Raw genomic sequence first — 55,226 nt, 5'->3', positions numbered from 1 at the left:
TGCCGCCGTCGATGCCGCCGTTGCCGGGACCCGGGTAGGCGGGGTTGTCGATCGCCGGTGCGCCCGTGCCGTCAGCCACGCCGGTCACCGGGCGACGGGGCGCGCAGGCGGCCATCGAAAGGGCGACCAGACCGACCAATGCGAACCTGGTCAAGTTGGATGCGGTCATCATCGGGTCATCTCCTCATTGGCGGTCCTGCGAAGCTTGAGCATAGGTCGCGAACCGTGGCTTTTGTCTGTGCCGTCTCCGGCGATAACGCACTGTTGTTCGGGCGGGTCCCCCGAACGGCTTTTACGAAGAGCAGCTGTCGGCCCCCTGACCGACGCCGAGGTTGTTGGGGCTGTCGTCCAGCAAAGGCGACCAGGCGGGATCGGACCCCCGCCCCTGGTAGCCAGACTGGGCGATGACGCGGCCGGACAGATCAACCATCCACAGGTTGGTGTTCCCGCCGCGCGTCTGGCGCGAGAACATCAGATAGCGGCCGTTGGGGGCCCAGGACGGGCCTTCCTCGAAATAGGACCGGCTCAGCATCCGCTCGCCGGAGCCGTCGACGCCCATTACCCCGATGCCGAACTGGCCGCCGCCGGACTTGGTGAAGGCGATCAGGTCGCCGCGCGGGCTCCAGGCCGGGGCCGTATAGCTGCCGCCGCCGCGCGAGATCGGACGCTGGTTCGACCCGTCGGCGTTCATGACATAGAGCCGCGGAGTCCCCGTCCGGTCGGAGTTGAACACGATGCGCGAGGCGTCGGGCGAAAACGACGGCGAGGTGTCGATGCCGGGATCATTGGTCAGGCGCGACAGCTGGCGCGTCCGCAGGTTCATCACATAGACATCGGTATTGCCGCCACGGATGATCGAGAACGCGACCTTCGACCCATCGGGCGAATAGCGCGGCGCGAAGGCCTGGCCGTCGAACTCGCCGAGGCTTTCACGACGGCCCGTGGTCAGGTTGTAGAGGTAGATGCGGCTGTAGTCCTCGCCCAGCGCCATATAGGTGATCTCGTCCGGGTTGGACGAAAAGCGCGGCGTCAGGATGATCTCCGAGCCATCGGTCAGGAAGACGGGGTTGTACCCATCCTGGTCCACGATCGCGAGGCGCGACAGGCGGTTCAGCTCGGTGCCGCTCTCGGCGACATAGATGATTCGGGTGTCGAAAATGCCGGTCTCGCCGGTCATCCGGGCATAGACGACATCGGCGATCTTGTGCGCGATCCGGCGCCACTGCTCCGGCGTGGCGGTGAAGTTGTAGCTGACCAGTTGGCACTGACGGTAGGGGTCGTAGAGGCGGAAGCCGAAGTCGTTGCGGCCGTCCGGGCGCGGCGTGACCGAGCCGTAAAGCACCGCCTGGGCGCCGATCTGGGTCCACTGCTGGAAGTTCGGCGCATTGGCCAGGGTCAGGCCGGTCTCGATGAAGCTGGCCGGGTTGATCGGCTCGAAGAAGCCCGAGCGCCGCAGGTCTCCCGACAGGACGTCGGCGATCGACGTGCCGTTCTGGCCGCTGAACGGCGCGACCGCGATCTGGAACGGACGCAGCACCCCCTGGTCGATCTCGACCTCGATCGGTTCCCCGGTCTGGGCCGGCTGGGCCTGGGTCTGCTGGCGCGACGGACCGTTCAGGTCACGGGCGGACTGGGCCTGCGCGAAAGAGGTCGCCGCTATGCCGATAGCCGCGACGGTGCTCAGAAGCAGGTTCAGACGCATCGATGTCTCCAGGCGCAGCGGGAATGTCCCGGTCCTTATCGCCAGACCGTGTGACAAACGCCAGCATGGCGGCGAATGGGGCGACTTTCGGGACGGCAACCTTTGCCGGGCGAAGCGTCAGGGATGGTCAGGATCGCAATCAGCGGTTCCGGCACGCCCGTTCGGTGACGAACACCGGGCGATAGGCGCCGCCGGGGAACCCTGCGGGCACGTCGAAGGGCGCGGTCTGACGAATGGCGCGCAGGGCGCCGTCGGCGGCGGCGCGATAGACGGAATCGGAGCGCGGATTGCGCAACGTCGGCCCCGCCGTGATCCGCCCGTCGGCCGACAGGGTCAGGTCCATCTCGATCCGCAACTGGTTCGCGCCCGGGATGTCGCAGGGCAGGGTCCAGTTCGGATAGACTTGGTTGAAGATGGCGGTCAGCTGAGGCCCGGTGGCCTGGGGCGCGCGGCCGGCGCCCTGTTGGCCCGTGGGCGCGCGGGGTCCCGGAGTCGGCGCGGGACGGCGCGGACCCGCGAGGGAATCCAGATCCAGCGACGGCTCGGTGCGACTCGGCGGCGCTGGCCGCGGCGGGGTCGGCGCCGTGCGAGGCGGGGTCGGACGAGGCGGCGCCGGACGCGGCGGCGTGGGGGTCGGCGTGGGCCGGGGCGGCGTCGGACGCGGGGTCGGCGCGGGCGTCGGGCGCGGCGCGGGCCGGCTCGGGGCCGGCGGCGTGGGCGCGGGTGGCGTCGGTTCGGGCGGAGCCTCGACCGGGGCCGTCGCCGCGTCGTCCGTGACCAGCTCCTCGGATGGATTGTCGGGGGCCGCGGCCTCGATCACTTCAGACGAGACGATCGACACCGGCACCGACGACACCGTCGGCAGGATCTCGGTCTCGCTCTCGGGCCAGCGGATCAGGAACATCGCCGCCACGCCCGCGTGCAGCAGGATGGCGCCCAGGATCGCCGGTGACGGACGCGAGGCCGCCATGGCTCAGCCTCCCCCGCCCGGAGCCGGTTCCGCCGTGTCGGTGATCAGGTTCAGCTTGGTGAAGCCGGCCGCCGACAGCCGCGCCATGACCCGCGCCACGGCCTGGTAAGGCGCGCGTCCGTCGGCCCGGACGAAGATCGACAGCTCCTTGCGGTCCACGCCATCGGCCGCATCCGCGACCCGGTCGGTCAGGGCGTCATAGGCCGTCTCGTCGCGCTGGACGAAGATCGCGCCCTCCCGGTCGATCGACACCGTCACCGGCGGCTTGTCGGTCTCGACCGCGCTGGCCTCGGTCTTGGGCAGCTCCACCGGAACGCCGACGGTCAGCAGCGGCGCCGAGATCATGAAGATGATCAGCAGCACCAGCATCACATCCACCAGCGGCGTGACATTGATCTCGCTCAGCGGCCGCTTGCGGGCGCGGCGTCGGCCCCGAACGTGGCCGCCGCCGCCGCCTCCACCCATCGCCATGGCTCAGACGCTCCGGCGGAAGGACAGGTCGGGAGCGGACGGCGGCGGGGGCGGCGGAGCGACCGGGGCCGAGCCTCCGCCCAGACGGCGCGCCACGGCGGCCTGCAGGTCGTCGGCGAAGCTCTCAAGCCGGCCGGTGAACTTGCCCGCGTCGATCGAGAACTTGTTGTAGGCGATATAGGCCGGGATGGCCGCCGCCAGACCCACGGCCGTAGCGAACAGGGCCTCGGCGATGGCCGGTGCGACCGTCGTCAAATTGGTGTTTCCCGCCGCCGCGATCCGCCCGAAGGCGTTCATGATGCCCCAGACCGTGCCGAACAGGCCGATGAAGGGCGAGGCCGTGGCGACCACTGACAGTACGCCCAGGCCTTCCTCGATCCGCTGGCCCTCGCGCGCGATCAGGGAATCGATGCTGCGGTCGATGCGCGAGATCAGGAGATTGCCCTCTGTATCTGTCATCGGACCCTTGCGACGCGTCTCGCGCCAGTCCGACAGGGCGATCACCAGCATGCGCGGCAGGGCGTGGGCGGGCTCCGGTCCCGCCTGGGCCGCCACATCTTCCAGCGACCGGCCCGAGGCGATAGCCTTTTCGAAGGCGTTCGCCTGGGTGTTCAGGGCGGTGAAGCGGAACGCCTTGTCGATGATGACCGTCCACGACCACACCGAGGCGACGGCCAGCCCGACCATGACGCTCTTCACCACCCAGTCGGCGGTCAGGAACAGGGTCACCGGGTTAAGCATCGAGGCCTCGGAGGCGACAGTGGCGGCGACAGTCATGGGCGGATCCTGGGGAGAACGGTCGGATTCTATCGAGCCACGTGGCGTGGCGGTTCTATGGCCGAAGGGCCGATGGAGTGGCCGTCGATTCCTGACGACCGCCGGTCTGCGGCTGGACAGCCACGGAAACGGGCGCCGACGGAGTCTAGCCAGCGTCGCCCGGTTGCGCCAGCCAGGGCGTCACCGCCTCGACCAGCGCCCTGGTCGGACGTCGCGGCCGACCGTTCAGGTGGATGCAGACGGCGGTGACATCGGCCCGGCACAGCGCCTGCCCGTCCCGCTCGATCACCTGGGAGATCATCAGCCGCACGCCCTTGATCGCGTCATAGGTGGTGCGCACCACCAGGGCGTCGTCGATCCGCGCCGATTTGACGAACTGCAGTTTCATCTCTGCGATCACGAAGGCCAGCGGCGGATCGATCTCCAGCAGCTGCGCATGGCCGATGCCCGCCAGCCTCAGGAAATCCGACCGCCCGCGCTCGAAATACCGCACATAGTTGGCGTGATAGACCACCCCGGTGAAGTCGGTGTCCTCGTAATAGACCCGCAGCGGCAACAGGTGCGCGCGGCCCTCGAAGCGGCCGGCGGTGGGAAGGTCGGTCATGCGGCCGGCAGGCCCAAGGTGAAGTCCAGCGGCGTGTCGGCGGCCGGCAGACAGCTGCGGTCCACCGGCGCCGACGGGTCGCGCAGGAAGTCCCGCGCCATCCTGCGCGTACAGGGGCTGGCGTTGATCACCCCGTGGGTGGCGTTGGTCACGATGACGACCTGGCTGTTGGCGTAGCCGCGTGCGGCGGCCTCGGTCAGGGCCGGCGGGCAGCCGGGATCGATCTCGGCGGCGACGAACAGGGTCGGGATGTCGGTCACGACCGGCGCATTCTCGATCGGGTCGGCCGGCCGCTCGCCGATGGCGTCGCAAACGTCGAACAGCCGCGACAGGGATGGAACGAGAACCTCCGCAACCGGATCCCCCGCCGCTCCGGCCGCCAGCCGCGCCCTCGACTCGAACGGCAGCTCCTCCTTGCACAGGTGGGCCATGTGCTGGCCTTCGAAATAATAGGTCCGGTTCCCGGCGCTCTCGGCGACGGGTGTCAGGTCGCCGGCGATGATCCTGTCCAGATCGGCCGGCAGGCGACGCACGCCGACACGGCTGTAGGTCGTGTCCATCAGGAAGGCGGACAGATCGTCGACATTGAAGGTCCGCCCGTCCTTGCCGGTCACCGGCCCGCTCAGCCAGCGTCGCGCCTCGGTCTCGAACCGGGCCTGCATGTCGGGATAGCGGGCGCTGCATTCCGCCTGGGCCGCGCACTTCGCGAGGATGATCCGCACGGCCGTGGACACCTGCTCCGGCGTGCCCACGGCCCAGTTGCCCTCGGGCGGCCACGGGCTGTCCATCACCACGGCGCGCACCATCTGCGGCTGATGGGTGATGACGGCGGCCTCGATCCGGGGCCCGTAGGATCCGCCGCGCAGGTCGATCTTCTCCAGCCCCAGCACCTGGACCAGGTCGCGCACATCGTCGGCGATGGCGGCGGCGTTGTACCAGTTCAGATCGATCCCCTGAGCCTGATAGTCGCGCAGACAGGCGATCAGCCCGTCGCGATCCTCGTCCGAGGGCGGCCCGGCGTCGGTCAGTTCGACGCCCGGACAGTCCATCGATGGCTTGCCCCGCCCGCCGCCCCTCTGGTCGAAGAAGATCATGTCCTGATCGACCGCCAGGGCGTCCGGGTTCTGCTGCGCGGCCTGCAGCATCCGCCCGACCCCCGGCGTCGAGGCCCCGCCCGGCCCGCCGTGGAAATTCACCACCGGCGGCAGCCGATGCCCCGACGCGTCGCGATACGGCGTCGACGCCTTGACGATCACCACCGCGACGTCGATCCGCCGCTCGCTCGACCCGTCACGCGCCTCGTCGACCGTCAGCGTGCAGCAGCGAACCTCGCGCACCCCGGTCGGCCACTCGGCCGGGCAGGCGGTGTCGGTGAACACCGGATCGGCGGCGAGGGCGGGTTCGGCCGTCAGGCCTGCGCCGAGGATGACGGACAAGGCGGCAAGCGCGCGAAGGATCATGGGCTGTCTCCGGTTCGCCGACACCAAAGTCCCGCGCCCGGCGCTTGGCAAGCCGCTCGCAAAAGTTATCTGGCGCGCCATGCGAGCGAAGCGTTAGCTGTGCGCCGTTGGAGGGAAACGCCATGCATCGCAGCCTGACCGCCACCGTCGCCGCCCTGGCCCTCCCGAAGCTACGCGACGAGGACGCCGTGTCCGGTGTCTTCGACTGGACCTGCGCCAACGGCCGTATCTCGGGCCGGGTCCTGCTGGCCACAACCACGCCGTGGTCGATCCAGGCCCTGAACTACCGCCTGATCCCGAACGCGCCCTGATCCGTCAGGCGGCGTGTTTCTTACGGGCTGCTTCGTTCAGGGCTTCGGCCATGCGCTCACGCCAGTCGTCGCCCTCTTCGGCGGGCGTCCTTGGCCGGATCAAAGTCGATGCTCACTCGAACAGGCCGCCCTGCCCCACGCCCTGCGCCGTCGGAGGCTTCGGCGGCTCTGTCAGGCCCAGATGCGCATAGGCTTTCGCGCAGGCCATCCGTCCGCGCGGCGTGCGCTGGATGAAGCCCTGTTGCAGCAGATAGGGCTCGATCACATCCTCGACCGCGTCGCGCGCCTCGGCGATCGCCGCCGCCAGCGTGTCCATCCCGACCGGTCCGCCGCCGTAATTCTCGATCAGGGCCTTCAGGAAGCGACGGTCGTTCGCATCGAGCCCCGCCTCGTCGATCTCCAGCCGCGACAGCGCCCGCGCCGCCACGATGCTGTCGATCACCGCCGCCCCCTCCGCCTCGGCGAAGTCCCGCACCCGGCGCAGCAGCCGCCCCGCCACGCGCGGCGTGCCTCGCGCCCGTGAAGCGATCTCGCGCGCGCCCTCGTCATTGATCCCCGTTCCCATCTTCCGGGCGGCCCCGGTGATGACCCTCACCAGTTCCTCGGGCGTGTAGAATTCGAGCCGCAGCGGAATCCCGAACCGGTCGCGCAGCGGCGTCGCCAGAAGACCCGCCCGCGTCGTGGCTCCCACCAGGGTGAAGGGCGCCAGATCGATCCGCACCGACCGCGCCGACGGTCCCTCGCCGATGATCAGATCCAGCACATGGTCCTCCATCGCCGGATAGAGGATCTCCTCCACCGTCGGGGCCAGCCGGTGGATCTCGTCGATGAACAGGACGTCGCGCGGTTCGAGATTGGTCAGTATGGCCGCCAGATCCCCCGCCTTGGCCAGGATCGGGCCGCTCGTCGCCCGGAACCCCACGCCCAGCTCCCGCGACACGATCTGCGCCAGGGTCGTCTTGCCCAGTCCCGGCGGCCCGAACAGCAGCACATGGTCCAGCGCCTCGCCCCGCCCCCGCGCCGCGTCGATGAAGATCTTCAGATTGCCCTTGGCCTGCTCCTGGCCCACGAACTCCGACAGGGTCTGGGGCCGCAGGGCGCGGTCATAGGCCTCGCCGGGGGCGGGCTCGGGCGAGATGATGCGGTCGTCAGTCATACTGCCCTTCTCCCCTTGCGGGAGAAGGTGGCCGAGCGAAGCGAGGTCGGATGAGGGGTCACGCTGACCTCAACCCTCTGCATTGGCCGAGCCCACTCCAGCCGCCCGCGTGACCCCTCATCCGTCAGCCTTCGGCTGCCACCTTCTCCCGCAAGGGGAGAAGGGATGTTGATGTCCCTCACCGCCCCAGCTCCTGTAACGCGGCCCGGATCACGGCCGACAGTTCGGCGTCATCGCCCAGCCGGATCAGCGCCTGATCCACGGCCCGGCGTGCATTGACCTCGGCCACGCCCAGCCCCAGCAGGGCCGACACGGCCTCGCCCGTCACGCTCGGAACCGGCGGCGCGATCTCGGCATGCATGCCCGCCGCGCTCGGCGTGAACGACACATCCCCCAGCGACTTGCCTTTCAGCTCGGTCACGATTCTCAGCGCCAGTTTCGGACCCACCCCGTTCGCTCGCCCGATCGCCGCCTTGTCGTCCCGCGCGACCGCGCTCGCCAGTTCGCCCGGCGGCAGGACGTCCAGCACCGACAGCGCCGCCTTCGGCCCAACCCCCTGAATCCCGGTCAGGGTCGTGAAGGCCCGCCGCTCGTCCCGCGTCAGGAAGCCGTACAGGCGCGGCCCGTTCTCCGCCGACCAGCTTGATTCGATATGCAGGGTCGCCTCGTCGCCCGGCGCCGGCAGTCGCTGCAGCGTCCGCGCCCCGCACGTCACCACATAGCCCACCCCCGCGCAGTCGATCAGGCAATGCCCCTCCTCGACTTCGGCCAGAACCCCTCTCAGCCGCCCGATCATCCTCGTCCCCTCCCTGCGCCCCAGGCGTGGGGAGGTGGCAGCGAGCCCCTCGCGAGCTGACGGAGGGGGTCTTGCCGCCGACGAAGAACCCCTCCGTCTCTCCGCTGCGCTCCGAGCCACCTCCCCATCGCTGCGCTACGGGGAGGAGACAGTTCGATACGGCCGATCATGCCAGGGCCTCCAGCAGGGCCCGCTTGCGCAGCTGCGCATGGGTGATGGCCACCGCCAGCGCATCGGCGGCGTCTGCCTTCACGTCCCCGGCGGCCCCTTGGCAGGACTGGGGCAACAGCCGCTTCACCATGAAGGCGATCTGGCTCTTGTCGGCGTGGCCGGCCCCGACCACCGCCTTCTTGATGAGATTGGGCGAATACTCCGCCACCGACAGCCCGGCCTGCGCCGGGGCCAGCATCACCGCCGCCCGCGCATGACCCAGCTTCAGGGTCGAGGACGGGTTCACATTGACGAACACCTCCTCGATCGCCGCCTCGTCGCAGGAATAGGCGGCGCAGACCTCACCCACTTTCTCGAGAAGCCACAGCAACCGTTCCGACAGCGGCGCCCCCTCCGGCGGGGCGACCACCCCGTGCGCGATCCAGCGCAGCCGCGAGCCCTCGGCCACGATCACACCCCAGCCGGTGCGGCGCAGGCCGGGGTCCAGTCCCAGAATTCGAGTCCCCCCGCCTTGATGAATCATGCTGTTCGTCATTCGTTCCAGTCATGCCCCAAACAAGGTTGACGGACAATGACCGCCGTCACTCCTCGCGCGGCAGGATCGAGAAGCCGGCCAGGCCGTCCTCGGCGCTGAGCTGGGTCACCAGGCCGTCGATGTCGATAGGCACATGCCCCTTCACCTTGAGATGATGCTCATGGATGGCTCCGTCGTGGCTCATCACATGCCCCAGACGCACCACCTTGACCCCCCTGAAGCGCAGCAGCTCGCGCACGGCCACGCCGTTGGGCGCTTCGCCACGCTTCCAGCGCAGGGTTACGTCCATCACCCCGACATGCGGCAGCTTCGCGTCCAGCACCCGCAGAATCCCCAGCACGCCCAGGGTGGCGCCCGACCCCAGCAGGGCCAGGTCCAGCATCCCCACTCCGAACAGCACCCCGATGGCCGAGGTCACCCACAGCGACGCCGCCGTGGTCAGGCCGTGCACGGAAAACCCCTCGCGGAAGATCACCCCGGCGCACAGGAAGCCGATGCCGGTCAGCAGGCCGTGCGACATCCGGGTCGGGTCGATGACGACCGTCTGGCCCGGCAAGGCCGTAAACGCCCAGGTCGACTGGTGCATCGCCGCCAGCATCAGCAGGCACGAGGTCAGACAGACCAGGATATGGGTCCGGAACCCGGCCGGGTGGCCGTGATAGGTCCGCTCCACGCCGATAAGGCCGCCCGCCGTCATCGCCGCAGCGACGGGCCACAGAAGATTCAGATCGAACACCAAATACGCTCCGGGAACTGACGAATCTTCACGCTAGTCCCCTGATGTCGCCGCATGCAAGTCCGCCGTGATCCGGAGCGGGACAAGGGCGCGGCTTCACGCTAGCTTCGACGCCGAACGAGAGGGATCCATCATGTCGAACACAGCCGGCGCCGTCATCGCGGCCCAGAGGATGCGGGCAGAGCGCCGGATGATCGAGGCGCTGCGGGCCGCCGAGGCCTTCTCGCCCGACAGGGCCATCCCCCTGGCGCCCGACAGGAACCTGGCCAGACTCGCCCTGCGCGGCCTGCTGCGCCAGAACGCCATCCGTCAGGCCCGGGCCGGCTTCTACTACCTCGATGAGCCCGTCTATGCGGCGGTCCGCAAGAGCCGCCAGCGCCTGCTGATCGGCGTGGGCGTCATCGCCGTCGTCTTCGGCGTGGCCCTCGCCATCGCCACCTCCAGCAAGGCCCAGACCGCGCCGGCGCCCCGCCCCGACCAGCTCGCCTTCCGCGCCCTCTACGAGGAACTGGTCGAGACCAACACCACCCTGTCCGAAGGCAGCTGCACCATGGCCGCCGAGCGGATGGGCGCCCGCCTGACCGCCGCCGGTTATCCGGCCGCCGACGTCCGCGTCCTCGCCCCGGCGGACCGGCCGAAGGACGGCAATCTGGTCGCCACCCTGCACGGCTCGAACCCCGACGCGCCCGCCCTCCTGCTGCTCGCCCACATCGACGTGGTCGAGGCCAATCCCGCCGACTGGACCCGCGATCCCTTCACCCTGGTCGAGGAGGGCGGCTATTTCTACGCGCGCGGCGCCTCGGACGACAAAGCCCAGGCCTCGGTCTGGGTCGATACCCTGGTGCGGCTCAGGCAGGAGGGGTTCGCCCCCGCCCGTGACATCAGGATCGCCCTGACCTGCGGCGAGGAGACCGCCGACGTCCACAACGGCGTCGAATGGCTGCTGGCCGAACACCCCGAGACCCTTCAGGCCGGTTTCGCCCTGAACGAAGGCGCCGGCGGTCTGCTCGACGATCAGGGCAATCGCCTCGCCCTCGCCGTCCAGGCGGGCGAAAAGATCTATCAGGACTATACGCTCGAGCTGACCAACCCCGGCGGCCACTCCTCGCGCCCAAGGAAGGATAACGCCATCGTCGCCATGGCGGCGGGTCTCGCCCGCGTCGGCGGCTTTGATTTTCCGCTCGAGCTGAACCCGGTCACCCGCGCCTATTTCGCGGCTCTGGCCGGGACCCAGCCGCAACACGCCGCCGACATGCGCGCCATCAGCGCCCCCGCCGGTCCCGATGCGGAGGCCGCCGCCCGCGTCTCGGCCGCCAATCCGTCTTGGAACGCGACCCTGCGCACCACCTGTATCCCGACCCTGATCGACGGCGGCCACGCCCCGAACGCCCAGCCACAGAAGGTCACCGTCAACATCAACTGCCGCATCCTGCCCGGCCATACGGTGGCCGAGACCCAGGCGGAACTGACCCGGCTGATGGACAATGCCGCCATCTCCATCACCCCCGTCGGCCGCCCCAGCCCGACCGCCCCGCCGCCGGCGCTGTCCGACGCCGTCATGGGTCCGATCCGCGAGGTCGCGGGTGAGATGTGGCCCAACGTGCCGATCCTGCCGACCATGGCGACGGGGGCCACCGACGGCCGCTTCACCAATGCGGCGGGCATCCCGACCTATGGCGTCACCGGCATGTTCGGCGATCCCGACGGCGGCGGCGCCCACGGCCTCAACGAACGAATCCGCGTCCGCTCCCTCTACGAGGGCCGCGACTTCCTGTTCGAGATCGTGAAGCGCTACGGCATGCAGGACTGAGGCGGCTCAGCCTTTGGCCTCGATATAGGCCTCGGGGTCCTTGTTCACCGCCTTCACGCCCGTGATGTGATCCGCCTCGAAGGCAGCGAACTGTACCGCCAGATCGTGGCGCGTCTGCATCGAGGCATGGCGGCGGAAATCTGTCAGGCCTTGGCGCTCCTCCTCGCCCATATGTTTGGAGTTGACGACGTTCGCCTTGCCCACCGCCTCGATCCAGGCGCCGGTGCCGACGGGATAGGTCTCGACCGCCTTGACCGCGTCGCGCAGCTTGTTGTGGTCCTCGATGGCGTCCTCGGTCTCGCCCTCGACCGTCCCGTCCTCGGCGTCGTTCGCCCCCTCGCCCAGTTTAAGCAGCTCGGGATAGAAGAACCGCTCCTCGGCCTCGGCGTGGACATCCAGGAACGCCTTCAGCCGCGACCAGACCGCCGTCAGCGCCTCGATGTCCTTCGGATCGATCTGTTCGAGGATCGAGAACAGCCGCCGTTGCTCGGCGTGGTCGTCGAGGATCAGCTGGGTGATGTCCATGGGGCGGCTCCGGCGCGAACAGTGAAGCCCCGATACGCCCGCCGCAGGGCGCCGGTTCCGTGCGAACGACTCGCGCCGGTCAGCTGAACGGTTCGCGGCTCGTGTGCCAGACGCGCAGAACAAGAACACAGTCGAGCTCCGTCCGGTAGACGAGCAGGAAGGGCGTGGCGGCGACCACCAATTCCCGTCTGCCGTCGGGACGACCCCGCCCCTTGCTGGGGAAATCACGCAGCCCATCCGCTGCTTCCAGAACTCGATCTTCTGTCGCGATGGCGGCCGAGACATTGTCTCGCGCGATGTAGTTGACGCCCTCTTCCAGATCAGCTTCCGCTTCCGGCGTCCAGATCAGCCTCAAGCGGCGTGCGTCCATCGGGCTCGCCGTGCGTGCAGCCGGGCAACGACCTCCTCATGCGGGATGCCTTTGCCCGCCGCCAGAGAGGCTTCCGCTTCGACGATCGCGGCCTCCAGAGCATCATGCTCGCGAGCAATAAGCTCCGCCGCTTCCACCAGCAGTTCACCGGCTGCTCGGCCTCTGGCGCTGGAGAACGCATCCAGCTTGGCCTTCACGGCCTCATCCATCTCGATGGTCACATGCACGGTCATGGCGTGGAGATTACCACCACCCCCGACCGCCGCCAAACTCAGGCCACGATGGGCTGAACTGATCCGCTTTCGACCGGAGCGGGCCGGCCGCCGCGTTCGCGACGGGCGGCGTCCAGCGCGGCCGACGACATCGCGGCCTCAGCCCGGGCGCCTTCCAGCTCCGCGCGCAGGGCGGCGGCCTGCTGGATCATGGCCTGAGCCTTGGCGTGGTGCTCGTCCTGCGCCGCCGCAAGCTTGGCCTGGATCTTCAGCATCCGGTCCTCGGCGCGGGCAATGGCCTTCTCGTGGGTGGTCGCGGCCTTGGCCAGGGTCTCGGCGCGGTCGACGGCGGCGAGGCGGGCCACCTCCATCCCGGCCAGGCGCTGGCGGGTCTCTTCGGTCTCGGCCTCCAGGCCGCGGATGCGCTCCATGGCGCGGTCCAGGCTGACCTGCAGCTGTTCGGCCTTGCGCTCAGTCCCGTGCGAGCCGGTCTGCAGCTCGCTCAGACGCGACGCCTGTTCGGTGTTCAGGACTTCCAGCCCGTTGGCGCGGGCCGTGGCCGTATCGAGCCGCGACGACAGGGAGGCGATCTCGGCCCGTGCGGCCTCGGTCTGGTTCTCCAGCGTGCGCAGGGCGCGGGCGGCTTCGCTCTGCTCGGAGGCCGAGCGGGCGCGTTCGGTGGCCAGCTGGCCTTCGCTGGCGGCGGACGATCGGGCCAGGGCGGCGATCTCGGCCGAGACCTCGTCCACGCGACGACGAAGGACGGTGTTCTCTTCGGAGGCCAGGGCATGATCGCGCTGGATCTGCGCCCGGCCGGCCTCGGAGTCGGTGCGCAGGGTCTCGGCCTGCTTCAACTGGGTGCGCAGAGCCTCCTGGTCCTGTTCAAGTTCCTTGATCCGCTGACCGGAGACGCGTTCACCCGTCTCGAGCGCCTCGATCTTGCCGGTCGCCAGCGACAGTTCGCTGCGCAGACGATCGGCCTCGACCCGGGCTTCCTGCGAAGCCGCGGTCTGTTCGCCGAGCCGCGCCGCCAGGTCTTCCGCCCGCGCCTCGCTCTCGGCCAGGGCGTCGGCCAGCTTGCGCACCTCGACGGTCGCAGCCTCCAGGCGGGCTCCGTTGTCGATACTGGCAGCGCGCAGGTTGATCAGTTCGACGTGGCCGTCGCGCCGCGACCGAAACTCCGCCTCCAGCGGATCCCGCAGCTGCGCCAGCAGGCTCTCGAAGGTCCCGAACCGGCGCGCCATGTCCGACAACTGGTCGAGGCTGTCCTGAATGGTCTCGAACCGTTCGCCGATCACGCCGGCGGCGTCGCCGCCGCTCTCCCGCTCGTCGATGGACGGCGCGACGCCCTGGGCGCTCTTGCCGGTCCGTGACAGAACGCGATCAATCCTGGACAACATCGTCATAACGCCCCCGTTGACGGGCGGATGACGCCTGATGCAGGCGTCTCGAATCGAGCCGCCCCCTCCCGTTAAGGAATGATTAACGGTCAGCGTCAGGAGTGTCGATACCGGCGATCCTGTACGGCTGTGGACAGTCAGCCCGCGAACTTCGCCATCTCTTCGTCGGAGATGTCCTCGTTGGAATAGACCATCGAGACATCGTCCTCGGCGTCCAGAGCGTCGAGCAGCCGCATCAGCGTCCCGACATGCTCGCCGGTCACGGGCACCTCGGTCTGGGGCTTCCAGACGATGGCGGTGGACTTTGCGTCGCCCAGGATCTTGGACATGGCCTCGGCGACCTCGTTCAGATCCTCGAAGGCGGTCCAGATCGTGTGACCCGGCGCGTCCTCGTAGATGTCGGGCTTCACCAGGTCGGATTCGACGTCCTGGGCGCCTGCCTCGATGGCGGCCTCCATGACGGCGTCCTCGCTCCCGGCCTCGGCGGCGTAGGTGATCTTGCCGACCTTGTCCCACATGAAGGCGACCGAGTTCATCTCGCCCAGCGCCCCGCCGTTCTTCTTGAACGCCGTGCCGATGTTGGAGTTGGCGCGGTTGCGGTTGTCAGTCAGAGCCTCGACGATGATGCCGACCCCGCCGGGACCCCGGCCCTCATAGCGGACCTCCTCCATCGTATCGACGTCGCCGCCGGACGCCTTGTTGATGGCCCGCTGGATCACGTCCTTGGGCAGGCTCTCGGCCTTGGCGTTGTTGACCGCAAGGCGCAGTCGCGGGTTCAGGGCGACGTCGGGCATCCCCGATTTGGCCGCCACGGTGATGTCGCGCGACAGCTTGGAGAACAGTTTGGAGCGGGACGCATCGGCGCGTCCCTTGCGGTGCATGATGTTCTTGAACTTGGAATGGCCGGCCATTGTTATCTCTTCAGTGCGCTATCGCTCGACGCGCCCCCCGGTCCGATCTGCGATCGGCCGGAGGACAAGCTACGTCTTGCTACTTGAGCCCGGATCTCGCTGCTTGAGCGCGTTCCGTGCGTTGGTTGGGGCCGTCTAGCCCGCCCGCGCTGTTCTGTCACCAATCGGTCGCTGGAACCGGCGACCCTGCGGGGGATTAAGGCAGCCACCGACGGAGCTTGACCATGTCCGACAATCCCCTGCACGACGCCGACGCCTATCTCGAGGACGATCTCGACGACGCCGAGATCGTCGAATGGTACGAGGGCCGTCCCGTGACGGTGTCGACCGCCGTCGCCACAGGCTCCATCGTCGCGGCCTTCGCCATCGGCGTCCTCACCGCCGTCGGGGCCCTGGCCCTGATGGGCTACATGGACGACAACTAGGTCGCCAGAACCGCGAGCGCGCCGGCCGCCGCCAGCACCACCGGGGCGGCGAACGGGCTCTTCCAGCGGAAGAAAACGACCAGGCTCGCCATGCCGATGGCGATCCCCAACCCCCGACCGCTCCACGTCGGATCCACGCTCGACAGCAGGCCCCAGCCCAGTTGCGCCGCCGTCACGGCGATCAGGCCGGTGACCCCGGCCGCGACGCCTTCGAGCGCCGACTTGAGACGCTCGTCGTCGACCACCGTCTCCAGCCGGTCGTAGAAGATCATCGAGAAGGCGAAAGCGGGCAGGAAGATCCCGGCCGTGATCGCCAGCGCGCCCAGCGGACCCCCGGCGACATAGCCAACGAAGGTCGAGAAGATTATCAGGGGCGCCGGCAGCACCCCCGACAGCGCGAGCCCGTCCAGGAAGGCCCCGTCGCCCAGCCAGCCGCGGCCCACCATATCGGTCCTCAGGAACGGAATGGCCGTATAGGCGCCGCCGAAGGTCAGCAGTCCGGCCTTCAGCCCGCTGAGAAACAGCAACAGTACGGCCACCTCGCCCGGCGCGTCCGGCGCGCCGCCGGTGAAGGCCGGCGGCGGCGTCCCGCCCGCGACCTGAGCGGCCCAGACGCCCGCAGCGAGCGCCAGCACCGCGCTACCTGCCGCTCACCAGATCCGCCCGCCTCGTGCCGCCGCATAGACCAGCCCCGCCGCCGGCAAGGTGATCCAGAACGGAACGCCCGACAGGGCCGCCGCCGCGCAGGCCGCGCCGATCCCCCACAACCAGATGTCCGTCAACGCGTGCCGGCCGATCTTCTCGACCGCCTGCACGATCAGGGCGATCACCGCCGCCTGCACCCCGAACAGGGCGGCCGCCAGCCAGCCCCGGTCGAAATCGATGCGGAAATAGAGCCAGGCCAGCGCCATCATCAACACGAAACCGGGCAGCATGAACCCCAGTCCGGCGAGCAGTCCGCCCCACCGGCCACGCGCCCGCATGCCCAGATGCACGCAGAGCTCGTGCGCCTCCGGTCCCGGCAACACCTGCATCACCGCCAGCAACCGATTGAACCTCTGCGGCGAGATCCAGCCCTCGCCTTCCACCAGTTCGCGCTTCAGCATGGCGATCTGCGCCGCTGGCCCGCCGAAGGCCAGCAGGCCGAAGCCGAGGAATTTCGCGAACAGCTCGAACAGGCTCAGACGCGGCGGCCTGGCCTCTGAATCCCCCGGCGTGGGCGGAACGGGGATGGACGAGGCCATGGGCGCTCCTTGCCGCCGGTCAGGCGGACGGGAGCGGGTCTTGGGCGGACATCGCCTGTATCCGGGCGCCCGCGATCAGGCCCGGACGATCAACCTAGCTGGACCGCGACGCGGGGGTAAAGGCCTCACCCCGCCCTCAGGTTCTCGACCACGCTCCGCAGCACCGCCGGCAGCGGCTTGGGCCGGCGCGTTTCGGCGTCGACATAGACGTGCACGAAATGGCCGATGGCGGCGGGCTCGGCCACGCCACGACGGAAGACGGCGAAGCCGTATTTGACGCTCGACGTGCCGATATGGTCGACCTTGATCCCGACCTCGATGACATCCGGGAACGCCAGCGACGAGGTGTAGCGGCAGCCCGAATCGACCACGAGGCCGATCGATTCCTTCAGCCCCCCGCCGATGATCAGGTGGGCGTTCACCGCCGAGTCCACGAACTCGTAGAATTTGGCGTTGTTGATGTGGCCGTACTGGTCGTTGTCCGCCCAGCGCGTCGAGACCGTATGATAGGCCTTGTAGGTCGCCCGGTCGGCCAGCGGCCCCTCGTCGCGTTTCGGCATTCTGTTTTCGTCCCACGCAGCGCCGGCTTGATCGCCGATCCTCGTGCAACGCTCGGGCTTGGCCTCCGTCGCGTCAAGCGCCTATCGAAGGCGAACCGCGCGTTTCCGACGAGGCTGCTCATGACCCGGACCACCACCCGCGCCGCCGTCCTGCGCGCCATGGGCGCCGCTCGCCCCTATGCCGACAGCCGTCCGCTCTCGATCGAGACCGTGACCCTCGACCCGCCCGGCCCGGGGGAGGTCCTCGTCGCCATCAAGGCCGCGGGCCTGTGCCACTCCGACCTTTCCGTCATTAACGGCGACCGCCCCCGCCCCATGCCCATGGCCCTGGGTCACGAAGCGGCGGGCGTGGTCGAGGCGCTCGGCGAAGGCGTCACCGACCTGGTCGTCGGCGACCACGTCGTCATGGTCTTCATGCCGTCGTGCGGTCACTGCAATCCGTGCGCAGAGGGTCGCCCCGCCCTTTGCGAGCCCGGGGCCGCCGCCAATGGCAAGGGCGAGCTCCTGACCGGCGGCAAACGCATCCATCACCACGACGAAACCCTCAACCACCACCTCGGCTGTTCCGCCTTCGCCGAGCGCGCCGTGGTCTCGCGCCGCTCGCTGGTGAAGATCGACCCGGCCCTCTCCTTCGCCGAGGCGGCCCTGTTCGGCTGTGCGGTCCTGACCGGCGTCGGCGCGGTCGTGAACACGGCCCGGCTCAGGGCGGGCCAGAGCGCGGTCGTCGTCGGCCTCGGCGGCGTCGGCCTCGCCAGCGTGCTCGGCGCCCTGGCCTCAGGCGCCACGCCCGTGATCGCGGTGGACCTGTCCGAGGACAAGCTGACCCTCGCCCGCACCCTCGGTCCGGTCCAGACCGTCAATGCCGCCGATCCCGACGCGGTAGATCAGGTCCGCGCCCTGACCAACGGCGGCGCCGACTTCGTGTTCGAGATGGCCGGTTCGGTCCGCGCCCTCGAAGCCGCCTGGAAGATGACCCGGCGCGGCGGTACCACGATCACCGCCGGCCTGCCCCCGCCCGACGCCGCCCTGCCGGTCAATGTCGTCTCACTCGTAGGGGAGGAGCGCACGCTGAAAGGCTCCTACATCGGGACCTGCGTGCCCGGCCGCGACATCCCCCGCTACGTCGCCCTCTACCGCCAGGGCCGCCTGCCCGTGGACCGGCTGATGAGCGGAACCATCGCGCTCGACGACATCAACGCGGGCTTCGACCGGCTGCACGCCGGCGAGGTCGTCCGGCTGGTGGTGACCTTCTAGGTCTTCGGCGCTTCGATCGCAGCAGCCTCGGCCGCAGGATCCGCTTCCGCGGCGGGCGCCGTGGCTGCTGCCGCCGCCCTGGCCTCATCCTCGGCCTCGGCCTCCTCGACGGAATAGGTCGGGTCCTTGCCCGTGTCGCAATAGTCGAAGAAGGCGGCGATCGCGCCCTTGCCTGACTCCTTGGCGACCAGCCGCATGTCCGCGCCGCTGAGGCCCACGTCGATGGCGCCGCTGGCCTTCAGGGCGGTGATCACCGGGTGGTCGGTCGGCGCGCTCGCACCTGGCTGGAAGGTGCCCGTCGCGGTGCCCGACGTCAGCACCGCCTCCTCCTCATAGCCCCAGGTCAGTGCGACGGTTTTCGACTGCGGCAGGCAGGACATGCCGAAGACGCTGACCCCCTCGGCCCAGTCGCCGTCGCCGAAGTCCAGGTCGCCCGACCCGCCGTGCGCCACGAAATGCCAGTCATAGGTCGCCGGCACGGCGTCGCCCGAAGGCAGGGTCACCTGACCGGCCGTCGGCTCGCCTTCTCCGCGACCGGCAGGCTGACAGGCGGCGAGCGCGAGCGCGATGGCGGCGGCGGAAACGATGCGGATCATAGGGTCGTCTCTCGATCACCGTCCCCCCGACGGCAATCCAACCCTAGTCCTGCGATGGGCGCTTCGCCAAGGGCGTCACAATCGTCTAAGGCAGGGCTGGAGCGACACAAAGTTCTCAAAGGAAACTCACAGATGGCGACCGAACTCTACGACCTGACCGTTCCGCCATTCTCGCGCGGTCTGCGCGCCCTGTCCGGCCTGCTCGACAAGGCCGTTGCGCATGGGAAGGAAACGGGCGTCGATCGGGACTCCTGGCTGTCGCTGCGCATCATCGACGACATGAACCCCCTGGTGAAACAGGTCCAGACCGCCTGCGACAGCCCCAAGCTCTGCCTTGCCCGCCTGTCCGGCGTCGCCGCCCCGGTTAACGACGACTCCGAAACCACTATCGCCGAACTGCAGCAGCGCATCGCCGACACCCTGGCCTATCTGGCCTCGGTGCCGCGCGACAAGGTCGATGGCCAGGAAGGCAAGGAAGTCACCCTGACCTTCCCCGGCGGCGAGATGAAATTCCTCGGCCAGCCCTATGTCACCGGCTTCGCCATGCCGAACTTCTACTTCCACCTGACCACGGCCTACGACCTGCTGCGCGGCGCCGGCGTCCCGCTCGGCAAGCGCGACTACATGGGCGCCCCGACCTGATCCGTCCGCTTGCGTACAAAGGAACCTTTGCGGTCACCGGCTCTTTCGACACCGTCAGTTTGCGGAAGAGTTGGTGTCGCGTGGTCGTCAAACAGTTCAAGGGTCGGGGCCGGCACGCCACAGTCAGCGTCAACGACCGGTCACGCCCGGGCGGCTGGCTGTTCCGCCTCTATATGGCGTGGTTCTTCAGAGGCCTGAAGAAGCGCTAGACGCGGCCCAGCAGGGCCTCGACCTCGGCCCGCGTCGGCAGCGAGGGTTGAGCCCCCGGCCGTGTCGCGGCCAGGGCCCCGGCGGCGCAGGCGAACGTCAGCGCGTCCGTCGGCTCCAGCCCGTCCAGCAGGGCCACAACGATCGCGCCCACGAAGGCGTCGCCCGCCCCCGTGGCGTCTACGGCGACGACCTCGGGCGGCGTGGCCCAGGCCATCTTGACGCCCCGGTGATACATCTCGGCCCCCCGGGCCCCCTGGGTGATCACCACCCGACCCCCGCCCCGGTGCAGCAGGTCGCCGTAGAACGCCGCCTCCCCCTCGTTGACGACGATCAGGTCGCAGCGTTTCAGCAGCGCCTCCGACACCGGCGCGGCAGGCGCCAGGTTGGCGCAGACGAACCCGACCGCCCGACCCACCGCCGCCTCGACCGTCTCGATCGGCAGCTCCAGCTGCACGATCAGCGGGCTTTCGATCCGCGCCGGCAGCTGTTCCGGCGTCACCAGATGGTTCGCCCCCGCCGCCACCACGATCTGGTTTTCGCCCGACGGATCGACCGCGATCAGGGCCACCCCCGTCGCGGCCGCGATATCGACCGCCACCCCCGACAGATCGACGCCGAAGCTCTCCATCAACGCCAGCGCCTCCTGCGCCATGGCGTCGTCGCCGACCCGGCCGATCAGGCTTGCTTCTGCTCCAAGCTTCTCGGCGGCCAGCGCCTGGTTCGCGCCCTTGCCGCCCGGATGCCGCGCGAGGGTCGCCCCCGTCACCGTCTCCCCCGCCGCCGGCAGCGACGGCGCAGACGCCACCAGGTCCAGGTTGATCGATCCGACCACGGTGATGTTCATCCGACCGCCCCCAACCGCTGGGTGATCAGGTCGAACACCCCCTGCCCGTCCGCCTCGACCGCCCACAGATGCCGGGCGCTCGCCGGATCGACGCGGAACTCCACCGCCGTATGGCCGCGCGTCAGATCGCTGTCGGTCTCGACCTCGATCCGGCAGGGCTTCAGCCGGAACAGCCCGGGCTTCAGCAGCCAGGCCACCGTACACGGATCATGCAGGGGCGCGCCCCAGTCCGGAGTGGGCCAGCCGACGATGTCCCGCTCGATTCGTTGCGAGAACCGAACCATCATCGCCGCCGTCAGGGCCGGCCCCTTGCCCACCGCCTCCAGCGCCTGGATCCGGCCCTCGGTCCCCCGCACCTGATGCGTCGCGTCGAGTCCGAACACCACCATCTCGCACGCACTGGCGAAGACCTCCGCCGCCGCGTCCGGATCGGCCCAGATATTGAACTCGGCGGACGGGGTGATGTTGCCGCCCTCGGACCGCGCCCCGCCCATGACCACCACCGGCCCCAGCCGTTCGGCCAGTCGGGGTTCGGCCCTCAGCGCCAGCGCCACATTGGTCATCGGCCCCATGACCGCCAGCGCCACCGATTTCGGCTCGGCCGCCATCACGATCCGCACCATGGCCTCCACGGCCGAACCCTCCGCCGCCGGAGCATCGGGCTCGACGGCTTCGAGATCGCCCAGCCCCTCGGCCCCGTGGAACTCGCCCGCCCCGGCCGGTTCGCGCCTCAAAGGCCGCGCCGCGCCGGCGAACACCGGCACATCCTCCCGCCCGGCGACCTGACGGATGATCCGCGCATTCCGAGTCGTGGTCCTGACCGGCACGTTCCCGCCCACCGTGGTGATCGCCCTGAGGTCCAGCTCCGGCGAGGCGAAGGCCAGCAACAACCCCACGGCGTCGTCCACGCCCGGGTCGCAGTCGATGATCAAACTCTGTCTTTTCACTCGCCCTGAATGCGGCGGGTCGCCCGTCGCCGCAACGAAAAAGGGCGCGCCGTCTCCGGCGCGCCCCCTGTCTCAGGCGATGAAGGCGGGTCCTACAGGCCCACCACCCCGCCGTCGTCCTTGGTGATCACGATCGTCGCCGAGCGCGGGCGAGCGCCCGTGCCGCCCGTCTGGCTGGCGGGCCAGAACGAGGACGGCGTCGCGGCAGAGCCGTTCTCGCCCGGGTGCTGGATGTTGACGAAGATGGTCTTGCCGTCCGGCGTCGAGTCGATGCCGGTAATTTCGCACTCCTTCGGCCCGACCAGGAAGCGGCGCAGGGTCATGCCCGGCGCCTTGCCGACGAAGGTCGATTGGGTGCGGGTCGCGCCGGTGGAGTCGGTGTTGGTGATGGTGAGCGCACCGCCGTCGCCGACATTGCCCGGCTGGGCCACCAGCATCATGCAGTTGGTCTTGTCGGTGAAGGCGCCGTCGTCGGTCTGGATCCACAGCAGCGGATTGACCAGGCCCGAGGCATTCTGCGGGCGGCCGAACCACAGGCCGTCCGGCGACGAGAAGTCATTGGTCGCGTCCAGGCCCGACAGGTTGATGTTGGCCGCGTTCAGGTCCGAGTCGGCGCCGAAGGCGTAGATGTCCCAGCGGAAGGTGGTCGCCTCGGGGTTGTCGCCCGTCTCGCGCAGACGGATGATGTGGCCGTTCGGGTTGCCGAACTGGGCCGTGTTCGTCGCGCCGCGCGGGTCGTTGTAGTGGCGCGGGTTGGCGGCATCGGTCCCGGTCAGCGGCCGCTGCGCCGCAGAGTTGTTGGTCAGGGTCAGATAGACCTCGCCGGTCACCGGGTTGACCGCCGCCCACTCCGGACGGTCCATCTTGGTGGCGCCAACGGCGTCGGCGGCCAGACGGGCGTTGATCAGGACATCGGCCTGGCTGGCGAAGGCATAGGCCGGGTTGGCGGCCGTGACCGCACCCGTGCCGAACACCAGCGGCAGCCACACGCCGTTTCCGGTCGCGTCATAGCGGGCGACATAGAGGGTGCCGCTGTCCAGATATTTGTCGCCGATCGACAGGCGGTCGGCGCTCTGGGCGTCGGCGGCGACCCAGGGGGTGGCCGAGACGAACTTGTAGAAATACTCGCCGCGCGAATCGTCGCCCATGTAGAAGACCGGACGGCGGCCGGCGACGAAGTTGGCCGGCCAGGCGCCCTCGTGGCCCATGCGACCGAGCGCCGTGCGCTTCCTCGGGATCGAGGCGGCGTCATAGGGGTCGATCTCGACGACCCAGCCGTACTGGTTCGGCTCGTTGCGGAAGTCCGCGGTCGCGTCAGAGCCGGTGGCGGAGGCGTTCCACTTGGCGAATATCGTCGAACCCGGAACCGTCGGAACCACCGAGGCCCAGCCATTGGCGCCGCCCGCGCCCTGGCTCACGCCGTAGCGGCTCAGGGCGACGACTTCCTTCGCCGTGCGGGCGGCGTTGTCCGTCGACGAGCGGCGGAAATAGCCGGCCCAGTTCTCTTCGCAGGTCAGGTAGGAGCCCCAGGGCGTATAGCCGTTGGCGCAGTTGTTGACGGTGCCGCGACCGGCGACGCCTGTCGGCGAGAAGGCGGTGCGAACCTGGACGTCGCCGCGCGCCGGACCGCGGATGTCCATGGGCGTGTTCGGGGTAATGCGGCGGTTGAAGGTGGAGTTCTGGACGTAGTTCCAGCCGCTCGTGCCCTTCAGGACCTCGATCACGGCCACGCCGTGGGCCTCGATCTCCTTGATGGCCTCGGCTTCCGGGCGGACGCCGCCGACCGAGGTGGGGCCGTTCGGGTGCAGATAGGCGGCCGAGATGTTCTCGTGGTTCATGGCCAGCAGGCCGCGGGCCGACGCGTTGTCGTCGCGCAGGCCGGTCGTCGCGCCGAGGCCGAAGAAATACAGGGCGTCGTGGTGGTCGCCGGCGCGCGAAGCGAAGTTCGTGTCCGTGCCGTTGTTGGCATAGGCAGGCGTGGCGGCGTTGATCGGGTCGCCCAGGCGATACAGGACCGAGACCGAGTAGCCGGCCGGGACGGTGACGACGTCCAGCAGGTTCTTCGCGACGGCGTTGAAGCCCAGCACCGCCGGGCTGACCGTCACCGTCGTGTTGGCCGAGGCGATGATGCTGTTCGAGCCGGAGGCGTTGAACGAGAAGACCAGCGGCGTCGCTGCGGTCACGCTCGGCGCCGTGAAGGTGGCGTTGCTGGCGTTGGCGTTCGTCAGGACGACCGTCGGACCCGAGACCTGGGTCCACAGCACGCCGGTCGAACCGGTCGAGGTCCCCGTCAGGGTCACCGTCTTGCCCGAGGTCGTGGCGCCGTTGGAGCCGGCCGAGACCGTGGCGTCCGACTTCGGCTGCTCGCTGTCGTCGTTGCAGCCGGCCAGGCCGAACAGGGCGGCGACCGAGGCCATGCCGCCCATGATCGTGCGGCGCGACTGGCGCTCCTCGATGATCGAGCCGAAGGTCGGGTTGGACGAGGTGTTCAGTTCGACGTCGCCGTCGTCATGGCTGCCGGTCAGGTGGATTTCGGACATGGTTGCTCCCCGGAATGTCTGGGGACCAGCGGTAGCGTTCGTGTTTGTGAAGTTCGTGTCCGAAATATTTCCGTTTTATATTACGAACAAGCCGGACAATACAACACAGTTACAGTTGATCCGCGACCGGATCATGCGTCCGATCAGTCGACGCAGGCCCTGACGCAGGCTTTGGCCAGGACTTCTGCAGAATCGACAAGCGGAACAGACACATCGGACGCGTCGAGCAACAGGGGAACCTCCGTACACCCCGCAATCACCGCATCGGCGCCCGCGACGTTGAGCGCCTCGGCCAGCCGCACCATGGCCGCACGATTGTCCACACCCACGTCGCCGCGCTTCACCCCATAGACGCAGGCCATGAAGGCGGCGCGGTCGTCGCCCTGCAGAACCACCGGCTTCACCCCGGCCGCCATCAGCGCCGCGACGTACAGAGCCTCGCCGCCCGGCGTCGCCAGAATGCCGATGGAGCGGGCGTCATATCCCTTCGCTTCCGCCACCGTCGCCGCGATCATGTCGATGAACGGCAGTCCAGCCGCCAAGATGCCCGGCTTCTGCGCATGGGCCGTGTTGCACGGCATGGCCAGAACCTGCGCCCCTGCCGCCTTCAGCCGTTCCGCCATCCGGCCCAGTTCCGCCTCGGCATCCCCCGGTCGCGTGTTCCGGTCCGGCACCTGGGGGTTCAGGTCCATCACTACCCGGATGTGATCTGCGTCGCCCTGCGCCGGCGTCAGCGCCTGCACCCGTGCGAGGAACGCCACCGTCGCCGCCGGCCCCATGCCGCCGAGAACCCCCAGAACCTTGCTCATCCGAGCATCGAGTCCAGTTCGCCCTGATAGCCGGCCAGGCCCTGCGCGCCGCCGGTGTGCAGGAACACCACCCGCTGCCCCTCGAACGTCCCGGCCCTGGCCAGGGCGATCAGCCCCTTCATCGCCTTGCCGGTATAGACCGGGTCCAGCAGGATCGCGTCGGTCCGCGCCGCCAGTACCAGGGCGTCGACGACGGCCTGATCGATCAGGCCGTAGCCCGCGCCGACATAGTCGCAGTCGGCCACTACCATCTCGTCCTTCACCCGATCCGGATGCCCCAGCAGGGCCGCCGTCTCCTTCGCCAGCTTCAGGACATTGGCTTCCTGCCTGTCCTTCGGCGCCCGCACCCCGATGCCCAGCACCGGAATGTCGGCGCCCAGCACCGCCAGACCGGCGACCAGACCGGCGTGAGTCCCCGCGCTGCCGGTCGCCGTCACGATCAGGTCGATGGCCAGATCCAGCTCGTCGGCCTGCACCACGATCTCGCGCGCACAGTCGACATAGCCGAGCGCTCCGATCGCGTTCGAGCCGCCGCCGGGAATGACATAGGGCTTGCCGCCGCGGGCCCGGATCTCCGCCGCCGTCTTCTCCAGCTCGGCCGGCATGTCCGATCCTCCGGGCACGGAGCGAATGACCGCGCCGAACAGCCGATCCATCAGGACATTGCCGTTATGGACATAGTCGACGGCTTTCGACCCGGTCCGCTCCTCCAGGATGACCTCGCACTTCAGACCCATGACGGCTGCGGCCGCCGCCGTCTGACGCACATGGTTCGACTGCACCGCGCCCTGGGTCACCAGGGTGTCGGCGTCCTGCTCGAACGCATCGCCCAGCAGGAACTCCAGCTTCCTCGTCTTGTTGCCCCCGCCGGCCAGCCCCGTGCAGTCGTCCCGCTTGATCCACAGGTCGATGCCCAGCGCCTGCGACAGGCCCGGCGCGGGCTCCAGCGGCGTCGGCAGATGGGCGAGGCGCACACGAGGGAAACGGGCGAGATGCATGGGGACGGCCTTTCGGTTTGTGCCTCTCCTATAGCGCCCCGCGTCGTGTGCGAAGCCTCAGGCGGCGCGCACCGGTTCAACCTCGAGCGTTTCGCGCAACAGGGCGATGATCTCGAGGGCGGAGGTGTCGGGCGTCCCCATGAGCCGATCCAGAGCGGTCGCCGACTCTGGCCCCAGGCGCGAGCTCGCCATGCTCCAGCCCGGGAACTGCCTTTGCGTGATCGGCCTGCGGTCCAGGATGACGATGTCGCGGTGGCGCGGATCCCCGGCGAGGCGGCGCAGCAGGCCGTCCAGAACGGCCGACGGTTCCTCGATGACCTGGATAAAGCGGCCGTCGTGCGCGCCCAGCGCGCCGGTCAGTTCGTCCCGGTCATTGTTCCGCTGCGATTCGCCGAGGATCGTCGCCATGTTCAGAAGACTGTCCGTCCGCCCCGTCGCCGTACTGGCATAGAGCATTCGTTCAAGGCCGGTCATGTCGCGCTCCAAAAGGGTAGGAGTCCGTTCTGCTCCCGTAACGGTATCCGTTCGGTAAACAGTTGCAACGTAAGGGTAATGTCGAATAACCGACATAGGGGTCTAGGATGGCGCCTCCGTTTCGCAGACGGCCTGCATCTCGGCGAAATGCTCCTCCTCCTCCGGCGCCGCCATCGCCGGCGTGGCGCGGGTGATCACCCGGGCGCCGGCCTCCAGCGTGCGGTGGACCGGACATTTGTCGGCGATGGCGAACAGCCTGCCGCGCTGCGCCTCGCTCAGCGCCCCGTCCAGGATCAGGGTCCGTTCGAACACGTCGGGCGGCGTCTCGCCGCTCCGCTTCTCGTGGCGCACCTCGACCGAGCCGCGCTCCAGCGGGATGCCCTTCAGGTCGGCATAGAGCCGCAGCGTCATCACCGTGCAGGCCCCCAGCCCCGCCGCCACCAGCTCATAGGGCATCGGACCCGAGGCCAGTCCGCCGACCGAGACCGGCTCGTCGGCCATCAGCATGGCGCCGCCCGCCTCGACCCGCGCCTGGAACTTTCCCGCCCCCGTCTCGGACACCCGCACCACCCCGTCGGCGGCCGGGACCGGCAGGGGCGTGGTCATCCCGTCGATGTAGCGAGACGCCCAGGCCGCGATCACGCTGGCCGCATAGGCCGCATCCTTGGGTTTCGACAGAAGGTGGTCCGCCGTGTCCAGCGAGACGAAGCTCTTGGGGTGTTTCGCCGCCAGATAGAGGCCCGTCGACTCGTCGATGCCGACGATCTGATCGACCGGCGAATGCAGGATCAGCAGCGCCCGCTTCAGGGCCTTCAACCGCGCCGCCTGGTCCTGGGTCTTCAGACTCTCGGCGAAGCCCGGCCCGACCGTGATCGCCTTGCCGGCCAGGGTCACGCAATGGGTCTCGCCGTGCCTAAGTCCCTCGGCCTCGGGGCCGAGCAGCTTCAGCACATGGGCCACGTCGAACGGCGCGCCGATGGTCGCCACGGCCTTGATCGTCTCCATCCGTCCCGCCGCAGCGATCGCCGCCGCCCCGCCGAGGCTGTGGCCGATCAACAGGCCCGGCGCGCAGCCATGCGCGACCATATGGGCCCCCGCCGCGACCAGATCCTCGACGTCGACGGTGAAACCCGCCGGCATGGCCGCCATGCCCAGTTCTCCGATCCCGGCGAAGTCCAGCCGCAGCGTCCCCACCCCCTCGGCCGCCAGTGCCCGGCTGATCCGCGTCGCCGCCAGATTGTCCTTCCCGCAGGTGAAACAGTGGGCGAACAGCGCGAACGCCCGCGCCTGCCCGTCCGGCCGGTCCAGCACCGCCCGTACGCGCCGTCCGTCGGCACAGTCGAAGTCGAAGGGTTCGGTGCGCATAATGGTTCTCCGGGCTGCGGCGCCAGCCATAGCATTCCTCCCCCGTCGGGGGAGGAATGGACACCTCGCAATGGCAGGCCTATCGTCCGCGCGTTCTCCCGGGGGCGGCGCTCGAGCCGCTGAGATAGGCGTAAGCGCCTGACCGGCCGAACCTGATCCGGGTCATGCCGGCGAAGGGATGAGTACGCTTCGGTCCACACGCCACAGGACCAATCTCGCCCGAGCCGGCGCGACCCTCTGCAAGCACAGAGGCCGCCATGAACATTCTCGTCACACCGCCGTCGCTCCCCGAAGAGCCCAATATCGATCTGGCGCTTAAAGACGCACGCGACGAGGTCATGCGCGAGACCGGGACCATCCCGACCGGCGAGCGCGCCGGGTCGCACAAGGTCTATGCCTCGGGCGAGCTCTACCCCGACATCCGCGTGCCCTTCCGCGAGGTGGCCCTGCACCCCTCGGCCAATGAGCCGCCGCTGACCATCTATGACTCCTCGGGCCCCTACACCGACCCGACGGTGACCATCGACATCAAGCGCGGCCTGCCCCTCGTCAAATCAAGCTGGCAGCTCGACCGCGGCGACATCGCCCCCGTCGCCGAGCCGCGCGAGGTCAAGCCCGAGGACAACGGCCACGCCGAGGGCAAACACCTCGCCCCCCGCTTCGACACCAGCCACCACAAGGTCTTCAAGGGCGTCGAGGGCCGCCCGGTCACCCAGTACGAATACGCCAACGCCGGCATCATCACCCCCGAGATGGAATACGTCGCCATCCGCGAGAACCTGCGCCGCGAACAGTCCGCCCCCTGCATCCGCGATGGCGAGGATTTCGGCGCCTCCATCCCCGACTTCGTCACGCCCGAGTTCGTGCGTCAGGAGATCGCGCGCGGCCGCGCCATCATCCCGCACAACATCAACCACCCCGAGGTCGAGCCGATGATCATCGGCCGCAACTTCCTGGTGAAGATCAACGCCAACATCGGCAACTCGGCCGTCCTGTCCTCCGTCGACGATGAAGTGGATAAGTTGGTCTGGGCCACCCGCTGGGGCGCCGACAACGTCATGGACCTGTCGACGGGCCGCAACATCCACAACATCCGCGACTGGATCATCCGCAACTCCAGCGTCCCCATCGGCACCGTCCCGATCTATCAGGCCCTGGAGAAGGTCAACGGCGTGGCCGAGGACCTGAACTGGGAGGTGTTCCGCGACACCCTGATCGAACAGGCCGAACAGGGCGTCGACTATTTCACCATCCACGCCGGCGTCCGCCTGCCCTTCGTGCCGATGACCGCCAAACGCGTCACCGGCATCGTCTCACGCGGCGGCTCCATCATGGCCAAATGGTGCCTGTCGCATCACCGCGAGTCCTTCCTCTACGAGCATTTCGAGGACATCTGCGACATCATGCGGGCCTATGATGTGTCGTTCAGCCTCGGCGACGGCCTGCGCCCCGGCTCCATCGCCGACGCGAACGATGAGGCCCAGTTCGCCGAGCTGCGCACCCTCGGCGAGCTCACCAAGATCGCCTGGGCCAAGGGTTGCCAGGTCATGATCGAGGGCCCCGGCCATGTGCCGATGCACAAGATCAAGGCGAACATGGATGAGCAGCTGAAACACTGCCACGAGGCGCCCTTCTACACGCTCGGGCCCCTGACCACCGACATCGCCCCCGGCTACGACCACATCACCTCAGCCATCGGTGCGGCCATGATCGGCTGGTTCGGCACGGCCATGCTCTGCTACGTCACGCCCAAGGAGCATCTGGGCCTGCCCGACCGTCAGGACGTCAAGGACGGCGTCATCACCTACAAGATCGCCGCCCACGCCGCCGACCTCGCCAAGGGCCACCCCGCCGCCCGGCTGCACGACGACGCCCTGTCGCGCGCCCGGTTCGAGTTCCGCTGGGAAGACCAGTTCAACCTCGGCCTCGACCCCGAAACCGCCCGCAAATACCACGACGCCACCCTGCCCAAGGAGGCCCACAAGACTGCCCATTTCTGCTCCATGTGCGGCCCGAAATTCTGCTCGATGAAGATCAGCCAGGACATCCGCCGGGACGCGGCGGCGCAGAACGACGCCGGGGGTTCGCTGGCGGAGGCGGAGGCCGGGATGGCGGAGATGTCGGCGAAGTTCCGGGCGGGGGGGAGTGTGGTGGAGGTGAAGGTGTGAGGGCTCAAGCCTTCACGCCGGTATTGCAGAATGGGTGCGCCAGCTGGAGGTTACCGTTCCATCGCCATAGTCATTTTCGATCCATGCACGAAGAGCACTGAAACCTATGCCCACTCTCCTCCTCCTCGCCAGTCCGAACGTGGCCGGGAAGACCCCCTTCATCAACGGCTTCCTGGGTCAGAGGGCGGAGGCGTTCCGGTCTGTGAACCCGGACGCGGTCTCCCTCTCCCGGCGGGAGAGGGCTTGAGCGCCTGAGAGCCGTCAGGCGATCAGACTTGCGCAAAAGGGTGAGGGGTTGGCGGGTCCGTCGGCGTGAGCCGTCGCACGGACGGCGACCCAACTTCAGGCAGTAGCCCCTCACCCTTTCGGCTTGCGGCGCGCTTCGCTTGCCCAGCCTCAAGCCCTCTCCCGCCGGGAGAGGGTCGCCGTTGATCCTCCCTCTCCCGGCGGGTGGAGGAGGATCGCATGCGATCCGACGACGGGCTTGAGCGCCTGAGAGCGCCAGCGATCAGACTTGCGCGAAAGGGTGAGGGGTTGGCGGGTCAGTCGGCGTGAGCCGTCGCACGGGCACTGCTTGCGCCGACTTCAACGGATGCCCCTCACCCTTTCGGCTGGCGCATCGCTCCGCTCTGGGAGCCTCAAGCCCTCTCCCGCCGGGAGAGGGGTAAGGATTGAGAGGGTCACAACAAACCCAACACCCTCGCCCTGTCCCGGATCGCGTCGTCGATGCGCCACGGTTCGGCCAAGGCGGTCTCATTCGTGAAGCGCACGACCGTCCAGCCCAGCGCCACGATCTCGGTCTGGCGGACGTAATCGCGCAACACGACATCGTCGCGCTCGTGGACGCCGCCGTCGATCTCGATCACCGGGCGCAAGGCCACGCAGGCGAAGTCCACCGTATAGCGGCCGATGTCGTGCTGGCGGCGGACCTTGATCCCGTCGACCGCACCGCCCCTCAGCCGCGACCAGACGCGCTGTTCGGCCAGGCCGGCGGATTGGCGGAGAGCAGGGGCTCGCGACATGACCGGAGATTGCAACGCTCTCTCGATGCACAGGAAGCGGAAACTACGTTCCTTCCCTTCTCCCGGCGGGAGAAGGTGGCCGCGTAGCGGACGGATGAGGGGTTGGCCTGTCCGTCGGCGCAAGCCGCCGCACCGACGAAGACACGGCTCACGCCGACTTCAAACGCCAGCCCCTCACCCTTTCGGCTGGCGCATCGCTACGCTCCGCGAGCCTCAAGCCCTCTCCCGCCGGGAGAGGGAATCCCCCCATACCCATCAACGGATCGTCTGAATCCGCCTTTGAAATCAACGCCCGGCTCTAATGAGAGCCGTTTTACCCATCACCCCTGAAAACGGCCTCACACTGTTGCCCCTTCAACGGGAGCCACAACCATGACCGAGGACGAACACTCCACCCCCACAGGCCTGCGCGCGGCGCCGCCCGACGTGTGGGATGCGGTTCGGGACGACTATCTGGCCGGGATGTCAGGGCCCGACTGTTGCCGACGGCACGGGGTGACGCTGGCGGCGCTGCGGGCGCGGGCGTCGCGGCATGGATGGCGGCGGGCGGATCAGCCGTGGCGGCCGCCCCACACCCTGGACCCGTGGGACGAGGGGATGGAGCTCGAAGACAAGATCGGCGGCGACATGAACATGATCGACTTCGGCGACCTGCCCCATGTCGCCTCGTCGCGGATGGCGCGGGCGATCCTGCGCGGCGACGCGGTCGGGGCCCTGCGCTGGCACCGGGTGCATCACCTGGTTCAGGAGGACGACGACGACCTGCGTCGCTGGATCGAGACGGAGGACCTGCGCCAGCGCCGGGCCGAATGGGAGGCGGACCGCGACGCCCGGCTCGCGGCCGAGGACGAGGCCGAGGCCCTGGCTCAGGAGGCGCGCGACTCTGTCGACTCTGTCGAGTCTGTTTTGGAGTCGCGCCCTGAGGACGACGACCTCTGAAACCCGAACTGACTTGACGCAGGGGTCCTCGATCCGCGATCCCCAAGCCAGAGCCCGGAGCCCCATCATGCCCATCGACCGCGTTTCCGTCCTGAAAGCCCTCGAAGCCCAGGGCGTCTGCCCGGTCTTCTACAATCCCGACCCCGAGGTCGCGCTGAACGTGATCCGGGCCTGTGCGCGCGGCGGGGCGCCGGTGATCGAGTTCACCAACCGGGGCGACTTCGCCGTCGACCTGTTCGCCGAGATCGCGAAGGAGCTGGCCCGGACGGATCCGGACATCGTCCTGGGCATCGGCTCGGTGCTCGATGCGGGGACGGCGGCGATGTATCTGAACCGGGCGGCGCGGTTCGTGGTCTCTCCGGCGCTCGTGCCCGAGGTGGCGACGGTCTGCAATCGCCGGATGGTGGCCTATTTCCCCGGCTGCGGCTCGGTGCGCGACATCACCGAGGCCCACGCTTTGGGCTGCGACATCATCAAGCTCTTCCCGGGCGCCAGCGTCGGCGGGCCGGACTTCGTCAAGGCGGTCATGGGGCCCATGCCGTGGACCAGGATCATGCCGACCGGCGGCGTCGACCCCGACGCCGCCTCCATCGCTAAATGGTTCGGCGCCGGGATCGTGGCGGCGGGCATGGGCTCAAAGCTCGTCACCGACGCGGCGGTCAAGGCGGGCGACTGGGCCGGGATCGAGACCTCGGTCCGGGGCGCCGTCGACGCGGTGGCGGCGTTCCGGGCGGGTCGGTAATCCTTCTCCCTCCCCCTCGGGGGAGGGTCGGCGATGCGGAGCATCGGCGGGGTGGGGACGACCAGGCGAGGTGGCGCAAATCCTGCGTTGTTTCGCCTTGCCGCCCCCACCCGGTCGCTTCGCGACCACCCTCCCCCGCAGGGGGAGGGAGAAGGTTCGGCCTAGCTCAGCACCACGATGGCCACGCGCCGGTTCTGGGCGCGGCCCTCGGCGGTGGTGTTGTCGGCGACCGGCGCCTCCTCGCCATAGGAGATGGTCGCCATCCGGTTCAGGGCGATGCCCTGGCGGCTCAGCGAGCGACGCACGGCCTCGGCCCGGGCGGCGCCCAGCTGGTCGTTGTAGGCCTCGGGTCCGGCGGCGTCGGTATGGCCCTGGATCTCCAGGTAGACGTTGACGTTCTCGGCCTTCAGCCGGGTCGCCAGCTCGGTCAGACGGGCCTCGGCCTCGGGCGACAGGGCGTCGCGGTCCGACGGGAATTTGACGGAGTCATCCGACAGGACGACCTCGTACATGAATTTGCCCTCGGCCAGCTGCTGGGCCGCGGTGGCGCGCTGCAGGGCGTCGTTGGCGGTGCCCGCGACCTCGGTCACCCGGGCGTCGGTGGCGTTGACGCGGCTGTCGACCACGGCGACCTCCTCACGCACGAAGCCGCGCGTGGCGACACAGCCGCTGAGGATCAGGCCGGCGGCGAGGACGACGCCGGTCATCAGGACGGGGCGCAGGTTGGCGTGGGGGAATGCGAGGGTCTGGGACTGGATCAAGGGGATCTCCTGAGGGGCCGGTGCGCCACTTCCGAACGTCGCGCAGTTGTGATCAGGGTGGCGCCGAAAGGCCCAGGCATGACCGGCATGCGGCATGATTCCGGCACCTTGGCCGTAAGGATTGGGGCCAAGGCAGGCCTCAGGGCGGTCACGATCCTGACGCGAGGGGGTGGTCTCTCACAGGCGATCGGGCGTGTGATGCGTCGCCTCCACGGGCCTGTCTGTGCCGCCAAGCGTCGAAAGCGAAACGGGAAAACGGCCTTCGGGCCCTGCGCCCAGGCGGCGCTCGCGCCGCGCCTGGGGGCCCGGGGTGGCGGTCAGTCTGATCGCCCATGCGACGGTGCTGCTGGCCTTCCTGACCGTCGCCCCGACCCCGAAGATTTTTTCCGTGGAGCCGCCGCCCGAACCGATCATCGTCTCCCTGACCCCTCCCCCACCGCCCCTGGCCGTCGCGGAACCCGACCCCCCGCCGGGCGCCGCCGTGCCCTCACAGGCGGCCGAACCGCCCGCTCCGGCCGCCCTCGCCCCGACCCCGCCGAGGCCCCGGCCGCCCCCCGCGCCGCGCCCCCCGCGCCCGGCCCCGCCCGAGGTCGAGCCCCTGTCTGTCGCCCCCGCCCCGCCGGGCCCGGCGCCGGCCCCTCCTCCCGCCGGCCTCACCCAGGCCCAGCTCGCCGGCGCGGCCACGGCGGGGTCCGGCTCGGGCGGCGGAGGATCTGGAGAGGCCGGTGGCGGGGGCGGCTCGGGGACCGGAGCGGGCCGTTGCGACATGATCCGGCGGGTGCAGGACGCCCTGCGAGACAACCCCGGCGTGGTCGCCGCCGCCGGCCGCGCCCATCACGCCCTGCCCGCCTCCCGGCGCGCTCTGCTGGTCTGGGACGGAGACTGGGTGATGAATCCGGGCGAGGAAGGCCGCGGCCTCGCGGGCCTGCGTCAGGCCATCGCCGTCGCCATCGCCTTCGCCCCCGCGCAGTGTCGCCGCCAGTCGATGAGCGGTCTGGTCCTGCTGACCCTCGCCGACGGCTCCGATGCGCCGCGTCTGGCCCTGGGTCAGGGTCAGTGGCGCTGGTCGGACCTCACCGGCGCGCGCTGAGCGGTGCGGTCTCAGGCGCCTGCCAGAACACCGGCAGCACCACCAAGGCCACGATCGCAATCATCGCCCCAGGGACCCAGTTCGCCCCCGTCACCTCGATCAGCCACTGCGCCAGCCAAGGGGTAAAGCCTCCAAACACAGCCGTCGCCGAGGTCGCCCCGAGCGCCAGCCCCGTCAAACGACCCTCGCCCGGGAACTGCTCCGCCGTCGCCACAGCCCCGACCGCGCTCACCCCGCCCGCGACGCAGGCCAGAACCACCGCGCCCAGCAGCGCCCCGTTCTGTCCGCCCACAGCCATCAGCGAGAACATGGCGGCGGGCATGGCGGCGGCGCACAGGGCCAGGGCGATCAGCACCGGCTTCCTGCCCCAGCGGTCCGACAGCATCCCGGTCAGGGGCGTAATCAGGATGACCACCACCGCCCCGATCGTCGCCAGCCACAAGGACACCGTCTCCCCCAACCCGCCCGTCGAGGTCAGGAAGACCGGCACATAGGTGATGCCGACATAGTAGGTGATCGACCCCAGTGCCGAGATGGCGAAGGCGCGCGCGATCCCCTTCCGGTGATGCCTCAGGGTGTGCAGCAGGGGACTGGCCGGCACGGTCCCTGCCTTCTTCTGCCGCTCGAAGTCCGGCGATTCCTGCATCGTCGACCGGGCCAGCCAGACGCTCCCGGCCAGCAGCGCCCCGACCACAAACGGGATCCGCCAGCCCCAACTGTCCAGGTCTGCCGGGCTCAGCAGGTGTGCGGTGACCGCGCACACCCCCACCGCCAGCAGCGCCCCGATCTCGCTCGCCGCCGAGGCCGAGGATGCGATCAGCCCGCGCCGGTGACGCGGCGCGCCTTCCAGCAGATAGGCGACCACGCCCGTGTATTCCCCGCCGACCGAGAACCCCATGACGCAGCGGACCAGCAGAAGGGCGACGCCGGCCGCCGGTCCGATCAGGCTGTAGGTGGGCAGGGCGGCCGTGACGATCATCGCCGCCGTCATCAGGGCGACTGAGAGCAGCATCGTATGACGCCGCCCGAACCGGTCGCCGATATGGCCGAACATCACCGCGCCGATCGGCCGCATCAGATAGGCCACGGCGAACCCGCCGAGCGTGATCAGCAGCGACGCCTCCCCGCCGCCGAAGAAGACCCGCGAGAGAACGGTGGCCAGATAGAGATAGAGGGTGAAATCATACCACTCGACCACGGTCGAAAAGGCCGCGATGGCCATCGACCGTTTGGTCATGGGCTGGTGGTCGAGATCGTCCGTGTCCGTCATCCGCAGCCCCCGGTGCTCACGAACCACCGTGGCCCGGACTTGCCGGAATTGAAACCGGGCGCGGCCGTGTCCGGCCGCGCCCGGTCATCTCACGCCAACCTCAAGCCAGGTCGAAGCGGTCCGCGTTCATCACCTTGGTCCAGGCCGCCACGAAGTCTTCCACCAACTTCCCGGCGCTGTCCGACTGGGCATAGACCTCGGCCAGGGCCCGCAGCTGGGAGTTCGACCCGAACACCAGATCGACCCGGGTCGCCGTCCACTTCGGTTGGCCGGTCGCACGGTCGCGGCCCTCGAACTCGATCTCCTCGTCCGAGGTCGCGGTCCACACCGTGGCCATGTCCAGCAGGTTGACGAAGACGTCGTTGGTCAGCTGTCCGGGGCGGTTGGTGAAGACCCCATGCTGGACGCCGTCGGTGTTGGCGTTCAGCGCGCGAAGCCCACCCCACAGCACCGTCATCTCGGGCGCCGTCAGGGTCAGCAGCTGCGCCCGGTCGATCATCATCTCCTCTGCCGTCAGGCTGAACTGGCCCCGCTGATAGTTGCGGAAGGCGTCAGCCTCCGGCTCCAGCACCGAGAAGGACTCGATGTCGGTCTGGGCCTGGGAGGCGTCAGCGCGGCCGGGGATGAAGGGAACCTCGACATCATGGCCGGCTGCCCGGGCCGCCTGCTGCACCCCGACCGAGCCGGCCAGCACGATCAGGTCGGCCAGGGACACCGTCTTGCCGCCGGCGTTGAAGTCGCGCTGAATTCCTTCCAGCACGCCCAGGACCTTCGACAGCTGGGCCGGCTGGTTGACCGGCCAGTTGCGTTGCGGCTCCAGCCGGATGCGCGCGCCGTTGGCGCCGCCCCGCTTGTCCGATCCGCGGAAGGTCGAGGCCGAGGCCCAGGCCGTGGCCACCAGTTCCGTCACACTGAGGCCCGACGACATGATCCGGGCCTTCAGCGCCCCGACATCCGTAGCATCGATCAGCGGCCCATCGACCGCCGGGATGGGATCCTGCCACAGCAGTTCCTCCTGCGGCACCAGCGGGCCGAGGTAGCGGTCCTTCGGCCCCATGTCGCGGTGGGTCAGTTTGAACCAGGCGCGGGCGAAGGCCTCGGTCAGCAGGGCCGGGTTGTCGTGGAAACGCCTGGAGATCGGCGCATAGATCGGGTCCTTGATCAGGGCCAGGTCGGTGGTCAGCATCATCGGCTTGACCCGCTTGCCGGCTTCATGGGCGTCGGGCGCCAGGTCGGCGTCGGCGATGTCCTTCGGCGTCCATTGATAGGCGCCGGCCGGGCTCTTGGTCAGCTCCCAGTCATACTTGAACAGCAGGTCGAAATAGCCGTTGTCCCAGGTCGTCGGGTGGGCCGTCCAGGCGCCCTCGAGGCCAGAGGTGATGGCGTGCTTGCCCTTTCCGCTTTCCCAGCTGTTCTTCCAGCCTAAGCCCTGTTCCAGAATGCCGGCGCCCTCGGGTTCGACCCCGACATGCTTGGCATCGCCGGCGCCGTGCGCCTTGCCGAAGGTGTGGCCGCCGGCGATCAGCGCGACCGTCTCCTCGTCGTTCATGGCCATGCGGGCGAAGGTCTCGCGGATGTCCCTGGCCGAGGCCAGCGGATCCGGCTTGCCGTTCGGACCTTCCGGATTGACGTAGATCAGACCCATCTGGACGGCGGCCAGCGGCTTATCCAGCTCGCGCTCGCCCTGGTAGCGGTCGTCGGCCAGCCACGTGTCCTCGGCGCCCCAGTGGATGTCCTCCGACGGCTCCCACACGTCCTCGCGGCCGAAGCCGAAGCCGAAGGTCTTGAAGCCCATCGTCTCCATCCCGACGTCGGCTGACAGGATCATCAGGTCGGCCCAGCTGACCCGGTTGCCGTATTTCTGCTTGATCGGCCACAGCAGGCGGCGCGCCTTGTCGAGGTTGCCGTTGTCCGGCCAGGAGTTCAGCGGCGCGAACCGTTGCGTCCCGGACCCCGATCCGCCGCGCCCGTCGCCGGTGCGATAGGTCCCGGCCGAGTGCCAGGCCATGCGCACGAAGAACGGCCCATAGTGACCATAGTCCGCGGGCCACCAGTCCTGGCTGTCGGTCTGGAGGGCCCGCAGGTCGGCCTTCAGCGCCTCGATGTCCAGCTTCGCGAACTCATCCCGGTATTTCAAAGTCGGCGCGAACGGGCTGGTCAGCGACGAATGCTGGGACAGGATTTTCAGGTTCAACTGGTTCGGCCACCAGTCGCGGTTCGAGCGTCCGCCGAAGCTGGTGTGGAACTGCACGCCATGGCGCAGCGGGCATTTGGTGGTGGGCTCGACGAGGTCGCTTCCGTCCATGGGCATGGTTCTTCTCCGGTCGGGTCCGAGTTGGGGGCGAATGAGTAACAGACCTCGGTCGAAAACTTAAGTCGATTAAACTGATGGTCAGGATCGATGGAGGTTATGGCACGAAAAAGGGCGGCGGGATCGCTCCCACCGCCCTCCGCCTTCAAGGATCGAGCGCTTACGCCGCGAGCCGCTGCAGCAAGCCCGACAGCGCCGTCATGCGCGCCTTGGTCGCCGCGCTGGCGTCTTCGGGGGCCGTCGCGAGAGCGGTCGCCAGCTCACCCGCAGCAGCCTTGTCGGCCGAGCCCGAGCGCCAGCCGGCAATCACCGCACGCACCCGCGCCTCGACGCCGTCCTCGATCGCGTCGGTGCGCGCGAGTTGATCGACGTAGGAGGCCGCAACGTCGGGGCTGTCGACCCACTCGATCTTCGTCTGGGTCTGCGGGTTGATCTCGACGCTCATGATGGCCTCGGCCGCCGCGATCTCGGCCGCCGACAGATCATCGCTGGGAAGCAGTTTGAGCACATCCAGACCACGCGCGATCTCGCTGGAATAGATCCGGCCGTTGAGCCAGTAGGCCGACCACGACCCGCCGACGTACAGCCGTTCGGCGCTCAGCGGACCGCGGTCGAAGAAGGCGATCTCGACCGGCTTCATCGCATCGGTGAAGTCCATGATCGAGATGCCGCCCTGGTACCAGGACTGGACCATCAGGTCGCGGCCGGGGACCGGAATGATGTTGCCGTTGTGGGCCACGCAGTTCTCGGTCGCGCCCTGCGCCGACGGCAGCTTGTGGAAGCTGCGGCCGGTCAGGGTCCGGTCGGCGATCGTGGCGATCATGTTGGCGCCCCAGGTCGCCGGATCCTCGGCCGTGCAACGCGCGCCGATGCCGCCGCCCCACTCGTCGGTGAAGACCACCTTGTCGCCGGCGTTGTTGAAGGTCGCCGAGTGCCAGTAGGCCATGTCGGGATCGAACATGTCCGACGTCCGCGCCGGGTTCTCCGGGTCCGAAATGTCCAGCAGGATGCCGTTGCCGCTGCACGCGCCGCCCGCCAGGCCGATCTCCGGATAGACGGTAATGTCGTGGCACTGGTTGGTCTGGGCGGTGTTCTGGCTGGCGATGCCGGCGCGCCCGCCGCGCCACAGGCCCGCGACCCGGCCCGTCGTGCTGTCGGCGAAGATGCGCGGACGGTTCACCAGGGCGGCGTTCTCCGGATGGTCCAACGGCACCTTGATCACGTCGATCGAGAACAGGGCCGTCTCGGGGTTCGTATCCGGCTGGCCGTCCGTGCAGATGTCCAGCTCGCCCGCCTTGCGCACGCTCGATGTGCCCTGGCCGTAGACGTACAGCACGTTGGGATCCGTCGGGTGCGGCAACAGGGTGTGGGTGTGCGAGCCGCGGCAGGTCTGGACCGCCGCAATCTGGCGCGGGGCGTTGAGGTCCGAGATGTCGAAGATGCGCACGCCGCGGAAGCGTTCGGCGCTGACCTCGCCCTCGTTGCCGCCGCCGCTGCAGTCCAGACGGCCGCGGTTCTCCTCGACCGACATGAACAGCAGGTCGCCGTGCACCGACACATCGCCCTGGCCGCCGGGGCAGACCACCGACATCACCAGCCGGGGCGCGCCGTTCGACACGTCATAGGCGTTGAAGCCGTTGAAGTTGCCGACGAACAGCCGGCCGTTCGACATCGCCATGTCCGAGTTCGCCATGCCCAGGACGCTGAAGGCGTTGTTGCCCTCGGCCGCGGCCCGCATGGCGGCGCGCTCCTCGTCGGTCTTCGGCGGCGAGAACATGGTCTCCGATGTGCCGAAGCCCGGCGCGTGCGGCGTGTGGCTTTCCAGCGCCATGCCGAGCGCCGCCTGTCCGGCGTCGTCGTATCCGGCCGACAGGCTCGAGCGCACGTCGGCGGTGATGACCTGAAGCTCGCCCGGTCCCGACGATTGCTGCGCCGCCGCGGCGGCGGCCCCCAGCAGAACGCCCAGGGCGGCGACGGTGGAAAGCAGTGTCTTGCGCAGGATCATGGACATCTCTCGGGTCTGGAGTTCGGGGTTCAAAGGTCGGACAGCAGGGACTGCATGCGCAGGATCTCCGCCTGCTGGTCGGCGACGACGGCGGCGGCGAAGTCGGACAGCATCGTATCGTTCGCCGCGTCGGGCCGGGTCATCAGGTCGTCGACCATGTCGAGCGCGCCCTGATGGTGCTGGATCATGCCGGTCAGGAACAGGCGGTCGAACGCGGTCCTCCGCGCCCCGGCCAGGGTCCGCATCTGGCGCGGCGTCAGCATGCCGGCCATCGGTGCGACGTCGTCCGGATCCGGGGCGGCGGCCGCGGGGTTCATGTGGGCGGAGTGATCCATGCCGCCGTGACCGGCGTGCATCCCCGCCATGTCGGTCATGGCCTCGGCCTGCCCCCGCTCGGCCAGCCAGCCGCGCATCAGCGCGATCTCGGCCTCCTGGCTCAGGGCGATGCGGCGGCCCATCAGCCCCACCGTCGGATCAGTCCCGTGCGTCTGCAGCAGTTCGACCATCTCCACCGCCTGGGCGTGGTGGACGATCATATGCTGCATGAAGCGGACGTCGTCTGCAGTGAAGGTCGTGCGCCCCAGGGCCCGCGCCGCCTCGGGCGTGACGATCCGCGAGGCCTGTCCCGGCGCGCCCGGCTGGAAGATCGGCACGGACTGGGCTGGCGCCGACTGGGCCGGCACGGACCGGGCGGAGGCCGGAGCTCCCGCCAGAGAGATCGCCAGCGCCAGAAGAATGCCAAACTCGCCGCGCACGCTACACCACTCCCGCGCCGCACGTTTCGGCCACAATCCAGACTAGGCGCTGGCCGCGCCAAAGGGCAAGCCGCTTGCCGACATCGTCACGGCCGGCGGTCGCAACCCCCGTCATCCGGCCTCCGACCCCCCCCCCCCCCCCCCCGTTCGATCTCGCGCAGGCGTTCGGCGTCGCGATCCTCCGCCTCCAGCCGCTCCAGCACATAGGCCAGCGCCGCCTCGTCCTGCGGCGACGGCCTGTTCCCGGCCCAGTCATCGGCCCCCGCCGCGCCCAGCCTCGCATAGGCTTCCGCCAGCCCGGCCAGAGCCTTGGCCTCGATCCACAGCCGTGACTTCATCGCCCGCCCGGACGCCAGCGTCGCCAGCCGCGCCAGGGCGATCGCGCTGGTCGCATCGGGGTCGTCGTCCGGCGGCGGGGCGAACAGGGTGGTCAGGGCCGGCTCGACCGTCTCCCCCCGGGGCCCCAGCTTCGCGTCCCGCGCCTTCGCCGCCAGCGTGACCGACCTGGCGTGCGCCCGCGCCCGTTGGTCGCCGCAGTCCCGCTTGGTCATCTTCGCCGCGCTGACGTGGCGATAGACGGAGTTGGGCGCCACCTTCCACTTCGCGCCCAGTTGTTTCGCCGTGGCGCCGTTGGCGTACTCCTCGACGATCAGGGCCCAGGTCTCGTCCGAGAGCCGGAAATAGGTCGCAGGGGCTTCGGGAGGAGCTTTGGCCATGCCGACAGTGTGCGGCCGCCGGGAGGGCATGCGCGGATAAAGGCTCTAAATAATGCCGGACCTTGATCCGTATGGCGAAATCGGACGATCCGTTGATGGGTATGGGCCGGATCACAGTCGCCGCTAGCCTAAAACCCGTACAACTGGCACTCCTACCTTAGGTAGGAATCAGGCGTGCAGCACCAACCACAGCTAGGAACTCGCGCCGGATCGATCTCTCACGAGACGCATCGCCTGTGACCGCGCTTCAGGATCGGCTTCAGACTCTCACCGAAGAGCATCGCCGCGCGCTCCAGTGGTTCTGGGATCGGCGCGGCGAGCTGATTGGCTGGCCCGAACCGCTTGAAGGCCTGTTCTTGGTCAACCGCCCGAAGGGCATTCATAAGCCCAAGGGCTGGACCCACACGCTCAGCGTCCGGCAGTCACTCACAGGCCCCTATGCCGACCGACCGCCCGTCGGACAGATGGATGGCGTTTGGACCTATCAGTATTTTCAAGAGGGCCAGGATCCGGCCGAGCGGGACAGCTATGCGACCAATCGCGGCCTGATGGCGTGCGCGCTCGATGATGTTCCGGTCGCCGTGCTTATTCAGGAGAAGGGACGACCCAAGGTCCAGTATCGCGTGTGGGGCCTCGCCAAGGTGGTCGGCTGGCACGAAGGCCACTTCACCTTGCGAGGTTATGATGCCGCCGGTGAGACGCAAAGTCCTCCCGTCAATGAGCCTGACCTCGTCTACGAACCGCCCACATCCGCCTACGGCGGAGTGGCCGAACCGGGCCCGCCGTTAAACTCGGAAGACGCGCGAAAGCGCATAGAGGCTCAAATTGTCGTCCGCCAAGGCGGTGCTAAGTTCCGCAAACAAGCCTTGAAGACCTTCAACGGCCGCTGCGCCATTTCCGGATGGGACGTCGAAACCGTCTTAGAGGCTGCGCACATAGTACCCTACAGGGGACCTCAGACGGACCAGGCGGACAACGCCCTCCTGCTCCGGGCCGACCTGCACACCCTATTCGATCGAGAAATGCTTCACATCGACCCGGACAGCCGACGCATCGTCTTGGCGACAAGCCTCCAGCATGGCCCCTACAGAGTCTTTGCAGGGCAAGAAGTTCGCTTGGCGGAGGGTGTCTCAGCTGAGACCTTCAGAGGTCGCCTTATCCAACGCAGCGAACAGCTAAAGCCAAGCCTTACTTAGACGGCCCGCCGCTCGTAGCGGATGAGGTCATACTTCTCGGCAAACCACGCTACGAATGCCTCAGGCTCTTCGCCTTCTCGCCAATACCGCGACAGCTCAGCATCGTCTAAGCCCGCATCGGCTGTGTCGATGCACCAATCTCGCATCATCAAGCGGTCAACGGTCTGGACCCAACGCATCTTATTCATGGCGTTCCCTCGCTGCGTCCAAGATTGAGCCGATTTCGGCATCCGCGCCAAGCAGCGGGCTTGCATTGAGGCAAGCCCGCCGTCTCGTCGGCGAAGGCCAGAGTGCGTCAAGCAACGCTTCGCCGCCCCTCAGTCGCCCCGCAAGCCCCTACTCCGCCTTCACCAACACCCCGTCCACCGGCTGAACCGCCCCGTTCGACACCACCGTTTCCGCCCCGGTCAGACGGGCCGTCGCGCCGTCCGCTGCGGTCACCACGATGACGTCGCCGTCCTTCGAGAAGGTCAGCAGGCCGTCGGACATGGTGCGCATCTGCACGCCGTCGGCGCCGCCGCGCGCCAGCGCGGCCTCGATGTCGGCCCGCGTCAGGGCGCCGGGCACGATGTGGGCGCGCAACAGGGCCGCGCTCTGGGCCTTCATGGCCTCGCCCGCCAGCTCGGACCCCGCGGTTCCGAGCGCGGCGTTGACGGGGGCGAAGACGGTATAGGGCCCCTTGCCTTCCAGCACCTCGGACAGGCCGCCGTTGCTGACGACCCCCTCCAGGGTGTCGAGATCACCCTCGTCGGCGATGGCCGCCGCCAGCGTCTGGTTCGAGGGTGCCGCGACGCCGTCGGGCCCGGCCTTGTCCGCGTCCCGCCCGCACCCCGCGAGGCACAGGACCATCAGGGGCGCGAGCGCCCAGAGTCTTTGATTGCTCATCGGTCCCTCAGGTCAAAAGCTGGATGACGGCCTGCACCAGCTGTGTGGTGGGGTCGACCTGATACACGGAGCCGTCGTTGTACCGGTACTGGCTCTGAGCGCTGTCAGCGTACTGGTTCCGATAGGCATAGGGCACGTTGTAGACATCGTAGCCGGCCGGCAGACGCTGGCCGACGTTGAACTGCTGACCCGTCAGCAGGGCCGCGACCTGGCCGATCGACGAGGTCTGCGGATCGACGCGGTACAGCACGCCGTCGGCATACCGATACTGGGCCCCGTCGGTCAGGCCGTAGTACTGCGACAGCGACTGCGGCGGCTGCTGATAGGCGTACTGACTGGGCCAGGTGTTGCCCGGCGACAGGATGCCGCCCAGCACGGGCAGATATCCCATCAGGCCGCCCTGGGGCGTCGTGCGGTACACATAGCCGTCGCGATACTGGTAGTCGCCGTCGCCGCCCAGGGTGCGCCACACATAGTTGTAGCGATTATAGGGATCCCGGGCCCGCTCGATCTGACGCGCCTGTCCCGGCGGCAGACAGCCGTTGTCCTTTTTGGCCAGCCCCGGCGGGCACCCGTTCAGCATGCCCCGGTTCACGTCCCGGCGCAGGACCACCACGCCATTGTCGACCGTGACCCGTTGTTCAACCTCGCGGCGGACGTCCCGCTCCACGCTCCGCCTCTCGGCGCGGGAGACCTCGCGCACCACCTCGGGAACGCGCACCTCGGCCTGACGATCATTGCGGCCGTTGCCGCCGCGCTCGCCACGGCCGTTGCCGCGTTCATGGTCGCCGCCCGGCTCCTGTCGGCCGTGGGCGTCTCCGCCATTTCCATTGCCATTGCCGTTTCCACGGTCGTGGCCCTTTCCGTCCTGCGCCATGGCGACGCCGGATACGACCAGCGTCAGGGCCAGGGCGCTTGTCAGCGGGATCAGTCGTTTCATCGGAAGACTCCTCGTCCAGCCAATGACAACGTTACCGGATCACGGGTGTTCCGAAGATCCGCAGGCGGATCAATCCTCATCCATCTTCAGCGCGGCGATGATCCTGCCGCCGAAGGGGTCTCAGGACCGCAACTCCACCAGACGCTCGCCGGCCTCCAGCCGCTGGTGGAGGGTCGACCCGTTCGCCTCGATCGCGGCCAGCCATTTAGCGTTCGAGGCGCCAGTCTGAAGGCTCATGTCAGGCCCGCCGCCGAGCGCGACGCGCGTCGGCTTCGGCATCATAGGTGATTTCAATCGCCATCGGGCGGTCTCGCGTCTCGGTCGGGGTGGGCCGACAAGACGCGAATATGATCGCTTTCGTCGACGCATGCACCGTCTCGCGGGCGATGATCTTGCAGCAGACAGCGGCCCGCTCGCCACCCGGACCATTCCGCACTATCCTCGGCCCATGACCCGCGACGCTGTCATCGCCGTCCTGCGCGCCAATGAGGCGGCGCTGCGCCTGAAAGGCGTGGCCCACGCGGCGCTGTTCGGATCCCTCTCCCGCGGCGAGGCCGGCCCCGACAGCGACATCGACATCATGGTCGAGCTCGACCCGGCGGCCGAGGTCGGTCTTTGGGACTATGTGGGCATCACGCATTTCATCAGTGATCTGTTCCCCATCAAGGTCGACGTCTCGGAACGCAAGGCGCTCAGGCCCCACGTCCGGCCCAGCGCCGAGCGTGACGCGGTCCATGCCTTCTGAGGCGGATCGACAGGCGTGGGACTAGATCGCCGCTCATGCGGCGCTGGCCCATCGCTGGGCCGCCGAAGTCGAGGCCGCTGTCTTCGCGGCCGACCCCATGCGCTACCACGCGACTGTCCGCTGTCTTGAGATCGTTTCGGAGGCCGCCCGCCGGCTGTCGCCAGATGAACGATCGGCCGACCTGCCGTGGCGCGCGATCATGGACAGCGGCAACGCCTATCGCCACGCCTATCACCAGATCACGCCGACCCGCGTCCGCTATACCGCGATCGCCGATCTACCGGCCCTGATCGCCGCCGCTGAGGCCTCGCTCGCGCGCTGAAGCCCTAACGCCCCGATCCGCGCTCAAGCAGCGAGGCGCCGCGCGCCGAGCGCTAGCGCCCTCAAACTGCGGTCAATCCTCATCCATCTTCAGCGCCGCGATGAACGCCTCCTGCGGGATTTCGACCTTGCCGAACTGGCGCATGCGCTTCTTGCCGGCCTTCTGCTTCTCGAGCAGCTTTTTCTTCCGGGTCGCATCGCCGCCGTAGCATTTCGACGTCACGTCCTTGCGCAGGGCCCGCACGGTTTCCCGCGCGATGATCTTGCCGCCGATGGCGGCCTGGATCGGGATGACGAACATATGGGGCGGGATCAGCTCCTTCATCTTCTCGACCATGCCCCGGCCGCGCGTCTCGGCCCTCGCGCGGTGGACCAGCATCGACAGGGCGTCGACCGGCTCGGCATTGACCAGGATGCTCATCTTGACCAGGTCGCCGACCTTGTAGTCGGTGATCTCGTAGTCGAACGAGGCATAGCCCTTCGAGATCGACTTCAGCCGGTCGTAGAAGTCGAACACCACCTCGTTCAGCGGCAGCTCATAGACCACCAGCGCCCGGGACCCGACGTAGGACAGTTCGACCTGTGAGCCGCGCCGGTCCTGACACAGCTTGATGACGCTGCCGAGGTATTCGTCGGGCGTCAGGATGGTGGCCTTGATCCACGGCTCGGAGATGGTCTCGATCTGCATCACGTCGGGCAGGTCCGCCGGGTTGTGCAGGTCGATCTCGCGCCCGTCGCGCAGGCCGATCTTGTAGACCACCGAGGGCGCCGTCGCGATCAGGTCGAGGTTGAACTCGCGGGAGAGGCGCTCCTGGATGATCTCCAGATGCAGCAGACCGAGGAAGCCGCAGCGGAAGCCGAAGCCGAGGGCGGCGCTGGATTCCATCTCGAAGGTGAAGGAGGCGTCGTTCAGCCGCAGCCGGCCGATGGCGGCGCGCAGGTCCTCGAAATCGGCGGCGTCGACGGGGAACAGGCCGCAGAAGACCACCGACTGCACGTCCTTGAAGCCTTTCAGGGCCTCGGCGGTGGGTTTGCGTTCGTCGGTGATGGTGTCGCCGACGGCCGCGTCGGCGACCTCCTTGATCTGGGCGGTGATGAAGCCGACCTCGCCGGGGCCGAGCTGGTCCACGGGGGTGTTCTTGGGCAGGAAGACGCCGACCCGGTCGATCAGGTGGGTCGAGCCGTTCTGCATCATCTTGACCCGCATCCCGGCCTTCAGCACGCCGTCGAACACACGGACCAGGACGACGACGCCCAGATAGGGGTCGTACCAGGCGTCGACCAGCAGGGCCTTCAGCGGGGCGTCGGGGTCGCCCTTCGGCGCCGGCAGCCGGGTGACGATGGCCTCCAGCACGTCCTCGATGCCGATGCCGGACTTGGCGCTGCACAGGACGGCGTCCGAGGCGTCGATGCCGATGACGTCCTCGATCTGCTGCCTGACCCGCTCCGGCTCCGCCGCCGGCAGGTCGATCTTGTTCAGAACTGGAACAATTTCGTGATTGTTATCAATGGCCTGATAGACGTTGGCCAGGGTCTGGGCCTCGACCCCCTGCGACGCATCGACGACCAGCAGCGAACCCTCGCACGCCGCCAGCGACCGGCTGACCTCATAGGCGAAGTCCACATGCCCCGGCGTGTCCATCAGGTTCAGGACATAGTCGAGTCCGTCCTTCGCCGTATAGTTCAGGCGCACGGTCTGCGCCTTGATCGTGATCCCCCGCTCCTTCTCGATGTCCATCGAATCAAGGACTTGCGCCGACATTTCGCGCGCGGTCAGGCCCCCGGTGAATTGAATCAGCCGGTCGGACAGGGTGGATTTGCCGTGATCGATGTGGGCGACGACGGAGAAATTGCGGATTCGGTCGATGGGCGGCGTCTTCATTGTGCCGGGCGGTTAGCATGACCGGGCCCACAGCGCCAACGCGGGTCTTGATGAACGCCTTCAGCGAGCGGATTCGGTCCGGATTACATCGTCGTAATGGCGACGCTTGCGGTTTGAGGGCGGGGCCCGAACGCGGTATGAGACCCGGCTTGCCGGACGCGTCTTCTCCCGGCCAGCGCCTCCCCCTGCGGCTCCCTCGCCCGCCCAGACAACAGGATCGCTCCGTGGCCCCCACGCCCTCCCGCCTTCTCCGCGCCTCGACACTGGTGCTTGTCCTCGGCCTGGGCCTGACCGTCGCCGCCTGCGGCGGGGGCGGCGAGGAGAAGGGTGAAAAGTCCGGCGCTGCGGCGGCTTCCGGCCCGACCGTCACGGTGGTGTCCGCCGCGGTGACCAGCCAGCCGCGCATCATCACCGCATCCGGCAGCGTCACGGCCTGGGAGGAGGTGCCGGTCGGCGCCGAGACCGGCGGTCTGGTCGCAACCGCCGTCTACGTCGACGAAGGCTCCTATGTCCGCCAGGGCCAGCCCCTGGTCCAGCTCAACGACGCCCTGCTGCGCGCCCAGTTGCGCCAGCAGCAAGCGGGCGTACAGACCGCCGAGGCCAACCTGGCCCGCGACGAGGCCGCCTTGGCCCGTTCGCAGGAACTGAAGGAACGCGGCTTCCTCAGTCAGGCGTCGCTGGATACGGCTCTGGCCAATCAGCGCGCCTCGACCGCAAACCTGGCCTCGGCGCGGGCGTCGCTGTCCGAGACCCAGACCCGGCTTTCGCAGGCGACCCTGCGTGCGCCGGTCGCCGGCCTTATCATCAGCCGCAACGTCACCCGGGGCCAGATCGTCCAGGCCGGGGCCGAGATGTTCCGCATGGTCCGCGATGGCCGGCTGGAACTCGATGCCCAGGTGCCCGAGACCGAACTGGCCCTCATCCGCGCGGGCCACACCGCCACCATCTCTTCTGATCAGGTCGGCCAGACCACCGGCCGCGTCCGCATCGTCACGCCGGAGGTGAACCCACAGAGCCGCCTGGGAGTCGCGCGCATCGCCCTGGCCGGCGGCGGCTTCCGCCCTGGAATGTTCGCCAGGGCCGAGATCGACGTTGGCGCCCAGCCGACCATCACCGTGCCCACGGCCGCCGTCCTGTATCGCGAGAACCGCTCGGGCGTGTACGTCCTGATGACGAATAACCACGTCCGCTTCCAGCCGGTGACGGTCCTGTCCCGTTCCGAGGCGCGCACCTCGGTCACCGGTCTGAACGCCGGGGCCCAGGTCGTGGTCGACGGCGCCGGCTTCCTCGGCGACGGCGACCGCGTCAACGTCGTTGCGGCGAGTGCTTCTACTGCTCCCGCGACCGTGCCTGCCGCCGCTCCGGCCGCGCGCTAGGGCCTGACCATGAAGAACATCTCCTCCTGGTCAATCAAGAACCCGATCCCGATCATCCTGCTGTTCACGCTGCTGACCATCGCTGGTCTGCTCAGCTTCAATAACATGCGGATCAACAACAATCCGGACATCGACTTCCCGCTGGTGGCGGTCACGGCCGTGCGGCCGGGCGCGGCCCCCAGTGAGATGGAGGTCCAGGTCACCCGGCTGATCGAAGACTCCCTTTCCGGCCTGTCGGGCGTGCGCCACATCAACTCCCAGGTCATGGACGGTGTCTCCTCGACGACGATCGAGTTCGAACTGGGCACCGACACCGAACGCGCCACCAATGACGTGCGCAACGCCATGAGCGGCCTGCGCGCCGACCTGCCCCAGGACATGCAGGAACCCGGTGTTCAGCGCATCGACATCACCGGCGACGCCCTGATCACGTGGGTCGTCCGCTCCTCGACCATGACGCCGGAAGAAATCAGCTGGTTCGTCGATAACAACATCAGCCGTACCCTTCTGGCCATCAAGGGCGTGGGAGAGGTCAACCGCTCAGGCGGCGTGGATCGCGAGATCGCCGTCGAACTGGATCCCGATCGCCTGGCCTCATATGGCTTGACGGCGGCGGCGGTCAGCCAGGCCCTGACCGGGGTCAACTCCGACCAGCCGGGCGGCCGGGTCACCATCTCGGGGTCGGAACGGTCCATCCGCACCTTGGGCGCCGCGACCTCGATCGAAGGCCTGCGCGAAACCCTGGTCCCGCTGAGCGGCGGCCGCACCGTGCGTCTGGGCGATCTCGGAACGGTGGAGGACCACTGGTCCGAACCGCGGCGTCTGGCCCGCTACAACGGCCAGGAAGCCATTACCTTCAACTTCCTGCGCTCGCGCACCGCCTCCGAAGTCAAGATCGCCGAAAAGGTCCGCGAGGCCGTCGCGAAGATTGACGAAGACAACCCCCAGCTGGAGATCCAGCAGGTCACGGCCAGCGTCGAACAGATCGAGGAAAGTTACATCGCCTCGCTGGAGGCCCTGCTGCTGGGCGCGGTCCTGGCGGTCATCGTCGTGTTCATCTTCCTGCGCGACTGGCGGGCCACCTTCATCACAGCCATGGCCATGCCGTTGTCGCTGATCCCCGCCTTCGCCGTGCTGGGACCGATGGGTCAGTCCTTGAACGTGGTCAGCCTGCTGGCCCTGTCCCTGACCATCGGCATTCTCGTCGATGACGCCATCGTTGAGATCGAGAACATCGTCCGGCACATGCGGGACGGAAAATCGCCCTACAACGCCTCGATGGAGGCCGCCGACGAGATCGGCCTGGCCGTCGTCGCCACCACCGCAACCATCATCGCCGTCTTCGCGCCGGTCGGCTTCATGCCGGGCATCATCGGCCAGTTCTTCAAAGCCTTCGCCCTGGCGGCCTGCGTCTCCGTGGCGTTCTCGCTGGTCGTGGCGCGAACCCTGACGCCGCTGATGGCGGCCTATCTGCTGAAGCACCAGAAGCATGAGGACAGGGACCCGTTCTGGATGGCGGGCTATCTGAAGTCGCTGAGCTGGAGCCTCAGGAACCGCTGGAAGGTCTTCGCCATAGGCACTGCGCTGTTCCTCGCCACGTCCTTGCTGGTCGCGCCTCGCGTGCCGTTCGAGTTCCAGCCCTCGGGTGACGTGGCTCGGGCCGGCTTCTCGGTTGAACTGCCGCCAGGCGCGACCCTGGCCCAGACCGACGCGGTCGTTCAGCGCCTGACCGGCGACCTGCGCGCGCGAGACGAGGTCACATCTGTCTTCGCCGCCATCGGCGGACAAGAGGTCAACCAGGCCAACGTCTATGCCGACCTGCTGCCCAAAGGTGATCGCGACCTGAGCCAGCAAGAGTTCGCCCGCACCATGGTCGACAGCTGGAAGGACATTCCGGGCGCCCGCATCGGCGCCGGCATCGCCAACCAGGGCGGCGGCCCTTCGGACGGCACCAGCTATACCTTCTCGATCCTGTCGGATAGCGGCGAGGCCCTGGTGGCCGCAGCTCGTGCCGTCGAGGCCGAGATGCGCACGGTCCCCGGCCTGGCCAACGTCGTCAACACCGCCTCGATCGCGCGGCCCGAGATTCTGGTCACGCCGCGTCCGGATCAGGCCGCCCTGATGGGCGTCTCGACAAGCGCCATCTCCCAGGCCGTCCGCGTCGCCACCATCGGCGACGTCGACCAGAACCTGCCTAAATACAACCTCGGCGACCGTCAGGTGCCGATCCGTCTGCGCCTGACCCGCGACGCCCGCGAGGACCTGTCGGTGATCGAGAACCTGCGCGTCCCGACCGCAAATGGCGGCGCGGTGCCGCTGAGCGCCGTAGCGGACATCCAGTTCGGCGCCGGTCCCTCACAGGTGCTGCGTCAGGATCGGTCGCGCATCGCCTCGATCACGGCCGAACTCGATGGCATCCGTTCGGGTGAAGCCGGCGTGCTGGTCCAGAAACTGCCCTCGGTCCAGAACCTTCCGGACGGCGTCCGTCAGGTCCCGGCCGGCGACCAGGAGTTCATCCAGGAGATGATCAGCGGTTTTGCGGTCGCCTTCCTGACCGGGATCCTGCTGATGTACGCCGTCCTGGTGCTGCTGTTCCGCAGCTTCGCCTATCCGATCACCATCATGGCTTCGTTGCCGCTGGCCATCGGCGGGGCTTTCGTGGCCCTGATGATCGGCGGGTCCAGCTTCTCGATCTCGTCCCTGATCGGGGTGCTGATGCTGATGGGGATCGCGGCCAAGAACTCCATCCTGCTGGTCGACTACATCGTCATCGCCGAGCAGGGGGGCATGAAGCGGATCGACGCAATCATGGACGCGGCGCACAAGCGGGCGCGGCCGATCCTGATGACCACCTTCGCCATGGGAGCAGGCATGATCCCGGTCGCCGTGGGCTGGGGCGCCGACGTCGAGTTCCGTCAACCGATGGCCATCGCGGTCGTGGGCGGACTGATCTCCTCGACCTTCCTGTCGCTGCTGTTCATCCCGCCGATCTTCACCATCGTGGACGACATCTCGGGCTGGATCCGGCGTCGACTGGGCGGGATGTTCGCCGGCCAGCACCACACCCAGGCAGGCGAGACCGCGCCCGCCGAGTGAACGGGCGCGCGGTCGGAGTCAGCCCGGTTCGAACAGGGCGTGGAATCGAGATTCCGAAGCCTCATCGGTGTTCGGGGATGTCGATCTCCGTCGTCGCCTGCGACAGGGTGAACAGCCGGCGGGTCGTCTGTTCGGGAGCGAGGCGGAGGCCCCGCGACGGCTGGGGCCGTACAAAGGCCCGGGTCCCTGAGGCCTAGACCGCGATCTGCATCTGTCGGGCCCGCCACTGATCGGTCGCATCCGGCCTGCGTTTCACGACCTTCAGCCGGTCGTCGATCGATGAGGCGAGTGCTCGGCCAGAGGGCCGCCGGCGTGGATGATCGCTCGCCCCCCGCGATCACAGTCGCGGAGCGCGTTCAACACCTCATGGCGTGTGTAGGATCGAGCACAAGAAAAAGCCGGCCGGGGTCGCCCCCGGCCGGCTCGGTCTTTCCGGCTTTCGCCGGGCTCAGTACTTGAGGCGGAGGGTCGCGCCGAAGGTGCGCGGGGCTCCCAGGAAGGCGTCGATGGTCTGGGTGTCGCCGGCCGGGTTGTAGAAGGTGCCGTTCGGCTGGACCGTGGTCTGGAAGCCGCTGCCCTGCAGGAAGCCGTTATAGGCGACCTGGACATACTCTTCGTCCGTCAGGTTCTGGGCCCAGGCTTCCAGCGTCCAGCGCTCGTCTTCCGAACCGATGGTGATGCGGCCATTCACGGTGCCAAAGCCGTCCTGCATCTTGAAGGGCAGCAGGTCGGATCCGGTGTTGTACTCGGTCATGTACTTGCCCTGCAGGCTGAAGCCTGCAGTCAGGCCATTGCCGATCGACCGGTTGAAGTTGACGGCGGCGACATAGGACCATTCCGGCGCGAACGACGGTGTGGCGCCTGGCAGAAGCGACAAGCCCGGGAAGTTGGCCGGCTTGGCCAGGTCAGCAGCGGTGAAGCTGGCGTACTCGGCCTTGGTGTAGGTGACGCCGCCGCTGAAGCTCAGGCCTTCCACCGGGGTGAACCACAGGAAGTCGGCGTCGACGCCGCGCGAGGTCAGCTCCGGGATCGACTCAACCACGAAGGCGGTGCCGAGGAAGGTGTTGAGCTGGAAGTTCTCGAACGTCTGGTCGAAGTAGGTGGCGTTCAGCAGCATGGAGCGATCGAACAGGGTGGTCTTGATGCCCAGTTCGTAGCTGTTGACGTCTTCCGAAGGGAAGAACAGCGACGCCTGCGGGGTCGGCGGAACCGTTCCCTGCACGCGATCTTGGTTGTAGCCGAAGCTCTTGTAACCCCGGGCATACGAACCATAGACCAGCACCGAGTCGTTCAGGCGATAGGCCGCCTTGACCGTGCCGCTGAGGGTGCCGTCGTTGGCGCTCTCACGGATGCCGCGGTTGGCGAAGAACGGGTTGGTCCAGGGCAGGCACAGGCGTGCGGTGATGGCGCCGGCGCTGGCCTGACCAGCGGCCGGGTTGCCGCCGCCGACCAGGGTGGCGAGGGTGGTGAAGTTGCCCAGGGCGCCGGCGCAGGTGGCCGAGGACGTGCCGACGTTGGTCTGCAGGCCTTCCAGCGTCTTCTTGTCGTAGGTGTAGCGCAGGCCCAGGGTCACATCGAACTGGTCGGTGACGTGCCAGCTGTTGTTGGTGAAGATGGCCAGCGAGTCCGACTGCTGCTGGTATTCGTCGCGCAGGGCCTGACCGGCGACGGGCGTCGGGCCCGTACCGAACACGGCGCCGCCGGTGCCGAGGCACTGCGTCATCTGGGTCACCGTCTGACCGGCGCGGGTGAAGCAACCGATCGAGTTGCCGCTAGTCGGAATGCCCAGGCCGGCGAACGGCGCCGTCAGCTGCAGCGACAAGACCGGAGCGTAGTCGGCGCCGAGGTAGAAGCTGTCGTGACGGTTGACCTGCTCACGGGTGGCGAACAATCCGACCAGCCAGTCGAGGCTGTCCGTGGCGCCCGCCAGGCGGAATTCCTGTGTGATGTTGCGGACGCTGGCGCCGAACTGGCCGTCGTTGACGCGGTAGGCGATGTCGGCGCCGGTGAAGTCGGCGTCTTGACCGTTCTGGACCTTCCAGTCGCGGAACGAGGAGATCGAGGTGAAGGTGGCGTTCCACTGATCGATGTCGATGTTGGCTTCCGCCGACAGTCCCTTGTCTTCGATCTGCTGCGCCGTGGACCGGTTGGTGAAGGCGTCGCGCGAGAAGGGCAGGAAGCCGAAGCCGGCGGCCGGGGGACGCTGGCCGGTGCCGTTCGATGCGCCGTCGATGAACGGATAGGTCGGGCCGGTGCGGACCTGAACGCCGGTGCAGCAATATTCGTCGCGGCTGGTGTAGTCGCCGATGAGGCGGATCGACGACGAGTCATTTGGCAGGATCAGCAGCTGGCCGCGCACCGTGTAGAAGTCGCGGTTCGCGTCGTCGGTCTCGGTGCGCGGGCCATCGCCCGTGTCGACGTTGTAGAAGCCGTCGCGCACACGGCGGGCGGCGTACAGGCGCATCGCGACCTGGTCGCTGATCGGGCCGGTGATCGAGCCGGAGGCGCCCAGGTCGCCGTAGTTGCCGGCGGTGAATTCGGCGCTGTAGCCCGGCGTGAAGGACGGGGCTTCGGTGATGATGTTGATGACGCCGGCCGAGGTGTTCTTGCCGAACAGGGTGCCTTGCGGTCCCTTCAGCACTTCGATGCGGCTCAGTTCGCCGATGTCGCCGAAGCCGACGCCATTGCGCGAGCGATAGACGCCGTCGATCACCACGCCGACCGAGCTTTCCAGACCGGGGTTGTCACCCACGGTGCCGACGCCGCGGATGCGGGCTGTGGTCGAGGCTTCCGACGTCGTCGAAGTGACGGTCAGACCGGGGGTCAGGATCTGCAGATCCTTGATGTCCTTGACGCCGGCGTCTTCGAGCGCCTCGGCCGACAGGGAGGTGACCACGATCGGCACGTCCTGCAGGCTCTGCTCGCGCTTCTGGGCGGTGACGATAATGTCGTCGACCGATGAGGCCTGGCCGTCCTGGGCCGAGGCGACCCCGGCGAAGCCGAAGGCCACCGCGCCGACGACGGCGGCGGATGCCGTGCAACGAAGAATTTGAGTAAGACGCATGGATGGCTCCCGGCTCATGGCCCGACGCCTCCTCTCGGAGCGCATCGCGGCGTTTCCTGATTCCCAACCCGCGCTCTTCTTACGGAGCGTCGGATTCTCGTGAGTTTTTCGTAGTGC

General features: G+C 68.4%; 53 protein-coding genes and 1 riboswitch (1 of these 54 running past the window's edge). Of the genes, 15 read left to right on the top strand and 38 right to left on the bottom strand.

From position 1 onward, the window contains the following. From pal to ACP7AZ_RS06225, 7 genes are all read right to left on the bottom strand, one after another. A protein-coding gene (gene pal, locus ACP7AZ_RS06255; protein ID WP_426037726.1) for a peptidoglycan-associated lipoprotein Pal crosses the window boundary here: on the bottom strand, window positions 1-169 show its 5' end (the start). It extends 386 nt beyond the left edge of the window; only the first 169 of its 555 coding nucleotides appear in the window; it begins with the start codon at window positions 167-169; its stop codon lies beyond the left edge, outside the window. A gap of 123 nt (window positions 170-292) precedes the next feature. Further along, window positions 293-1,702 carry a Tol-Pal system beta propeller repeat protein TolB gene (gene tolB, locus ACP7AZ_RS06250; protein WP_426037129.1) on the bottom strand — a complete coding sequence of 470 codons (1,410 nt, stop codon included), beginning with the start codon at window positions 1,700-1,702 and terminating at the stop codon, window positions 293-295. A gap of 139 nt (window positions 1,703-1,841) precedes the next feature. Further along, complete coding sequence (locus ACP7AZ_RS06245; RefSeq protein WP_426037127.1) at window positions 1,842-2,672, bottom strand: hypothetical protein; 831 nt, start codon at window positions 2,670-2,672, stop codon at window positions 1,842-1,844. 3 nt (window positions 2,673-2,675) lie between these two features. After that, window positions 2,676-3,143, bottom strand: coding sequence for an ExbD/TolR family protein (locus ACP7AZ_RS06240; RefSeq protein ID WP_426037125.1), 468 nt, complete (start codon window positions 3,141-3,143; stop codon window positions 2,676-2,678). A gap of 3 nt (window positions 3,144-3,146) precedes the next feature. Beyond that, the gene (tolQ, locus tag ACP7AZ_RS06235; protein WP_426037123.1) at window positions 3,147-3,920 is read right to left on the bottom strand and encodes a protein TolQ; all 774 of its coding nucleotides are present in this window, start codon (window positions 3,918-3,920) and stop codon (window positions 3,147-3,149) included. Window positions 3,921-4,065: 145 nt separating this feature from the next. Continuing rightward, complete coding sequence (locus tag ACP7AZ_RS06230) at window positions 4,066-4,524, bottom strand: YbgC/FadM family acyl-CoA thioesterase (protein WP_426037121.1); 459 nt, start codon at window positions 4,522-4,524, stop codon at window positions 4,066-4,068. After that, on the bottom strand, window positions 4,521-5,984 hold the full coding sequence (locus ACP7AZ_RS06225; RefSeq protein ID WP_426037119.1) for an alpha/beta hydrolase: 1,464 nt from the start codon (window positions 5,982-5,984) through the stop codon (window positions 4,521-4,523). Before ACP7AZ_RS06225 ends, ACP7AZ_RS06230 begins: the two co-directional genes overlap by 4 nt. 122 nt (window positions 5,985-6,106) lie before the next feature. Between ACP7AZ_RS06225 and ACP7AZ_RS06220 the strand changes: the two genes are divergently transcribed. Further along, window positions 6,107-6,295, top strand: coding sequence for a hypothetical protein (locus ACP7AZ_RS06220; RefSeq protein WP_426037117.1), 189 nt, complete (start codon window positions 6,107-6,109; stop codon window positions 6,293-6,295). 112 nt (window positions 6,296-6,407) lie between these two features. On the opposite strand, the gene ruvB is transcribed toward ACP7AZ_RS06220, so the two are convergent. From ruvB to ACP7AZ_RS06200, 4 genes are all read right to left on the bottom strand, one after another. Further along, window positions 6,408-7,451, bottom strand: coding sequence for a Holliday junction branch migration DNA helicase RuvB (gene ruvB, locus ACP7AZ_RS06215; protein WP_426037115.1), 1,044 nt, complete (start codon window positions 7,449-7,451; stop codon window positions 6,408-6,410). Between the two features lie 178 nt (window positions 7,452-7,629). Beyond that, the gene (gene ruvA / locus ACP7AZ_RS06210) at window positions 7,630-8,247 is read right to left on the bottom strand and encodes a Holliday junction branch migration protein RuvA (protein WP_426037113.1); all 618 of its coding nucleotides are present in this window, start codon (window positions 8,245-8,247) and stop codon (window positions 7,630-7,632) included. Between the two features lie 166 nt (window positions 8,248-8,413). Next, a complete protein-coding gene (gene ruvC / locus ACP7AZ_RS06205) occupies window positions 8,414-8,941 on the bottom strand; it encodes a crossover junction endodeoxyribonuclease RuvC (RefSeq protein WP_426037111.1) in 528 nt (175 codons plus the stop codon). A gap of 58 nt (window positions 8,942-8,999) precedes the next feature. Further along, window positions 9,000-9,689: an MgtC/SapB family protein gene (locus ACP7AZ_RS06200; protein ID WP_426037109.1), complete on the bottom strand. Its 690-nt coding sequence runs from the start codon at window positions 9,687-9,689 to the stop codon at window positions 9,000-9,002. Between the two features lie 133 nt (window positions 9,690-9,822). Here ACP7AZ_RS06200 and ACP7AZ_RS06195 point away from each other — a divergent pair, with 133 nt between their 5' ends. Then, window positions 9,823-11,499 (top strand): M20/M25/M40 family metallo-hydrolase, encoded by a 1,677-nt coding sequence (locus tag ACP7AZ_RS06195; protein ID WP_426037107.1) that lies wholly within the window; start codon window positions 9,823-9,825, stop codon window positions 11,497-11,499. Window positions 11,500-11,505: 6 nt separating this feature from the next. Here ACP7AZ_RS06195 and ACP7AZ_RS06190 read toward each other — a convergent pair whose 3' ends face one another. From ACP7AZ_RS06190 to ACP7AZ_RS06170, 5 genes are all read right to left on the bottom strand, one after another. Beyond that, on the bottom strand, window positions 11,506-12,024 hold the full coding sequence (locus ACP7AZ_RS06190) for a hemerythrin domain-containing protein (protein WP_426037105.1): 519 nt from the start codon (window positions 12,022-12,024) through the stop codon (window positions 11,506-11,508). A 79-nt stretch (window positions 12,025-12,103) separates the two neighbouring features. After that, complete coding sequence (locus ACP7AZ_RS06185) at window positions 12,104-12,394, bottom strand: type II toxin-antitoxin system RelE/ParE family toxin (RefSeq protein WP_426037103.1); 291 nt, start codon at window positions 12,392-12,394, stop codon at window positions 12,104-12,106. Then, window positions 12,376-12,627 (bottom strand): CopG family ribbon-helix-helix protein, encoded by a 252-nt coding sequence (locus ACP7AZ_RS06180; RefSeq protein WP_426037101.1) that lies wholly within the window; start codon window positions 12,625-12,627, stop codon window positions 12,376-12,378. Before ACP7AZ_RS06180 ends, ACP7AZ_RS06185 begins: the two co-directional genes overlap by 19 nt. Window positions 12,628-12,665: 38 nt before the next feature. Then, window positions 12,666-14,012 carry a hypothetical protein gene (locus tag ACP7AZ_RS06175; RefSeq protein WP_426037099.1) on the bottom strand — a complete coding sequence of 449 codons (1,347 nt, stop codon included), beginning with the start codon at window positions 14,010-14,012 and terminating at the stop codon, window positions 12,666-12,668. A 131-nt stretch (window positions 14,013-14,143) separates the two neighbouring features. Further along, window positions 14,144-14,917, bottom strand: coding sequence for a YebC/PmpR family DNA-binding transcriptional regulator (locus ACP7AZ_RS06170; protein ID WP_303694213.1), 774 nt, complete (start codon window positions 14,915-14,917; stop codon window positions 14,144-14,146). A gap of 224 nt (window positions 14,918-15,141) precedes the next feature. On the opposite strand from ACP7AZ_RS06170, the gene ACP7AZ_RS06165 reads away from it, so the two are divergent. Further along, window positions 15,142-15,342, top strand: coding sequence for a hypothetical protein (locus tag ACP7AZ_RS06165; RefSeq protein ID WP_426037097.1), 201 nt, complete (start codon window positions 15,142-15,144; stop codon window positions 15,340-15,342). Here ACP7AZ_RS06165 and ACP7AZ_RS06160 read toward each other — a convergent pair. The 3 genes from ACP7AZ_RS06160 to ACP7AZ_RS06150 all read right to left on the bottom strand — a co-directional run bounded on the left by ACP7AZ_RS06160 (window position 15,339) and on the right by ACP7AZ_RS06150 (window position 17,146). Continuing rightward, on the bottom strand, window positions 15,339-15,977 hold the full coding sequence (locus ACP7AZ_RS06160) for a chromate transporter (RefSeq protein WP_426037095.1): 639 nt from the start codon (window positions 15,975-15,977) through the stop codon (window positions 15,339-15,341). The genes ACP7AZ_RS06165 and ACP7AZ_RS06160 overlap by 4 nt on opposite strands. 15 nt (window positions 15,978-15,992) lie before the next feature. Beyond that, window positions 15,993-16,586: a chromate efflux transporter gene (gene chrA, locus ACP7AZ_RS06155; RefSeq protein WP_426037093.1), complete on the bottom strand. Its 594-nt coding sequence runs from the start codon at window positions 16,584-16,586 to the stop codon at window positions 15,993-15,995. 125 nt (window positions 16,587-16,711) lie between these two features. Continuing rightward, window positions 16,712-17,146, bottom strand: coding sequence for an acyl-CoA thioesterase (locus ACP7AZ_RS06150; RefSeq protein WP_426037091.1), 435 nt, complete (start codon window positions 17,144-17,146; stop codon window positions 16,712-16,714). 120 nt (window positions 17,147-17,266) lie between these two features. On the opposite strand from ACP7AZ_RS06150, the gene ACP7AZ_RS06145 reads away from it, so the two are divergent. Then, the gene (locus tag ACP7AZ_RS06145; protein ID WP_426037089.1) at window positions 17,267-18,400 is read left to right on the top strand and encodes a zinc-dependent alcohol dehydrogenase family protein; all 1,134 of its coding nucleotides are present in this window, start codon (window positions 17,267-17,269) and stop codon (window positions 18,398-18,400) included. On the opposite strand, the gene ACP7AZ_RS06140 is transcribed toward ACP7AZ_RS06145, so the two are convergent. Continuing rightward, the gene (locus ACP7AZ_RS06140; RefSeq protein ID WP_426037087.1) at window positions 18,397-18,996 is read right to left on the bottom strand and encodes a hypothetical protein; all 600 of its coding nucleotides are present in this window, start codon (window positions 18,994-18,996) and stop codon (window positions 18,397-18,399) included. The genes ACP7AZ_RS06145 and ACP7AZ_RS06140 overlap by 4 nt on opposite strands. 132 nt (window positions 18,997-19,128) lie before the next feature. Here ACP7AZ_RS06140 and ACP7AZ_RS06135 point away from each other — a divergent pair, with 132 nt between their 5' ends. Together ACP7AZ_RS06135 and ACP7AZ_RS06130 are read left to right on the top strand one after the other, a co-directional pair. Further along, window positions 19,129-19,638 carry a DUF1993 domain-containing protein gene (locus ACP7AZ_RS06135; protein ID WP_426037085.1) on the top strand — a complete coding sequence of 170 codons (510 nt, stop codon included), beginning with the start codon at window positions 19,129-19,131 and terminating at the stop codon, window positions 19,636-19,638. Window positions 19,639-19,718: 80 nt separating this feature from the next. After that, window positions 19,719-19,847, top strand: a complete 129-nt coding sequence (locus tag ACP7AZ_RS06130; protein ID WP_426037083.1) for a hypothetical protein — start codon at window positions 19,719-19,721, stop codon at window positions 19,845-19,847. Here the strand turns inward: ACP7AZ_RS06130 and ACP7AZ_RS06125 are convergent. From ACP7AZ_RS06125 to ACP7AZ_RS06095, 7 genes are all read right to left on the bottom strand, one after another. Next, window positions 19,844-20,692: a ribokinase gene (locus ACP7AZ_RS06125; protein WP_426037081.1), complete on the bottom strand. Its 849-nt coding sequence runs from the start codon at window positions 20,690-20,692 to the stop codon at window positions 19,844-19,846. The two genes, ACP7AZ_RS06130 and ACP7AZ_RS06125, sit on opposite strands and share 4 nt — an antisense overlap. After that, window positions 20,689-21,624, bottom strand: a complete 936-nt coding sequence (locus ACP7AZ_RS06120) for a nucleoside hydrolase (protein WP_426037079.1) — start codon at window positions 21,622-21,624, stop codon at window positions 20,689-20,691. The genes ACP7AZ_RS06125 and ACP7AZ_RS06120 overlap by 4 nt, the downstream gene beginning before the upstream one ends. Before the next feature lie 107 nt (window positions 21,625-21,731). Continuing rightward, complete coding sequence (locus tag ACP7AZ_RS06115) at window positions 21,732-24,179, bottom strand: alkaline phosphatase PhoX (protein ID WP_426037077.1); 2,448 nt, start codon at window positions 24,177-24,179, stop codon at window positions 21,732-21,734. Between the two features lie 143 nt (window positions 24,180-24,322). Further along, window positions 24,323-24,988, bottom strand: coding sequence for an aspartate/glutamate racemase family protein (locus tag ACP7AZ_RS06110; RefSeq protein ID WP_426037075.1), 666 nt, complete (start codon window positions 24,986-24,988; stop codon window positions 24,323-24,325). Then, on the bottom strand, window positions 24,985-25,986 hold the full coding sequence (locus ACP7AZ_RS06105) for a D-cysteine desulfhydrase (RefSeq protein WP_426037073.1): 1,002 nt from the start codon (window positions 25,984-25,986) through the stop codon (window positions 24,985-24,987). Before ACP7AZ_RS06105 ends, ACP7AZ_RS06110 begins: the two co-directional genes overlap by 4 nt. A 57-nt stretch (window positions 25,987-26,043) precedes the next feature. Then, window positions 26,044-26,460 (bottom strand): BLUF domain-containing protein, encoded by a 417-nt coding sequence (locus ACP7AZ_RS06100; RefSeq protein WP_426037071.1) that lies wholly within the window; start codon window positions 26,458-26,460, stop codon window positions 26,044-26,046. Window positions 26,461-26,562: 102 nt separating this feature from the next. Next, the gene (locus ACP7AZ_RS06095; RefSeq protein WP_426037069.1) at window positions 26,563-27,825 is read right to left on the bottom strand and encodes an OsmC family protein; all 1,263 of its coding nucleotides are present in this window, start codon (window positions 27,823-27,825) and stop codon (window positions 26,563-26,565) included. A gap of 89 nt (window positions 27,826-27,914) precedes the next feature. Next, window positions 27,915-28,021, top strand: a riboswitch (TPP riboswitch). A gap of 142 nt (window positions 28,022-28,163) precedes the next feature. On the opposite strand from ACP7AZ_RS06095, the gene thiC reads away from it, so the two are divergent. Further along, the gene (thiC, locus tag ACP7AZ_RS06090; protein ID WP_426037724.1) at window positions 28,164-29,993 is read left to right on the top strand and encodes a phosphomethylpyrimidine synthase ThiC; all 1,830 of its coding nucleotides are present in this window, start codon (window positions 28,164-28,166) and stop codon (window positions 29,991-29,993) included. 680 nt (window positions 29,994-30,673) lie between these two features. On the opposite strand, the gene ACP7AZ_RS06085 is transcribed toward thiC, so the two are convergent. Beyond that, window positions 30,674-31,015, bottom strand: coding sequence for an endonuclease domain-containing protein (locus ACP7AZ_RS06085; protein ID WP_426037067.1), 342 nt, complete (start codon window positions 31,013-31,015; stop codon window positions 30,674-30,676). Between the two features lie 372 nt (window positions 31,016-31,387). Here ACP7AZ_RS06085 and ACP7AZ_RS06080 point away from each other — a divergent pair, with 372 nt between their 5' ends. Together ACP7AZ_RS06080 and ACP7AZ_RS06075 are read left to right on the top strand one after the other, a co-directional pair. Beyond that, window positions 31,388-31,954, top strand: a complete 567-nt coding sequence (locus ACP7AZ_RS06080) for a hypothetical protein (RefSeq protein WP_426037065.1) — start codon at window positions 31,388-31,390, stop codon at window positions 31,952-31,954. 67 nt (window positions 31,955-32,021) lie between these two features. Then, window positions 32,022-32,696, top strand: coding sequence for a bifunctional 4-hydroxy-2-oxoglutarate aldolase/2-dehydro-3-deoxy-phosphogluconate aldolase (locus ACP7AZ_RS06075; RefSeq protein WP_426037063.1), 675 nt, complete (start codon window positions 32,022-32,024; stop codon window positions 32,694-32,696). A 161-nt stretch (window positions 32,697-32,857) separates the two neighbouring features. On the opposite strand, the gene ACP7AZ_RS06070 is transcribed toward ACP7AZ_RS06075, so the two are convergent. After that, a complete protein-coding gene (locus tag ACP7AZ_RS06070; protein WP_426037722.1) occupies window positions 32,858-33,403 on the bottom strand; it encodes an OmpA family protein in 546 nt (181 codons plus the stop codon). Between the two features lie 364 nt (window positions 33,404-33,767). On the opposite strand from ACP7AZ_RS06070, the gene ACP7AZ_RS06065 reads away from it, so the two are divergent. Continuing rightward, the gene (locus ACP7AZ_RS06065) at window positions 33,768-34,547 is read left to right on the top strand and encodes a hypothetical protein (protein ID WP_426037061.1); all 780 of its coding nucleotides are present in this window, start codon (window positions 33,768-33,770) and stop codon (window positions 34,545-34,547) included. On the opposite strand, the gene ACP7AZ_RS06060 is transcribed toward ACP7AZ_RS06065, so the two are convergent. The 5 genes from ACP7AZ_RS06060 to ACP7AZ_RS06040 form a co-directional block, all read right to left on the bottom strand. After that, a complete protein-coding gene (locus ACP7AZ_RS06060) occupies window positions 34,531-35,817 on the bottom strand; it encodes an MFS transporter (protein ID WP_426037059.1) in 1,287 nt (428 codons plus the stop codon). The genes ACP7AZ_RS06065 and ACP7AZ_RS06060 overlap by 17 nt on opposite strands. A 100-nt stretch (window positions 35,818-35,917) precedes the next feature. After that, complete coding sequence (katG, locus tag ACP7AZ_RS06055) at window positions 35,918-38,122, bottom strand: catalase/peroxidase HPI (RefSeq protein WP_426037720.1); 2,205 nt, start codon at window positions 38,120-38,122, stop codon at window positions 35,918-35,920. A 166-nt stretch (window positions 38,123-38,288) separates the two neighbouring features. Beyond that, a complete protein-coding gene (locus ACP7AZ_RS06050; protein ID WP_426037057.1) occupies window positions 38,289-40,133 on the bottom strand; it encodes an LVIVD repeat-containing protein in 1,845 nt (614 codons plus the stop codon). A gap of 29 nt (window positions 40,134-40,162) precedes the next feature. Continuing rightward, complete coding sequence (locus ACP7AZ_RS06045) at window positions 40,163-40,888, bottom strand: DUF305 domain-containing protein (RefSeq protein WP_426037055.1); 726 nt, start codon at window positions 40,886-40,888, stop codon at window positions 40,163-40,165. Window positions 40,889-40,974: 86 nt separating this feature from the next. Further along, complete coding sequence (locus ACP7AZ_RS06040) at window positions 40,975-41,604, bottom strand: hypothetical protein (RefSeq protein WP_426037053.1); 630 nt, start codon at window positions 41,602-41,604, stop codon at window positions 40,975-40,977. Window positions 41,605-41,840: 236 nt separating this feature from the next. Between ACP7AZ_RS06040 and ACP7AZ_RS06035 the strand changes: the two genes are divergently transcribed. After that, window positions 41,841-42,800, top strand: a complete 960-nt coding sequence (locus ACP7AZ_RS06035) for an HNH endonuclease (protein WP_426037051.1) — start codon at window positions 41,841-41,843, stop codon at window positions 42,798-42,800. 336 nt (window positions 42,801-43,136) lie between these two features. Here ACP7AZ_RS06035 and ACP7AZ_RS06030 read toward each other — a convergent pair whose 3' ends face one another. Both ACP7AZ_RS06030 and ACP7AZ_RS06025 read right to left on the bottom strand, forming a co-directional pair. Further along, window positions 43,137-43,685 carry a fasciclin domain-containing protein gene (locus ACP7AZ_RS06030; RefSeq protein WP_426037049.1) on the bottom strand — a complete coding sequence of 183 codons (549 nt, stop codon included), beginning with the start codon at window positions 43,683-43,685 and terminating at the stop codon, window positions 43,137-43,139. 7 nt (window positions 43,686-43,692) lie between these two features. Next, entirely contained in the window at window positions 43,693-44,625 is a 933-nt protein-coding gene (locus ACP7AZ_RS06025) for a hypothetical protein (RefSeq protein WP_426037047.1), read from the bottom strand. Between the two features lie 448 nt (window positions 44,626-45,073). Between ACP7AZ_RS06025 and ACP7AZ_RS06020 the strand changes: the two genes are divergently transcribed. Continuing rightward, window positions 45,074-45,370 carry a nucleotidyltransferase family protein gene (locus tag ACP7AZ_RS06020; protein ID WP_303694241.1) on the top strand — a complete coding sequence of 99 codons (297 nt, stop codon included), beginning with the start codon at window positions 45,074-45,076 and terminating at the stop codon, window positions 45,368-45,370. 25 nt (window positions 45,371-45,395) lie between these two features. Continuing rightward, window positions 45,396-45,692 (top strand): DUF86 domain-containing protein, encoded by a 297-nt coding sequence (locus tag ACP7AZ_RS06015; RefSeq protein ID WP_426037718.1) that lies wholly within the window; start codon window positions 45,396-45,398, stop codon window positions 45,690-45,692. A 72-nt stretch (window positions 45,693-45,764) separates the two neighbouring features. On the opposite strand, the gene lepA is transcribed toward ACP7AZ_RS06015, so the two are convergent. After that, a complete protein-coding gene (lepA, locus tag ACP7AZ_RS06010) occupies window positions 45,765-47,573 on the bottom strand; it encodes a translation elongation factor 4 (RefSeq protein ID WP_426037044.1) in 1,809 nt (602 codons plus the stop codon). 224 nt (window positions 47,574-47,797) lie between these two features. On the opposite strand from lepA, the gene ACP7AZ_RS06005 reads away from it, so the two are divergent. Beyond that, a complete protein-coding gene (locus ACP7AZ_RS06005; RefSeq protein ID WP_426037042.1) occupies window positions 47,798-48,949 on the top strand; it encodes an efflux RND transporter periplasmic adaptor subunit in 1,152 nt (383 codons plus the stop codon). A 9-nt stretch (window positions 48,950-48,958) separates the two neighbouring features. Continuing rightward, window positions 48,959-52,045 (top strand): efflux RND transporter permease subunit, encoded by a 3,087-nt coding sequence (locus tag ACP7AZ_RS06000; protein ID WP_426037040.1) that lies wholly within the window; start codon window positions 48,959-48,961, stop codon window positions 52,043-52,045. 448 nt (window positions 52,046-52,493) lie between these two features. On the opposite strand, the gene ACP7AZ_RS05995 is transcribed toward ACP7AZ_RS06000, so the two are convergent. Continuing rightward, entirely contained in the window at window positions 52,494-55,109 is a 2,616-nt protein-coding gene (locus tag ACP7AZ_RS05995) for a TonB-dependent receptor (RefSeq protein ID WP_426037038.1), read from the bottom strand. Window positions 55,110-55,226: the final 117 nt, after the last annotated feature.

The sequence above is a fragment of the Brevundimonas sp. DC300-4 genome (genome assembly GCF_049897365.1).
In the GTDB taxonomy this organism is placed as follows: Bacteria; Pseudomonadota; Alphaproteobacteria; order Caulobacterales; family Caulobacteraceae; genus Brevundimonas.
Note: the sequence above shows the minus strand (reverse complement) of the source record. Positions and strands in the feature narration are given on the sequence as shown.

What these genes read in the sequence shown, in the direction of transcription:
- tolB (WP_426037129.1), bottom strand. Translation starts at nt 1,702, where the DNA reads ATGCGTCTGAACCTGCTTCTGAGCACCGTCGCGGCTATCGGCATAGCG.
- ACP7AZ_RS06245 (WP_426037127.1), bottom strand. Translation starts at nt 2,672, where the DNA reads ATGGCGGCCTCGCGTCCGTCACCGGCGATCCTGGGCGCCATCCTGCTG.
- ACP7AZ_RS06240 (WP_426037125.1), bottom strand. Translation starts at nt 3,143, where the DNA reads ATGGCGATGGGTGGAGGCGGCGGCGGCGGCCACGTTCGGGGCCGACGC.
- tolQ (WP_426037123.1), bottom strand. Translation starts at nt 3,920, where the DNA reads ATGACTGTCGCCGCCACTGTCGCCTCCGAGGCCTCGATGCTTAACCCG.
- ACP7AZ_RS06230 (WP_426037121.1), bottom strand. Translation starts at nt 4,524, where the DNA reads ATGACCGACCTTCCCACCGCCGGCCGCTTCGAGGGCCGCGCGCACCTG.
- ACP7AZ_RS06225 (WP_426037119.1), bottom strand. Translation starts at nt 5,984, where the DNA reads ATGATCCTTCGCGCGCTTGCCGCCTTGTCCGTCATCCTCGGCGCAGGC.
- ACP7AZ_RS06220 (WP_426037117.1), top strand. Translation starts at nt 6,107, where the DNA reads ATGCATCGCAGCCTGACCGCCACCGTCGCCGCCCTGGCCCTCCCGAAG.
- ruvB (WP_426037115.1), bottom strand. Translation starts at nt 7,451, where the DNA reads ATGACTGACGACCGCATCATCTCGCCCGAGCCCGCCCCCGGCGAGGCC.
- ruvA (WP_426037113.1), bottom strand. Translation starts at nt 8,247, where the DNA reads ATGATCGGGCGGCTGAGAGGGGTTCTGGCCGAAGTCGAGGAGGGGCAT.
- ruvC (WP_426037111.1), bottom strand. Translation starts at nt 8,941, where the DNA reads ATGATTCATCAAGGCGGGGGGACTCGAATTCTGGGACTGGACCCCGGC.
- ACP7AZ_RS06195 (WP_426037107.1), top strand. Translation starts at nt 9,823, where the DNA reads ATGTCGAACACAGCCGGCGCCGTCATCGCGGCCCAGAGGATGCGGGCA.
- ACP7AZ_RS06190 (WP_426037105.1), bottom strand. Translation starts at nt 12,024, where the DNA reads ATGGACATCACCCAGCTGATCCTCGACGACCACGCCGAGCAACGGCGG.
- ACP7AZ_RS06185 (WP_426037103.1), bottom strand. Translation starts at nt 12,394, where the DNA reads ATGGACGCACGCCGCTTGAGGCTGATCTGGACGCCGGAAGCGGAAGCT.
- ACP7AZ_RS06180 (WP_426037101.1), bottom strand. Translation starts at nt 12,627, where the DNA reads ATGACCGTGCATGTGACCATCGAGATGGATGAGGCCGTGAAGGCCAAG.
- ACP7AZ_RS06175 (WP_426037099.1), bottom strand. Translation starts at nt 14,012, where the DNA reads ATGACGATGTTGTCCAGGATTGATCGCGTTCTGTCACGGACCGGCAAG.
- ACP7AZ_RS06170 (WP_303694213.1), bottom strand. Translation starts at nt 14,917, where the DNA reads ATGGCCGGCCATTCCAAGTTCAAGAACATCATGCACCGCAAGGGACGC.
- ACP7AZ_RS06165 (WP_426037097.1), top strand. Translation starts at nt 15,142, where the DNA reads ATGTCCGACAATCCCCTGCACGACGCCGACGCCTATCTCGAGGACGAT.
- chrA (WP_426037093.1), bottom strand. Translation starts at nt 16,586, where the DNA reads ATGGCCTCGTCCATCCCCGTTCCGCCCACGCCGGGGGATTCAGAGGCC.
- ACP7AZ_RS06150 (WP_426037091.1), bottom strand. Translation starts at nt 17,146, where the DNA reads ATGCCGAAACGCGACGAGGGGCCGCTGGCCGACCGGGCGACCTACAAG.
- ACP7AZ_RS06145 (WP_426037089.1), top strand. Translation starts at nt 17,267, where the DNA reads ATGACCCGGACCACCACCCGCGCCGCCGTCCTGCGCGCCATGGGCGCC.
- ACP7AZ_RS06140 (WP_426037087.1), bottom strand. Translation starts at nt 18,996, where the DNA reads ATGATCCGCATCGTTTCCGCCGCCGCCATCGCGCTCGCGCTCGCCGCC.
- ACP7AZ_RS06135 (WP_426037085.1), top strand. Translation starts at nt 19,129, where the DNA reads ATGGCGACCGAACTCTACGACCTGACCGTTCCGCCATTCTCGCGCGGT.
- ACP7AZ_RS06125 (WP_426037081.1), bottom strand. Translation starts at nt 20,692, where the DNA reads ATGAACATCACCGTGGTCGGATCGATCAACCTGGACCTGGTGGCGTCT.
- ACP7AZ_RS06115 (WP_426037077.1), bottom strand. Translation starts at nt 24,179, where the DNA reads ATGTCCGAAATCCACCTGACCGGCAGCCATGACGACGGCGACGTCGAA.
- ACP7AZ_RS06110 (WP_426037075.1), bottom strand. Translation starts at nt 24,988, where the DNA reads ATGAGCAAGGTTCTGGGGGTTCTCGGCGGCATGGGGCCGGCGGCGACG.
- ACP7AZ_RS06105 (WP_426037073.1), bottom strand. Translation starts at nt 25,986, where the DNA reads ATGCATCTCGCCCGTTTCCCTCGTGTGCGCCTCGCCCATCTGCCGACG.
- ACP7AZ_RS06100 (WP_426037071.1), bottom strand. Translation starts at nt 26,460, where the DNA reads ATGACCGGCCTTGAACGAATGCTCTATGCCAGTACGGCGACGGGGCGG.
- ACP7AZ_RS06095 (WP_426037069.1), bottom strand. Translation starts at nt 27,825, where the DNA reads ATGCGCACCGAACCCTTCGACTTCGACTGTGCCGACGGACGGCGCGTA.
- thiC (WP_426037724.1), top strand. Translation starts at nt 28,164, where the DNA reads ATGCGCGAGACCGGGACCATCCCGACCGGCGAGCGCGCCGGGTCGCAC.
- ACP7AZ_RS06085 (WP_426037067.1), bottom strand. Translation starts at nt 31,015, where the DNA reads ATGTCGCGAGCCCCTGCTCTCCGCCAATCCGCCGGCCTGGCCGAACAG.
- ACP7AZ_RS06080 (WP_426037065.1), top strand. Translation starts at nt 31,388, where the DNA reads ATGACCGAGGACGAACACTCCACCCCCACAGGCCTGCGCGCGGCGCCG.
- ACP7AZ_RS06075 (WP_426037063.1), top strand. Translation starts at nt 32,022, where the DNA reads ATGCCCATCGACCGCGTTTCCGTCCTGAAAGCCCTCGAAGCCCAGGGC.
- ACP7AZ_RS06070 (WP_426037722.1), bottom strand. Translation starts at nt 33,403, where the DNA reads ATGACCGGCGTCGTCCTCGCCGCCGGCCTGATCCTCAGCGGCTGTGTC.
- ACP7AZ_RS06060 (WP_426037059.1), bottom strand. Translation starts at nt 35,817, where the DNA reads ATGACGGACACGGACGATCTCGACCACCAGCCCATGACCAAACGGTCG.
- katG (WP_426037720.1), bottom strand. Translation starts at nt 38,122, where the DNA reads ATGGACGGAAGCGACCTCGTCGAGCCCACCACCAAATGCCCGCTGCGC.
- ACP7AZ_RS06050 (WP_426037057.1), bottom strand. Translation starts at nt 40,133, where the DNA reads ATGATCCTGCGCAAGACACTGCTTTCCACCGTCGCCGCCCTGGGCGTT.
- ACP7AZ_RS06040 (WP_426037053.1), bottom strand. Translation starts at nt 41,604, where the DNA reads ATGGCCAAAGCTCCTCCCGAAGCCCCTGCGACCTATTTCCGGCTCTCG.
- ACP7AZ_RS06030 (WP_426037049.1), bottom strand. Translation starts at nt 43,685, where the DNA reads ATGAGCAATCAAAGACTCTGGGCGCTCGCGCCCCTGATGGTCCTGTGC.
- ACP7AZ_RS06025 (WP_426037047.1), bottom strand. Translation starts at nt 44,625, where the DNA reads ATGAAACGACTGATCCCGCTGACAAGCGCCCTGGCCCTGACGCTGGTC.
- ACP7AZ_RS06020 (WP_303694241.1), top strand. Translation starts at nt 45,074, where the DNA reads ATGACCCGCGACGCTGTCATCGCCGTCCTGCGCGCCAATGAGGCGGCG.
- lepA (WP_426037044.1), bottom strand. Translation starts at nt 47,573, where the DNA reads ATGAAGACGCCGCCCATCGACCGAATCCGCAATTTCTCCGTCGTCGCC.
- ACP7AZ_RS06000 (WP_426037040.1), top strand. Translation starts at nt 48,959, where the DNA reads ATGAAGAACATCTCCTCCTGGTCAATCAAGAACCCGATCCCGATCATC.
- ACP7AZ_RS05995 (WP_426037038.1), bottom strand. Translation starts at nt 55,109, where the DNA reads ATGCGTCTTACTCAAATTCTTCGTTGCACGGCATCCGCCGCCGTCGTC.